Origin of the sequence: Chelativorans sp. Marseille-P2723, assembly GCF_902809845.1 — a bacterium.
In the GTDB taxonomy this organism is placed as follows: Bacteria; Pseudomonadota; Alphaproteobacteria; order Rhizobiales; family Rhizobiaceae; genus Chelativorans.
On the sequence record NZ_CADDWI010000009.1, the window covers coordinates 402053 to 458660 of the forward strand.

Genomic DNA, 56608 nt, shown 5'->3' on the forward strand with positions numbered 1-56608 from the left:
CGGCGATAAAGTCTCCTTCCATGCCTTGCGGCGTCCCATTTAAGACAAATATTCGGGAGCCGGCGGAAAGCGCTTTGCGCAGCGCAACACCTTCATCCAGAAGAGCAACGAAAAAGCTTCTGCAGCCGGCCGCCTCCAGCGCCGCTGCTACCCTGCAGGCGCCGAGTCCGTAAGCATCTGCCTTGACGACTGCCCCGCACGCAGCTTCCCCGAGTCTTGCTGACAGGAGCCGCCAATTCTCCACGATCGCCTCAAGATCGATGGTAAGGATTGCCCCAGCTCTTTCCTGCGGCACCATCATCCTTGATACCGGCTGGGCCCCAGTTCGCAGATGTCGATCTCTGGCTGCTGGCCCGAAATCACGTCGGCAAGAACCCGGCCCGAACCGCATGCCATGGTCCATCCAAGGGTACCATGCCCCGTATTAAGATACAGTCCTTCGGGATTGGCCCGGCCAACAACGGGAGGACCATCCGGAGTCATCGGCCTCAGACCGCACCAGAACTCCGCCTTGTCCATCTGTCCGCCGCCATTGAAAAGGTCGGTTACAGAGTATTCCAGCGGAGCACGGCGCTCTGGCCGCAGTGAAAGATCATATCCGGCAATCTCAGCCGTGCCGCCGACGCGGATCCGCGATCCAAGCCTCGTAATGGCGATCTTGTAGGTCTCGTCCATGACCGTGGAAACCGGGGCGGCCGCATGATCGGCAATCGGCAACGTCAGGGAGTATCCTTTCACTGGATAAACCGGGATGCGAATGCCCAAAGGACGCAGCAATCTTGGCGAGTAGCTACCAAGCGCCACTACGACAGCATCGGCGTTAACAACACCTTCGCTCGTTGCCACACCCGTTACCTTCCGCCCGTCATGCAGAATGTGCGACACCTTTATGCCATAACGGAAATTGGCCATTGTGGAAGCGATCTTGGCCAGCCCTTCAGTAAACAAGCGGCAATCGCCAGTCTCGTCACCGGGAAGGCGCAGCCCGCCGACGAACTTTCCCGGAACGCGCGCAAGCGCCGGCTCTGCCGTTGCGCAACCCTTCCGGTCGAGAATCTGGTGGGGAACGCCGAACTGCTTGAGCACCTCCACATCGCTCCCAATGCCATCAAGCTGTTTCTGCGTGCGGAAGAGTTGTAATGTTCCCCGGCTTCGTTCGTCGTAAACTAGGCCGGTTTCGGCACGCAAACTGCGCAGGCAGTCGCGGCTGTATTCGGCGATCGGCACCATGCGTGCCTTGTTGACTGCGTAGCGGGCCGACGTGCAGTTGCGCAACATCTGCAACAGCCAGAGCCACATTTCAGGATCTAGACGCGGTCGGATGGCGAGAGGCCCGTGCTTCATCAGCAGCCATTTTACCGCCTTGAACGGGACTCCTGGTCCTGCCCAGGGTGATGAATAGCCGGGCGAAATCTGCCCGGCGTTTGCGTAGCTCGTCTCGAGTGCAGGTCCGGGCTGGCGCTCCAGAACGGTGACCTCATGACCAGCTTTGGCGAGATAGTATGCGGAGGTTACGCCGATGACGCCTCCGCCAAGGATCAGTACTCTCATCGCAGCACCCACCTCAAAACGTCGACGGCGAGGTGGCAGGATATCGGCCGTACCGGCCAGGCATACCGCGGCGATACTGGCAGCGCCGGCATTCTCCTGACGCAGAAGCAGGAGCTAGCACTCTGCTGTCATCCTCCCCCCAGCGCATCGTATTAAAAAGCTGCAAATCTCCGGCTGCCGCTTGGCAGCGTGCAAATTTTCTCTTCATCGTATATCTCCACCGGGTCAACGGTGGCGGACCCGGAAATCAGAACCGATACTAGTGTGGTTTTGGATTTCCGGCCCCCGGTCGACGGCCTTGCAGCCGCGCCAGGGCTAGATGAATGCGAGGAGACTTCCCGCGTGATTAAGAAATCTCACGCGGCTCCTTGATATGCATCGATGGAAACGCTCTTTGAACACCAAATTCAAACCATCGAAGGGAAATCAGCGCTGTAGACAATATCATCTTTGCCGTGGGTTGCAAGATTATGGCTGCACAAGCACCAGTGGTTCGCGCAATCAGTTCGCTGCCTAACGCCGCTATGCACACCTTGAACCGCATTGCAGCATGGAGACTGCGACGAAGTGCAGCGTCGTCGTTTGACGCGCTTCCACTTACATCATTGTCGCGTTAGTGCCGGCAAAGCGATAGATGTGGGCGGGCGCCTTGAATTTCAGGGTTTGACCGCAGATGACAATCAATGGGAAAAGCCCGCTTTCCCGGGCAGCAATGGAGCCTCCCAAATCGGTCCAGTTTCTGCTATGGTCGAGGGAGAATGATCGGGATCGGATAATGCGGGACTTTATCATCCGTAACAAGCTGGTTTTTCGCGCAGGCCGCCTGATGGCAGGCGGCTAACCCCTGGCACGGCGTCAAGGAGACGCACGCCAGAGCCAGGGGGCAACTCCTTTAAATGTAAAGCGGATCTAACCCATTACATTCTATGCGGCGTCACGGTGTGGCGGAGAAGTGTCATGTCCAGCACCCCTCGTTGTCATCTGACGGCGAAGGATTTCAGTATCCTCGAAGATATCCAGCAGCGTGGCCTCAACAACGATGAAGCGTTTCTTCGTCTGTTGCGCCAGAAATTGGAGAGCGCGGCCATACAGGACGACATTGGGGCGGATGTCGCGACCATCAATAGTGTTGTCGACTTCTCGGTCGACGCTCGGACGAATGAGCGTCGCACCCTTACCTATGAAGGTGGGGATGCTGGAACCGGCGTGACGTTGCCGATTACGACACTCTGGGGGCTCGCCTTGTTCGGCCTGACTGCAGGTAAGGAAATCGCCATAGAGCGGCATGACGGCACGCGTGAGAAAATCCGGCTCAACGCGGTCTTTTTTCAGCCAGAAGGGGGACAGGGGCAGATGTCTCCGGCCAATCTCACCGGCCATTATACGAATGTCATCAGCTTTACGCCCCGCGAAAAAAGCCACACGCGACTACCCCTCAACGCACCATTCGAGCCAGATGACGATGACCCTGGCCCGCACGCTGCATAGGCCCGAGGAAATTTGCGCTTTCGATGACCGAGATCGCAGCGACCCCTATATTGGTCGCAGAGCTCACTGGATGAGGCGGGTGCAAGCTGGCGATTGCTAAACACAGCGACACCGCCTTGACCACTTGTGTTGTATACGGAGATGGATGAAGAACGTGTTTCAGAAGCACTGGCAGGAGTTGATCAAACCAAACAAGCCCGAAATTCGAAGCGACAACAACAGCACGACGCTGATTGTCGAGCCGCTCGAGCGTGGCTTCGGTTTCACTCTTGGGCATGCCTTGCGCCGCATACTCCTGTCCTCACTTGACGGGGCTGCAGTGACGTCCTTGCGGCTTCAAGGCGGTCCTCTGAGCCTTGCGTCCCCGAAGGATCGGAATGAGGCGGTGACCGACCTGATCCTCAACATCAAGGATATCGCGCTTCGTATGGAAGCAGACATGCCTCCCACCCAGGTCACTTTGCGTAAGGAGGGACCGGGGACGGTTCTGGCCGGCGATCTTCAAACGGCTGCAGGAATTGAAGTCGTGAACCCCGAGCATCAGCTGTGCACGCTGGATGCCGGAAATGACATTGAGCTCGATCTGACGGTCGCCCACGGGACGGGTTATCGGGCCGCGGGATCCATTGTACTGGAGGAATGGAACGGCTCCGAGCCTGTATCTATCGACGCGATCTTTTCTCCGATAAGGCAGGTCAAAATTAATGTGGAAAATACCCGGCAGGGACAGGTCCTCGACTACGACCGGCTGATCATGACGGTGGTGACCGACGGCACCATCTCGGGAGAGGATGCAGTCAACCGCGCCGCGCATATTTTCCACGATCAGCTTTCCGTGTTCATCAACTTCGAGGAAGTTCAGCCGGAGATTCCTGAGCCGGAGGAGGAACTGCCGTTCAATCCCATTCTTCTGAAGAAGATGGAAGATTTCGAACTATCGGTCCGAGCCAGCAACTGCATGAAGAATGACAACATCATCTATGTCGGCGATCTTGTTACCATGACAGAGGCGCAATTGCTCCGCGTTCCGAACTTCGGTCGGAAGTCGCTCAACGAGATCAAGACACTGCTGGCCGAAATGGGGCTTCAACTTGGGATGGAACTGCCCGATTGGCCGCCTGCGGACCTGGAGGAGATGGCCGAAAAATATGCTAAGGAAGCAGATTAGTAATGCATCTGCTGGAAACTCCACTTGCCTGCGGGCAACAGGGCCATACCGATTAAGACGGTGCCTTTACGGCGCCTTGATGAGCACCTGGCGTTGTAGGCGGTGGGATATGGCAGCGGGCACATGGCAGTATGTGTGAAGACTGAAGAATGAACATTTGGCCACAATCTGGAGGCATCTCTTGCCTCGCCGGTCAGTACTGGAACGCCGGCAGGAAATGCTTGTTTCAAGGAGGAGTGCAGTGTCTGTAGCGCAGTTCTGTCCATCCTGTTCTGGTCCCAGGGACCCGTCCTTTCATATTTGCACCTGGTGCAGACGCCCCTACACTACGCCAGCCGGAGTCCCGGAGCATCTTTTTGCACCTCCCTTGAGAAGCAGATCGCACGTTTTGGAGAAGCATCAATCGAAGGCCAAGGAGCTTTACTAGGTGCCTCAGCCACGTTGCCAAGCAGTCCAGATCGCGGCACCCGTCAGCCATGTATGAGAGGACCTCGGAGAAAATCATTCCTCGCAACAGATTTGCCAGGCGGATGGCACAGCACACTTTTCTGGTTGCAGCGATAATGTTCTTCTCGATACTGATTGGTGCCGCGGGCTTCATGTTGTTTGAAGGCCGCGCGCTGGAAGATGCGGTCATCCACTCGGCCTACATCCTAAGCGGCTTCGGCCTGGTCGAGATGCCGGACAGCTTCGCAGGCAAACTGTTTGCTGGGCTTTATGGACTTTATGCAAGCCTGTTCTTCCTTGCGGCGTTCAGCATTATTTTCGCCCCCATCGTCCATCGCATCCTGCACAGGCTGCACCTCGACGTAGACGAAACCGCTGATTAGGAAAACGGTCCGCTTTCGGAGCCGAGGTTGTTAGGCCTGAGGTTCCTATAATGGTGGGCCGCTGCGCCCGGCACTGCGTCACTAATGTCGCGGCCACCAGCTTTCAGAATATGGGTCGGGCATTGACACGCGGATGGCGTCACCAAGCGCGCGCAAGGCGCTTACAGGAAGCTCAACGCTATGCCGGAGGAGGCGGTTGACACCACTTTGGAGGTTATAGACCGTATCGGACAACTCACTGCCCATATGCAAGCAACGGTCATGTCGGCCCTGTTCGCGGACGAGGCGAAGGAACTCACGCGGACAATTGCGTTGATATTCCGCGAAAAGCACTCTGCCATCCTACTAACGAAACAGAACGCGGCTTCGGTCACGGACGAGTTCGCCCGCCGCGCACAGACCACGGAATATGCGTGACAGCAGTTCAAAACCAGATTGGCGAAATCGGCCTGCCACCGGGGACGTCCTTCTGCCGCCGCTGAAAGAGGCAATGAACGTACCTGGACCGGGTACTACGAGAATAGGAGAACTTGCGGGCCGTTTCCGTATCTGACGCACGCGGTAATCTCTCGTTCAGCGGCCTGATCGGCTTGTGCGGGTAGTGTGCGGAAGGTTCTGCAATCCCGCCGCGAGGGCATCATGGCAGGCTGGTGATGTTGAAGACACCGAATCCCTTTCGAAGAACGCGGGGCGGCGCTACCGCCCTTTCCCGAATGTACGGGCGAAGATGACGGGCTAGAGAAGTTGCTACCGCCTTCGGCGGCATCGCCCACGCCGTTCCGCTCATCGCATCCTGAACGGCGTGCTGACCGCGATTTACGATGTCATTACCGGCATTGTCGATGTCAACTGAGGTCTGCTAGTAGTTCTGGCAAAATCTTCTCATGAGCTGCGGTGGCATTCATCCCTATGATCGCACTCAGCGGTTTGATCTCGCTTGCGCCCGTTCCGAACATCACTGCCAAGGTCGTCACAATCGGCTCAAATTCGTATGCCCCTTGCCTGCGATTGCTGTATGCCTCCGCCTCTAATTCATCATAGCTCGGACTTCCGATCCCCGCGCCGTCAATTTCATCGGCACACATTCGGACGACCGCTGCGTGAACAATCGTGTTCCATACGACGTTGTGAATTCGCATTGCCTTCTTTCGAGCAGCGTAACGCATTGAGGCGTAGGAAGATGCGCAGCAGTTCCAATTCAGTGAGCGCCCATTCCCCTCAAGGTAATGAAAGATGTTCCTCTTCTCCGCGAACGATTTGTGCTTTTCGATGGCGATATCGAACTCGGAAATATGTCTTCCGTAAGCATATTTTCCGCTATCTTCGGGCGGTGCAGCGTTGGGCGTGGCCCGCTTGCTTGCGTGACGCAAATTGGCGCTCGTTAGTGGCTTCTTATCCATGCCATCGCGGCCAATCGGGATCATTGTGCGAGCCGAGCAGTCTGACCGTTCTTTCGCTGAAGACGTGAAAATTGAGCTTGCGGTCGATGATCTCTTTAATGATCAGGTTGAGGTAAATCAGGACGCCAAGGGTCTTTAGGCCGCTTCGCAAGAGGATACGCGCGCCAAGCCCATCTCCCATCTGTTGCGGCGAATAGGACTGAGCCATCAGATCGTGCATCCGCCAAAGCGCCGCCTTGCGCACCACCCATACACGAAACAGCCCCTTCCATTTGTATGCGTCCGGATTGCGCGCCACCAGTCCGCAGACCGGGATGCTTGATACGAGCGAAGCCTTCCATCTTGCCAAGTTCTACTCAATCGCGTTCATCCGCCGCCTCCCCTTGCCCCGGGATGAAGACATGCGGAGCATTGGCAGCCGGACAAGCGACGCTCACTGATGTTCGGCATCGCGGCTGTGGATAACCGGAAGCGGACGCGGCCGGAGAGCCGCGCCGCGATGATAGCCGGCGCAAGGTTATCAACAATAGGGGCGATTGCCCGCGTTGGTGGCTATTCGGTGGCTATTGACGCCTGAATGCAGCAAAGCCCGGCTCGGGCCAGGCTTCTTAAGTTCATGAATTATCGAGGGATTTTTGGTTGCGGGGGCAGGATTTCATCATTACTTGCATCCAGAGCAAGCAATGATGGTTGCAGGCATGAAGAAAGAAATTTCCTCTTATTTATCAACGGTCCTCGAGACATCTCGGCGACTATCGGCCAACCCCGATAACGGGCTCTTTGCAGCGCAAGCATGATAGGTCTCTGACGTCAGGCAATTCTCATGACCTCGCGGAGGTCGCGCTCAACCGGACATGCCAGCAGGGCCATCGAAGGGGCGAGACGCGTCCAGACCAGAGAGTGGCCCTTTGATCTCGATTCGGAGAGTTTCGCGTCGAAACAGTCACCACGAAATGCCTGCTGGAATAGGCGTTGCCGCCGATAGTCTCCCTTGCGACGAACTTATTCGTCGACGCACCCATCGCTGCGTCAACCACGCGGTACCCGGCGTTTTTTTGCTTGCATATCTTCCTGCAGAACCAATCTCGACTCCGCGCTCGGCAGGAACTCAGACACAAAGAGCACGCAGCGCCTCTGGCTTAATAAGTTCCACAGTACGCACGCCTTGGAGCCGGATATAGCCCTTTTCACGGAACTTCGAGAAAACGCGCGAGACCGTCTCAATCGTCAAGCCCAGATAGTCGCCGATATCGGTGCGCGACATGGCGAGTTCGACCTGCGGAAGGCCGCCCTGACGTTCAAGTTGATCAAGCAGGAAGGCTGCGACGCGCTCGGCGGCATTCTGACGCCCGATGACGAGCAGGTGCTCCTGCGCGCGGATCAATGCCTTCAGCGCGATCGGAAGGATGCCGCGCGCGATGTCGGCACCGAGCGGTTGGCGAAAAATGCGGATCGCGGAATTGCAGATCGCCTCGGCAAAGAAATGATGGTGGCCGTCTGCCTCGAAGCCGAAGACCTCGCCTGCCACATGGAAGGCACTGATCTGCCGGCGACCATCGGAAAGTAGGCGGTAGACGCGAACCGCCCCGAACTCCACCTGGTAGAGAGCGGTGGCTCGCTCGCCCTGACCATAGATTTCCGCGTTGGACGCGTAGAGGATCACCTGATGCGGCTGCGAGGGCGCAAAGGCAGGTGGTACCAGTTGTGTCGCGGTGTGGCGAGTGACGGGAACGTCTGGATGAATTCTAGTTGAGGGAGCTTGTATGGCGTTGTGAGAGAGCATCTCGATATCTCCGATCTTGTCGGACCATCAGTGCCCCGGAACACCGATCGAAGAAATTCGGTTATATCCTAAGGGAAACTACGTAGGCATGGCGGGCCGCGGCTCCCGCCTCAGGGCATCGCGCACAGCTTCGACCAGCTTGTGGCCGAGGAGCGGTTTCAATACCACCCGCTCGAAGCCTCTGGCGACAAAGTCCTGCGCGTGGCTGGCTAGAACCACAACGGGTGTGCGCACGCCCTCCAAGAGTTTCCCACTGCGCACTCCTGCCGGTATCGACCGGTGGTCAATCACCAGACAGTCATAGCGGTCCGACAATGTATCGAGGTCGGGTAACCGCTCCACGATTTCCACACCACAGCCCTCCGCCTCCAGGACGAAAGCCAGCGAACGCCGGAAGGCTGGGTCCGGCGCGACAACGAGGATTTTCGCATTGGTGGGCAATTTTGATCTGCTTTTTCAGAAATCGGCCTCTCAGGCCATCGGCTACACTGCACTGACAGGAGACCAGACCGCCTTGCGCTGGATCAAGCCACCAAGCGCGTCTCAGCAGCTCTCGTCGCCCGCCGCCAAGACCATCCGGACGAGCTCGGGCAGGTTCTTGGCGGTCATCTTTGCCATGACATTCGAGCGGTGGACCTCCACCGTTCGCGGGCTGATATTGAGGTCGTAGGCGATGGTTTTGTTGGGTAGCCCCGCGACGATTCCGGCCATGACCTGTCTCTCCCGTTCGCTGAGCTGGCCGAGCCGCTGGCGTATGGCCGAAATGTCGTCCTGCTCCCGCGGCTTCCTTTTGAGCTCGGCGATGGCGCGTGCCACTGCTTCGAGCAGGACCTCGTCCTCGAATGGCTTCTCGATGAAATCGAGCGCGCCCGCCTTCATCGCCTCTACTGCCATCGGAACGTCCCCATGCCCCGTGATCACGATGGCGGGCAGCATCGCATCCTCATCGTGCAGCCGCCTGAGCAGGTCGACGCCGCTCATATCCGGCATGCGCAGATCGGTGACAAGGCAGGCGTTCTCCAGTTCCCCGGCAACGGAGAGGAAGGAGCTTGCCGAGTCGTGCACGCGCACCGCGTGCCCCGATATGGTGAGGAGGAATGCCAGCGATTTCCTGACAGGCTCCTCGTCGTCAACGATATGGATTACGACATCACCGCTCATTTTCCGGCTCCTGCTCTTTTCCGGCCGGCAGGGTGAAGCGGAAGGTCGCGCCACCCTTCTCGTTCCGCTGCATGATCAGTTCGCCCCCGTGGGCCTCGATGATCCGCTTCGATATGGAGAGCCCTATTCCCATCCCGCCGGGCTTAGTGGTGACGAAGGGCTGGAATAGCTGTGCCACCACGTCGTCCGGCACGCCTGAGCCCGTGTCGGAAACTTCCACCACCGCTTCATCGCCTTCGCCCTGCATGATTCGTACCACCAACTCGCGGGCTTCGCTCTCCTTCATGGCTTCCATGGCGTTGCGCATAAGGTTGATCAGCACTTGCTGTATCTGGACACGGTCAACCAGAACCACCTTCGGGCCGGCCTTGAAGTCGAACACCGTCCGCACACCCAACTCGCGCGAGCCGACGAGGGCGAGAGCGCCGGCCTCCTCGACGAGCTTATGGAGGTCTTCCGGCTGCTTTTCGGTCTCGCCCCTGGTGACGAACTCGCGTAGGTGGCGAATGATCTGCCCGGCGCGCAGCGTCTGGCGAGCGGTCTCATCCAGCGCCTCGCGCATACGTGAGGCCAGCGCATCATCCATGTTCTTTAGAAGCCGGCTACACCCCTGCACATAGTTTGCGATGGCCGAAAGCGGCTGGTTGAGCTCGTGTGCGAGGGTCGAGGCTCTTTCTCCCAGTTCGTTCAGACGCGCCAGGCGCGCGAGTTCGGCCTGGATCTCCTCCAGTCTCGCCTCCGACTCGGCCCTTTCCGTCAGGTCGCGGATGAAGCCAGTGAAGAACACCTGGCCACCGCTCTTCATCTCACCCACCGCAAGCTTCATGGGGAAGGTCGAGCCGTCCTTCCGCCGCCCGACGACGACACGGTCGATCCCGATGATCCGCCGCTCGCCGGTTGTCAGATAGCGGTGGATGTAGCCGTCATGTTCGCCCTGGTAAGGCTCCGGCATCAGGATCTTGACGTTCTGCCCTACCGCTTCGGCTTCCGAATAGCCGAACTGGCGAACGGCAGCGCGGTTGAAAGAGATCATCGTGCCCTGCACATCAATGACCACCGTCGCGTCCGGCACCGTATCCAGAATGGAGCGAAGATGGGCTTCACGCGCATCGAGCTGTTCCTGCGCGCCACGAGCGATTTTCCTGGCGTCACGGTAGCCGGAGCCGACGAAGACCAACGCGGCGGAGAACAAAAACGACAAAAGCGCCGGCACGGCGCCGAAATCCGCCATCACCCCAGCTGCGCCTGCCGCGAGAAAGGCGGCGCCGACGGCCAAGACCAGGAAGCCCGCGCGCCTCCCTCCCCAGATGGCTGCGCCCAGAACGGCCATCGGCACCAGCAGCGACAACCACGTCTGATCCATTCCCCGGAAGAGCACTTGCCGCCCCAATGAAAGCGTTTCGACAACCGAACACTACCATAGGGCGGCGTCGGGAAAATCGCCACCATTCCGCAATGCGGCAAGATATGTCCTGCAAACTCGACGATCGCAAATAGCCCGCTCACTTTGATGAAGGTCAAAGACCCGTAAGCCTGTTCAACCAAATTGGATCGCTAACACAGGAGCTCGGGATGACTGGTGAATTCAAGGACAAGGTCGCGCTCGTCACAGGAGCCGGCTCGGGGATAGGGGCCGCAATCGCTCGCGAGTTGGCCACAGGAGGCGCCGAGCTGGTCGTCGCCGACCTGGAGCAGGAGTCTGCGAACAGGATCGTGGAAGGAATCCGAACGAGTGGAGGCCGAGCGCACGCCTTTGCCGTGGATGTAGCCGACGCCGAGGCGGTCGAGCGCATGGTGGATTTTGCCGTTCGCACGTGCGGTGACCTTCATCTGGCGGTCAATAATGCCGGGATCGGCGGCCCAAGCGAACCGACCGCCGACTATCCACTCGACGGCTGGCGCAAGGTGATCGATGTCAATCTGAATGGCGTCTTCTATGGCATGAAATATGAGATCGCAGCGATGCTGAAATCCGGCGGCGGCGCCATCGTGAACATGGCATCCATCCTCGGTTCAGTGGGATTTGCGAATGCCTGCGCCTATGTCTCGGCGAAACACGCGCTGCTGGGACTGACAAAAACGGCGGCGATGGAGTATGCGGCACAAGGCGTGCGGATCAATGCGGTCGGGCCAGCTTTCATCGACACGCCGCTTCTGTCGAAAAACCTCGACGACCAAGTCCTCGGCCAGCTCGCGGGACTTCATCCCATCGGCCGGCTCGGCACGCCTGAGGAGGTCTCGGCGCTCACCTGTTTCTTGCTTTCCGGACGCGCGAGCTTCATCACCGGCAGTTATCATCTCGTCGATGGCGGCTATACCACCCGGTAACCGGCTCACATCAGATCGCGCATGAGCTCAGGCACGATCTGAAGGTCCCGCAGTGCTGTCCGCAGTGCCCCCCTGCGATCGCGCGGAAGGGTGGCGACCTCGACACGATTGGAAAGCGGCACCCCCTGGTGCCGGTCGCGGCCCTGCTGCGCAAGCATCAGCGAGAGCACAAGATCGTGTGCGGCGAGCACACGACGGATCGCCGACTCGCTGCCGATCTGCCGCTCCAGGAGACCTTCGAGGCGCTCCCGCGTGGAGCGCGCGCGGATATTGTGGCGGATCGACAACGCTCGCGCGGCAGACACAAGAGGGAAAAGGGCGTAGCGCTTGAGATCGATCCGGCTTTCCTCGGTCCGCAATCCGCCGAACAGTGTGAAGGCTGTGTGCAGGCTGGCAAGCCGTTCGCCGAGTACCAGCGGAAACGTGGCATCAGCATGTCCATATGCGTAGGCGTCCTCGAATAGGGTCTCGCCAAGCGCTCTTTCGCCGTGCACGGGGGCAAGATCGAAGAAGATGTCGATGTTGAGCAGATCCTGAGGGCGCGAGCGGCGCACCCACTGGCTGATGCGCTCCCTCCAGAGATCCAGCGAACCGCGCCATTCCGCGTTTTTCGCCATCACGCCGCCCTTGCAATAGGCGATCCCGGCCGTATCGAGAATGGCAGCGATCCGCCCACCAAGAGCGCCGAACCACCGATCCTCCGGCCCGCCCGGCGCGCCCCGCTCGAAAACGATGGCATTGTCCTGGTCGGCGGCAAGCAGGCTCTCGCCACGCCCGGCGGAACCAAGAACAAGTACGGCATAGCGTGAGGGTGGGTCGCCCAGACCGACAATCTTCATTTCCTCTTCCGCAAGGATCGCCGCCCGACGCGTCATGGCGCGCAGTTCCTCGCTGACGATCTCGGCAACGGTCCGCGCTTCGATCTTCTCTGCCACCAGTGCCGACGCAACGGAGGGAAGAGAGGCCCAGGCGGCGGCCATGTCGGCATCGGACCTTGCGGCGTCGATCGCGTCGTCGAGCTGGATCGCCGCGCTTGCCCGCAGGCGCAGGAGATCGCGCGCGGATATCACGCCGACGAGACCACCATCATCGTCATGCACGCCGAGATGGCGAATCCCGAGCCTGTTCATCCGGCCGATCGCGCGATAGGCGAAGGCCTGGGCGCGGATGCTGATGAGCGGCCTGCTTGCAAGCTCGCCGGTGAGTCGCTCGAAAACGTTCCCGCCGTCGGCCGCCAGCAAGCCAAGCACGTCGCGCTCCGTGAGGATGCCGTATTCGCCTGTGGGATGTCCCACCACCCCCGCGTCAGAGACCAAGACGGAGCCCACCCGCCTCTCTGCCATCAGCCCGATCGCCGAGCGGAGCGATGTTTCATGGCGGACGACGATAGGAGGCGTAGCCATGAGATCGCCGACGCGATGCTGGTAGGCGAAGGGGTCGACCGCGGCAAAGGGTTGCGGGACCGGCCGCAGGAAGGGATCCGCCCATCCGGCCTTTGCCTGCTCGTCCTGCTCCCGTGCAAGCTGGAGGGAGGCCCGCTCCGCCTCGGCAAAGGTGCGAATGCCCATGGCCTGCAGCCTCGGCAGGAGTCCCGTGAACACTTTCGCTGCGGCCACGGCGTCGCCGAGCGCCTGATGGCGGCCTGTGACTTCGAACCCGAGCCAGGCGGCAAGCGCCTCGAGCGAGTGGTCGCGCAGATCGCGATTGACGATGCGGCTCAGCGTTCGTACGCACAACGTCCGCGGCCGCTTCCACTGGATTCCAGCACGCGCCGCTTCCCTATCTATGATTGCGAGATCGAAGCCGAGGGCATAGCCGATCAACGGGCGTCCGCCGCAAAACGTCTCGAAGCTGCGCCAGGCGGAAGCGAAGGCCGGCGCCTTTCGCACCATCGCGTTGGTAATGCCGTGGATGTGTGTCGATTCAGGCGGGACCGGCACCCCCGGATTGACAAGGCTTTCGAAGGATTGGTCCGGCCACACCGCCCCGCGCGCGATCGCCACGCCCCCGACCTGGACGATGCGCGCCGTGCGCGTGTCGAGGCCGGTGGTCTCGGTGTCGAAAGCCACCGCATTGAGCGCAATCAGCGGAATCGCTCCGACGTCAGGCTGCACGAACGCCCCTCCCATCTCAGATAGCTTATACCGTGCACCGGTGCTTCGAGCCACGAAGAACGCTACCGCTATGGGGTTCAGGCTGCCCGTTCACCGAGCCGGCGCATCTGATCGAGCCATTTGCGCCGCTTTTGATCGCCGGCGGCCTCGATCATGCCGAACAGGGTTTCCTTCACCGGGCCGAGCCCCACGAATTTGAGGATGTTGCGCCGCATCCCGCGCAGCCCGTGGCCCAAAAACCACCAGCGATAGAAGAAGGCCGGCATGCCCATGGTGACGATGATGCGGGCCGAGCGGCCCTTGAGGAGGGTTTCCGGAAAGCCTCTCTTCCCGTAGGCGAAGGCGACACCCGGCCGCATTATCTGTTCGAGGAAGCCCTTGAGCAAGGCCGGCATCGTTCCCAGCCACAGCGGAAAGACGAAGACCAGGTGCTCGGCCCTGAGGATCGCTTCCTTGGCGAGCTCGAGCTCCTGCGGGACCGACCCGTGCAGGAAGTCCTCCTGCGTGCGAAGCAGCGGAAAATCGATCTTTGCAAGGTCGATCCTGGTCACCTGGTGGCCTGCAGCTTCCGCACCCTCGGCATAGGCATCCGCCAAGGCGCGGCAGTAGCGGCCCGGATCCGGATCGGGGTGGCCCTGAATGATGACGATACGGTTGGTCATGATGCTTCCTGGTTTTGAATATCGAAACGATACGCTCCTTGCCCGGCCACCCCTTTGACTGGCATCAAAGACTGGGAACAAATCGGCTGGAGCTCCTCTTTCCTTGATCGTGCGCAAGATCACCGTGCCGCAGTGCCGCTAGAACTGGGCGGTTAACAAGAGGCGGACTTCCCATGACCATCCGCAATCTCGAACATGCGGTCGATCCGAAGTCGGTGGCCGTCTTCGGCGCGTCTGTCCGGCAGGGCTCCGTTGGCCGGATCGTCCTTGAAAATATCCTCGCGGGTGGCTTTAAGGGCGATGTCTGGCCGGTCAATCCGAAATACCGGGAGATCGACGGCCGGCGCTGCTATGCAACTGCAAGTGAACTGCCGGCAGCACCCCTCTTGGCAGTGATCGCCACCCCGGCCAGGACGGTCCCGGGCATCATTGGCGCACTGGGAAAGAAGGGGACGCGCACGGCAGTGGTGATCAGCGCCGGACTTACGCGCGAGAACGGGCTGCGCCAGGCCATGCTCGACGCGGCGAAGCCATACCTCTTCCGCGTCATCGGTCCCAATACGGTGGGCCTGATCGTCCCGCCCGCGAAGCTCAATGCAAGCTTTGCCCATATGAACCCGCAACCAGGCGGCCTGGCCCTCCTGTCGCAATCCGGAGCGATCGCCACTTCGCTGATCGACTGGGCGGCGGACGAAGGGATCGGCTTCTCGCATGTCGTCTCGCTGGGTGATATGGCCGATGTTGACGTCGGCGACTATCTCGACCTGCTGGCGGGCGACGCGCGGACGCGCGCCATCCTGCTCTACCTCGAAAGCATTCCGAACCCGCGAAAGTTCATGTCGGCGGCCCGTGCCGCCGCGCGCCTCAAGCCGGTCATCGCCGTCAAGACGGGCAGGCATGCCGCCGCAGCAAAGGCTGCAACCACCCACACCGGCGCCCTTTCCGGCTCCGACAAGGTTGTCGAAGCAGCGCTCGGTCGCGCCGGCATCCTACGGGTGCGCGGCCTGCAGGAGCTCTTCGATGCAGCGGAGACGGTCGCCCGCTTCCCCAAGCTCGAAGGGTCGCGGGTGGGCATCGTCACCAATGGCGGCGGCGCCGGCGTTCTCGCCGTCGACAGGTTGGCGGACCTGGGTGCCGAGCTCGCCGCGCTTTCGCAGGAGACCATCGGCAAGCTGGACAGGGTCCTGCCTACGAACTGGTCGCGCGCCAATCCCGTCGACATCATCGGCGACGCACCCGCCGAGCGGTACGGCGCCAGTGTGGCGGCGGTCGCGGAGGATTCGGGAACCGACGCGCTGCTGGTGATGAACTGTCCCACGGGGCTCGCCTCCCCCGCCGAGGCGGCGCAGGCAGTCGCACGCCTTGCGAAAGAAGGAATGATCAACGGCAAGCCGGTGCTCACCTGCTGGCTGGGCGAGAAGACCGCGCGGGAAGGCCGCCGCGTTCTGCAGGAAGCGGGGATCGCAAGCTTCGAGACCCCCGCGGCGGCGGCCGCCGCAGTCTCATACCTCAGCGACTGGTCGTGGGCGCAGAAAGCCTTGATGCGTGTTCCCTCGGGCCGCGGCGAAGACGTGCGCGGCGACCGCCAAGCCGTCCTCGACATCTTTCGGAAGGCGGCCTCCGAGGGCCGGCGCATGCTCACCGAGCCAGAAGCCAAGGCAGCGATCGAGGCCTACGGGATCTCGGTCCCGGAAACGATCGTGGTTCGCACGGGCAACGATGCGGGAAAAGCGGCGAAGCGCCTGCTCAAGCAATCTGAGAAGATCGTCGTCAAGCTGCTCTCCAAGGAGATCAGCCACAAATCGGATGTTGGCGGCGTGGTGCTCGGCATCGCCACGCCCGAAGCCGCGGTCGAGGCGGTCCATGGCATTGAAGAGCGCTTGCGGAAAACTGGTGAGGCCGGAAAGATCGATGGCTTCGTCGTGCAACCGATGGTCACCAGGAAGGGAGCGCAAGAGGTTATCCTCGGTGTCGGCCGCGACCCCATTTTCGGCCCGACTGTGCTGTTCGGCGCGGGCGGCACGGCCGTGGAGATCCTCGACGATACCGCGATAGCCCTCCCCCCGCTCGACAATGTGCTTTCCGGCGACCTGATCGACCGCACGCGCATCGGCCGGCTGCTCGCCGGCTATCGCGACCGACCCCCTGCCGATCGCCAGGCCATCGTCCGGGCGCTGAATGCCTTGTCGCAACTGATCGTCGATTTCCCCTGCATCGTCTCGATGGACATCAACCCGCTGCTTGCCGACGGCGAAGGCGTCATCGCGCTCGATGCGCGCATCGAAATTGAACCGAGCGATGTGGAACACGCCGGCCCCAACCCGGCGCTCGCCATCCGGCCCTACCCCGCTGCCTGGGAAAAGGACGTCGTCCTGAAGGGGGAGGAATATTGCCTGCGCCCAATCAAGCCGGCGGACGTCTCGCTTTATCCCGCCTTCCTCGCGAAGGTGTCACCGGAGGACATCAGGTTCCGCTTCCTCGCGCCGCGCCGGCATTTTCCCGACGAGATGCTTCTGCGGCTCACCCAGCTCGACTACGAGCGGGAAATCGCCTTCGTCGCTCTGCGAAAGGACACCGGCGAACTTGCCGGCATCGTGCGCCTGTCTTCCGATCCGAACAAGGAAACAGCCGAGTACGGCCTTCTCGTCCGCACTGACCTGCAGGGCCGAGGCCTGGGTTGGGCCCTCCTCAAGCACCTCATCGACTATGCGCGGGCAGACGGCCTGAGCGTCATCGAAGGCTTAATCCTCAGTGAGAACACGAAAATGCTCGCGATGGGTAGGGAGTTCGGCTTCAAGCTGGCGCCCCACCCTTCAGAGCCCGGCGTCACGATCGCCAAGCTCAAGCTGCGGTAGCCGCGTTGCGGCGCTTGGATCAGGCACCTCCGACCCGACTGTCGTCGACAAAGGCTCACGCTGGAAGCGGCCCTTCAGGACCGCGATCAGAGCCAACGTAATGGAGATCGTCGCCGGCCCGAGAACAAGCCCGGAAGCGCCGAACAGGATGATGCCGCCCACAGCGCCAATGAAAGCCAGAACAGTGTGCAGCTTCAGCCGATTGCCGACAAATATCGGGTAGAGCAGATTATCGATCGTGGCGATTATCACGCCGCCCCATATAACCAGAACTAGAGCACGAACCCACTCGCCTTCCACGGCAAGAAAGATGGCTGCGGGGACCCAGATCACGAACGCACCCAGCACGGGCACGATCGCGAGGAGACCCATGACCAGCCCCCAGAACGCGGGAGCCGGCAGGCCAAGCAACCAGAACATCAGACCGCCCAGAGTGCCCTGAACGGCGGCGACCATAAGGGTCCCGAACATCGTGGCGTGCACGGTATCCACAAAACGGGCAACAATATGTGCCGTCTCATCACCGTTCAGCGGCGAGAATTCCCCCAGGGCGCGTACGGCAAGCTTCCGATCGCGCAGGAAATAGAAGAGCATGTAGAAGACGAGCAGAAGCGTGATCGCCTGATTGATGGATCCGCGCAGCAGCGTTGCACTCTGTGCGGTGAGCCACTGGGCAATCCGCCCCATCATTCCGGCGAGGTCGAGGCGCTCGCCGAGCCACGCGGCGAGCGTAGAGAATATCGGAACACCATTGATGATGCTCTGCCAGTCGGACGACCGCAGCGCGCTTTCGATGTTCATGGCGCCATCGGCAGCCTCCCTGACAAGCTGCTGCACGATGAAGAGCAGAAGCAGTATCACAATCAAGGCAGCCACCGACGCCGAGACGAATGCGGCGACGTTTGCGCCAAGGTGCATTTCGAGTTTCGGCTGGACCGGCGCGATGAGGACGCCGAGCACGACAGCCCAGACAAGTGCCGGGAGGAATGGTAGCGCCAGCCAATAGGAGAGGTAGACGCCCAGGACGGCGGCGGCCACTAGGACCAGCATCCTGGCCGCGCTCGAATCCATACGCTCGATTACGGTCACAGCCGTCGGCGTTCCGTTCTTTTTCGCTTTGGTATTTTGCTGACGCATATCGCTCTCACCCCCGAAATCCGACGGAATTGCCAGTGCTGGCCGTCTCCGGAGAGGACTATCGCCGTCGTGCATTGCCGCAGGTTTAGAATTCGAGCCTCAGAGTTTTTCCACCAGCTTCACCTGGTAAGTGTGCATCACGCCGTCGCTGAGGATCGAGACATATTCGCCTGTCACGAACCGTTCGTCGCTGAAGCGAAAACCGAGTTCGTCGTCATCCTCGCCCTCGCCGTAGTCGAGGTACCACTGGCCGCCCGGCTTGCGGCGCAGGCGCCCCACCAGATCCTTCTCGCCGGGACGGAAGCGGCGCACACGGCAGTTCGCCTGGTGCTTCACGCACTCTTCTGCATCAAGGTTGCCGTCGACATCGAGTGGAACGACAAGATCGTAGCCATAAGCACGATCACCCTGCGGGTGGCCTTTTTCGCGCGCAAGCTCGAGCCTCACATGGCGGAATTTTTCACTCAGGTGAGCGGTCGTGACAGTCATAGCGTCTCTCCAATCGGTAAGGCGTAGCCGCATCCTTCCGCGTTCCGAGACCCTTCTCCTTGATCAGGGTCAATCGTCTCCGCAGCACCGGCGCGTGCGCTGCTTGATCCAGCGCAAAGGGCGCGCCGCTCATTCGCAGTAAGGAAAGCGACAAGGTGGAAATTCAGCATCCAAGGAGCGTGTGATGACCTTCAAAACCGTACTGAGCGTGATCAGTGTCGAGCATTCCGATGGCGACTTGCGGTTGGCGATTGATCTGTCCCGACAGATCGACGCCCACCTTGCAGTCCTGGTGCTTTCGATTGCCGTCCCGCCACCAACCAGCGAATACGCCGCGGTGATGACGGAAGCTTGGCTGCAAGACCGTCAGGCTGAGATCGACCGGCTCCATGCACGAGTGAAGGAGGTGACGGCGATTCTCGCCCAGAGCAAGCTTTCGGCCGATGTTGACGGCGAATATGTCGAGCGGGGCTGGACCGACGATATGGTCGGCCGACGGAGCCGATATGCCGATGTCACCCTGATCGGCCCGGAACTCAACAGCGACGAGGATCTGAAAACCATGGTCCTGAAAGGTTCCCTGTACGAGTCCCAGATCCCCGTTCTGCTCATCCCGAATGCCGCCGGCGCGACCTTGCTGCCGAAAAAGGTCCTGCTCGCATGGGATGGCGGACCCGAGGCCACCCGTGCCGCACGTGAAGCCCTTCCACTGCTGATTGGTGCGGACGATGTCCATCTCACGATGATCGATCCGCGGGCAACCGAAGACGGCCTGAACATTGAGCCCGGAACGGACCTCGCGGCCTATCTCGCCCACCATGGCGCAAAAGTCACCATCGACCAGCTCCCGAGCGGCGGTCAGCCCATCGTGGAGACGCTACGCAGACATGCGATAGATATGGCAGCAGACATGGTCGTGATGGGCGCCTACGGTCACTCGCGCCTGCGCCAGAGGATTTTCGGCGGTGTCACGCGCTCCATGATCGAGGAAGCGGATCTGCCCGTCTTCATGGCACGCTAGAATTGCGGGCATAGAAATGTCTGTGGTTACGCCGCCTTGGCAGCCAACGGCGGGATTGAGCGACGCGCAAGCGGCCGAACGCATGGCGCGCTTCGGGCCCAACGCCCTGCCTCAACCGAGGGCCGCATCTCTCCTGCGCGTTTTCCTGCGCCAGTTCCTGAGCCCGCTCATTTATATTCTGCTTGCGGCGGCTGTCGTCTCGCTGGTTATGAGCGACTTGAAAGACGCGATCTTCATCGGCGCCGTGCTTTTGCTCAACGGCATCATCGGCGCGGTGCAGGAACATTCGGCAGGCCGGGCGGCGGCGGCTCTGCGCAACCTGGAGGAGCCGCACGCCACGGTCCTGCGCGATGGGACGGCGCGCCAGATCGATGCGCGCCAGCTCGTTCCCGGGGACCTCGTACTGCTCGAGGCGGGCGCGCGCGTGCCCGCCGATATGGAGCTTCTTCAGACGGAGGATCTGCAGTGCGATGAGTCGCTGCTCACCGGTGAGTCCGCACCGGTGAAAAAGGTCGCCTCGAGGGGCCGCGCAACAGCCTTTGCTGGAAGCATGGTCACGCGCGGACGCGGACGCGGGCTGGTGACAGCCACCGGAACAGCGACTGAACTCGGCAAGATTGCAGAGCAGATCGGCAAGCCATCGGTCTCGCAGCCTCCGCTGATGATCCGGCTTGAAAAATTCTCCCGGATTATCGCCGTCGCCGTGGTGGTGGCGATTGCAGCCCTGGTCGGTGTCGGCCTGATCAGGGCAATGCCGTACTCGGACCTCTTTCTGATGGCCATCGGTCTTGCCGTATCGGCCATACCGGAAGGTCTGCCGGTGGCGATCTCCGTTGCCCTTGCGATCGGCATGCGGCGGATGGCGTCCGCGAACGTCATCGTGCGCAGGATGCCGGCGATCGAATCGCTCGGCTCCTGCACGATGATCGCCACGGACAAGACCGGCACGCTGACGATGAACCAGCTGACGGTCACCGATATCTGCCTGCCCGACGGAACACGCGTTGCCTTCAGGCAAGGAGACGGCCGAGGGCAGTCCGATGACGCGCTCCACGCCTTTACGGAACAAGGAAGGGAGCGGATCGCGCCTCTTCTGAAAGCGGCTGCCCTACCCAATGAAGCGCGTCTTGTGCAGGACGGCGACGGCTGGAAGGGTTATGGCGATACGGTCGATATCGCTCTGCTTGCCGCCGCGCATGAGGCCGGAGTGGCGCTTGAAGAGGCGACGCAGACCTATCCTCTTCTCACCCGCATCCCCTATGAGCCCGATCTGAAATTCGCGGCCTCCTTCCATGAAGGCAAGACATGCACCCGCGTGTTCGTGAAAGGCGCTCCTGAAACGCTGATCGCCATGTGCGACCGCATGAACGCGGGCGGCTCCGCTTTTGCGATCGACCGCGAAGCCCTCGTCCGGCAGAAGGAGGAGATGGCCGCGCGCGGACTGCGCGTGCTCGCCTTCGCCGAAGGCGAGATCGCATCCGAGCCGGAAAGCCAATATGGCCACCACCACCTCGTCGACCTTGTCTTCCTTGGCTTCGCCGGCATGCAGGACCCGGTGCGGCCGGAAGTGCCGGACGCGATACGCGACTGCTACGCAGCCGGCATCGAGGTGGTCATGGTCACGGGCGACGATCCGGGAACCGCAGGCGCAATTGCCCGGGATGCGGGCCTGCAGTTCTCTCCCGACCAGGTGATGACCGGCCAGGACATTCGCCGGGCGGAAGCGGAAGGGCCGGATGCACTCGACCGCCTGACCGGCAAAGCCCGCATCTATGCGCGCGTCGACCCGGCGCAGAAGCTGTCGATCGTTCTTTCGCTGGCGCGAAATGGACATTTCGTGGCGGTGACGGGAGATGGCGTCAATGATGCGCCAGCGCTGAAGCACGCCCATGTCGGCGTCGCGATGGGGCGCAAGGGCACGGATGTCGCAAAGGAGAGCGCCGATATCATCCTGACTGACGACAATTTCGCCTCTATCGTAGCCGGCGTGCGGGAGGGGCGGGTCGCCTACGCGAATATCCGTAAGGTGGTCTTCATGCTCGTCTCGACGGGCGCGGCCGAGGTCGTCCTGTTCCTGCTCGCCTTTCCCCTGGGCCTGCCGATGCCGCTCCTGCCGGTGCAACTCCTTTGGCTGAACCTCGTGACCAACGGTATCCAGGACGTCGCCCTGGCAGCGGAGAAAGCCGAAGGCGACGAGCTTTCCTATCCGCCACGCAGTCCGAACGAGTCCATTTTCGATCGCGTCATGATCCGCCGCATCTGGCATTCGACCCTCGTCATGGGACTGGGCGGTTTCGCTGTGTTTTACTGGCTGCTCCAGCAGGGCTACGGAGAGGCCGAGGCACGCAATCTGCTCCTTCTTCTGTTCGTTCTCTTCGAGAATTTCCAGACCTTCAACAGCCGGTCAGAGCATCATTCAGTGTTCCGCCAGCGGCTCCTCTCCAACCCGCTCCTGGTGCTTGGAGTGCTCGCGGCGCAGGCACTCCATATCGGAGCCATGTACATTCCCTGGCTGAGCGGCGTGTTGCAGGTTGCACCCGTCTCCCTTTTCGAATGGGCCGCCCTCCTGCTGGCCGCATCCGCGCTCCTGGCCGTCATGGAATTCGAGAAGATGTGGGACGGCAGGCACCATCTACGTCTCGCCACAAAGGCGTCTTGAGCACAGCGATAGTGCCTTGTGGGTTGCCTTGACCGGGATCAAGGCACGGGTCGCACCTCTCTGCGAATGTGCACGGGATCACCGGGCATGCCCGGGCAAGGAGCCATACGCGGAGGCGAAAATGCGAGCCAAGGACCTGATGTCCACCCGATGCGTCACGGTGTCCGCCGAGAACAGCATCAAGCATGCTGCACAGATCATGCTGGACCATGATCTGAGCGGCCTGCCGGTCCTTGCCGACGATGGCCGGCTCGTGGGAATCATCACGGAGGGGGACCTGCTTCGTCGTTGCGAAGTGGGCAATGTGAAGGCTGGCGAGGAACTGCCCCCGGAGACAAGGGCACGAGGCTATCTTCATGGCCACGGCTGGAAGGTCGGCCATGTCATGTCGCCGGACGTGGTGGCTGTGACCGAGGATGCGTCCGCCGACCACATAGCCGAGGTCATGGCCAGGCACGGGATCAAGCGGGTTCCGGTGCTCCGCGGGGATCGCGTCGTAGGCATCGTCTCCCGCCGCGACCTCCTCAAATTGATCTGTTCGGCGCCCAAGGATGCCACGGCGCCTGGCGACGCGGCGATCGAGCGGAGTGTTCGCGCGCGGTTGAATCAGGATCTCGGGCTTGGTGATGACCAGATCGAAGTCAAAGTCAAAGCGGGAACGGTTCGCCTGCGGGGCTCGGTAGGGTCCGAAGCCGAGCGCCAGGCGCTGGCCGCATTGGCAGAGGGTGTGCGCGGCGTCGCCGGGATAGTACTCGATGTGGCGATTGCGCCTGGCACCGAGATCATCGATCGTGACCGGCAGGGTCGTCAGCTCAGATAGACCTCGCTTCCATAGCGTCGCATCATGCGCTGGCTGTTGAAGTAGGAGCCGATCTTCGAGATGGACTGCTTCATCATCCAGATCCAGCGCGGGCGGTTTTCGTAGAAGAGCGGCAGAACGGTCCGTTCGAGCTTGTCCAGGCAGGCGGATGCATGTTCCTTGGCAGGCTGGCCTCCCTCTCCGATGGCCCACCCAGTAACGCCTTCGACCCATCCTTCACTCCACCAACCGTCGAGAACGCTCAAGTTGAGCACGCCGTTGAGCGCTGCCTTCATTCCGCTGGTGCCGGACGCTTCCAGTGGCGGCATCGGCGTGTTCAGCCACACATCCGCGCCCGAAACAAAGAGCCGGGCCAGCTCCATGTCGTAATTCGGAACGAAGGCAGCCGGGAGCTCCGGCGCCAGTTCACGGATATGGCGATGGATCTCGGCGATCAGCGCCTTGCCTTCCTGATCCTGCGGGTGCGCCTTGCCGCCCATGACGATCTGGAAGGGATAGCGCCGATTGATTTCGCGAAGCCGATCGAGGTCAGTGAAGATGAGATGAGGCCGCTTATACCCGGTCATTCGGCGAGCGAACGCGATGATCGGCCGCTCCTCATCAAGCATTTGGCCGGTCGCCTTCGCCACCGCGGCGACGAGACCCCTCTTCGCCCTTTGATGCGCGTTCCAGATCGCCTCGTCGGGCAGTTGCTCGCAGCGTGTCAGCCGCTCCGGCTGATGGGCCCAGCTCGAAAGAATGCCCTGGAACAGTTCCGCGAACGATGGATGCGCCCATGTCGGGACATGAACCCCGTTGGTGACCGCGCCCACCTGGTAGCCTGGGAACATAAGGCGGGTCGTCTCGGCATGGACTTCCGCCACACCATTCACATGCCGGCTGAGGTTGAGCGCGAGGAGCGTCATGTTGAGCTCGTCCTTGCCGCCCAACTGCTTGAGCAAGTCGGGGTCTACCAACCCGCCATGCCCCAGGATTCGCTCTACCTCGCCATAGGAGAACCTGTCATGGCCGGCTTCGACCGGCGTGTGGGTCGTGAACACGCAGGCTTCGCGGACCTTATCCAGTCGCCCCTGCAACGGCACATCGCTTCCGGTCTGCTTGGCGAGAAGGTGGAGGGTAAGTAGGGAAGCATGGCCTTCATTGAGGTGAAATTTCCTGATCTCGAAGCCGAGTCCTTCGAGAATTCGAGCACCGCCGACCCCAAGCACGATTTCCTGCTTGAGACGGTAGGCGGCATCACCGCCATAGAGACGGTCCGTTATGCTTCGATCTTCCGGACGGTTCTGCTCGAGTCTCGTATCGAGGAGAAGGACAGGGATCCGCCCGCCGAGCGGGCAGGAGACGACGTAGAGCCATGGCCTCACCCAGACGGAACGCCCCTCGATATCGACGGCCGCCATAAAATCCAGCTGCGTGGCCCAGTCTTCCACGCGCCATGGATCCGCATGGTCGACCTGCTCCCCTGCGCTTCCTATCTTCTGCCGCAGATAGCCCTCGTGCGACACAAGCGTGACGAACACGAGCGGCAAGTCGAGATCGGCGGATGACCGGGCGCAGTCGCCGGCAAGTATGCCGAGGCCCCCGCTATACGTCCGCATCTCCGGCCGGAGGGCAATCTCCATGGAAAAGTAGGCAATGCTGGTGTGCCTCAGAAACTGTTGGAGAGTGTCCATGGCCTTCTGTTCCTTCATGGGACCGGTCGTCGCCGGCATGCGCCGCCGCGAGACTAAACCTTCCCGACCGCTGACAGGACATGGCGTGCGATCACCACTTCCTCGTCGGTCGGGATCACGTATACGTCGACCGGGCTGTCAACAGCGCTGATCCGCTCCGCATGGGTTTCGTTGGCGCCGTGATCGATCCTTGCGCCGAGCCATGTCAGACGTGAGCAGATGGCCGAGCGGATCGAGGCCGAGTGCTCGCCTATTCCTGCGGTGAACACCAGGCCGTCGAGACCGCCCATCGTACTGGCCAGTGCCGCCGCCTCCCGCGCCGCGCGGAAGGCGAAGAGCTCAAGCGCTTCGCGGGCGCGCGGATCGCGGCTTTCCGAAAGCGTCCGCACGTCGCTCGAGATACCGGAAACCCCCAAAAGGCCGGACTCCTCGTAAAGCACATGCTGAAGCTCCGCGGGAGAAAATCCCTCCTCCTGAAGGAGGTAAAGGAGCACGCCCGGATCGATCGCACCGCAGCGCGTGCCCATCACCAGGCCGTCGAGCGCGGAAAATCCCATGGTGGTGTCGACGCTGTTGCCGTCGTGCAGGGCGCATAGGCTCGCGCCGTTTCCAAGATGCGCGACAATGACCCGTCCTGCCGCGAGCTCCGGAGACGCCTGCCGCAGGCGAGATGCGATATATTCGTAGGAAAGGCCGTGAAATCCGTAACTCTGGATTCCCATAGCCTCGTAGCGCCGAGGCAGGGCGTAGCGCCTGACCGTGGCCTCGATCGTTCCGTGAAAAGCCGTGTCAAAGCAGCCGACCTGCGGCAAAAGCGGTCGCAAGGCAGTAAGGGCACGGATAGGGGCGATGCTGCGCGGCTGATGGAGCGGCGCAAGGGGCGTCAGCTTCTCCACTTCGTCGATCACCTGCGGCGTCAGCGGTACCGGCTCGCTGAACCGGCTGCCGCCGTGGACGATGCGGTGGCCGGCCGCAACAAGTCCCTGACCGGTCCAACTGTCGGCCCAACGGAGCAATTCGCCGATCGCATCTTCAAGGCCCCTGCCCGGCAACTCCTTCTCCAGAAGCGTTTTCCCATCCGGGCCCTTGGCGGTCAGGCTGCGCACGTTGCCAAGGCCGACTGCGCCACGGGCCATGGAGCGCGGTACTCCTGAAGAGCCAGCCTCGTAGAGACCAAACTTGAGGCTCGAGGAGCCGGCATTGAGAGCGAGGATGGCACTCGGCATCAATCACCGGCTTCGGCGGCCGTCTTATAGTGCCACCCCCAATCGCGGATCTCGGGCATGTCTTCGCCGTGCTCACGGATATAGGCGGCGTGCTCGGCGAGCTTGTCGTTGAGCCGTGCGACCAGTTCGCCCGCCTTGCCACCCAGCCGCGTCACGCGGGTGGCGGCGGCCATGGCGAGATGGAACCGATCGAGCGAATTCATCACCACCATGTCGAAGGGCGTGGTGGTCGTGCCTTCCTCGCGGAAGCCGTGCACATGGATGTTGTCGTGGTTGGCACGTTTGTAGGTCAAGCGGTGGATGAGATACGGATAGCCGTGATAGGCGAAGATCACCGGCTTATCCCTTGTGAACAGTGCATCGAACGCTTGGTCGTCGAGACCATGCGGATGCTCGCTCGCCGACTGCAGCGTCATCAGGTCGACCACATTGACGACGCGGATTTTCAGGTCGGGGAAGGCGGAGCGCAGGATGTCCACGGCCGCCAGCGTTTCCAGCGTCGGCACGTCGCCGGCGCAGGCCATGACCACATCCGGTTCCTCGTCCCGAGCCACCGTCCCCGCCCATTCCCAGGTGCCCGCCCCTGCCCTGCAGTGGATCTCGGCCTCATCGGCGCTCAGCCATTGCGGCGCCGGCTGCTTGCCGGCGGTGATCACATTGATGCGGTTGTAGGTCTTGAGGCAATGGTCGGTCACCCACAAAAGGGTGTTCGCGTCGGGCGGGAAGTAGAGGCGGATCGTATCCGCCTTCTTGTTGGCGACGAAATCGGCGAACCCGGGATCCTGATGGCTGAAGCCGTTGTGGTCCTGCCTCCAGACATGGGAGGTGAGCAGGTAATTGAGCGATGCGATCGGCTTGCGCCAGGGGAGCTCGCGCGAGACTTTCACCCATTTGGCGTGCTGGTTGACCATGGAATCCACGATGTGGATGAAGGCTTCATAGCAGGAGAAGAGCCCGTGGCGGCCTGTGAGCAGGTATCCCTCCAGCCAGCCCTGGCAGAGATGTTCACTCAGGATTTCCATGACGCGCCCGTCGCGCGCCAGATGCACGTCATAAGGCTCGATCCTCTCCATCCAGACACGATCGGTGACATCGAAGACCGCATCGAGCCGGTTGGACGATGTCTCGTCAGGTCCCATCAATCTGAAATTGTCCGCATTCAGCTTCATCACGTCGCGCAGATAGGTGCCCATCACGCGTGTCGCCTCGGCCTTCACCCCTCCCGGCTGCGGAGTGTCGATAGAGTACGTCTTCCAGTCCGGCAGGACGAGGTCGCGCTTCAGAAGCCCGCCATTGGCATGGGGATTGGCGCCCATGCGCTTGTTTCCCGAAGGCGCGAGAGCCGCAAGTTCCGGCCGAAGGCGCCCGCTCTCGTCGAACAGTTCCTCCGGCTTGTAGGCCCGCATCCAGTCTTCAAGCAGGCGCCGATGCGCTTCATTGCCTCGTGCGTTGGCAACCGGCACCTGGTGCGAACGCCAGAAGTCCTCGACCTTCTTGCCGTCAACTTCCTTCGGGCCTGTCCAGCCCTTTGGGCTGCGCAGCACGATCATCGGCCAGCGCGGGCGCTCTCCCAGCCATTCGGGGTCGCGCGCCTGCCGCTGAATGGCGGAGATGCGGTCGAGCGCCGTGTCAAGCGTGCGGGCCATCAGCTTGTGCATTTCGGCGGGCTCGCTGCCTTCCACGAAGAACGGCTCATATCCATCGCCGGTGAAGAGAGCGCGCAGTTCCTCATCGTCCATCCGGCCAAAGATCGTGGGATTGGCGATCTTGTAGCCGTTCAAGTGGAGAATAGGCAGAACGGCACCATCTCGCGCCGGGTTGAGGAACTTGTTGGAATGCCACGCCGCGGCGGTGGGTCCGGTTTCCGCCTCGCCGTCGCCGACCACGCACGCAACCAGCAGGTCGGGATTGTCGAAAGCGGCGCCGTAGGCGTGCGCGAGCGCGTAGCCGAGTTCCCCGCCTTCGTGGATCGAACCCGGGGTTTCCGGGGCCGCGTGGCTGGGCACCCCGCCGGGAAACGAGAACTGGCGGAAGAGCTTTCTCAGCCCTTGTTCATCCTGAGGCACATCCGGATAGATTTCGCTGTATGTCCCTTCGAGATAGGTGTTGGCCACCATCGCGGGGCCGCCGTGCCCCGGACCGCAGACATAGATCACGTTCAGGTCGCGCGTACGGATGACCCGGTTCAGGTGGACGTAGACGAAGTTCAAACCCGGCGTCGTTCCCCAATGCCCCAGAAGCCGAGGCTTGACATGCTCGGCCCTGAACGGCTCGCGGAGCAGCGGGTTGGCCATGAGATAGATCTGGCCCACCGAGATATAGTTTGCCGCTCTCCAATAACGGTCGATCGCTTCAAACTCCGATAAGCCCGGCCCTGTTTCGCCGTCGGTCTTGGCAACATCCATTTGAATACTCCTCACGGCAGAAATCTGGGGCAGCGGCACGGAACGAAAAGGCTTTCGCGAAAAGACATGCCACGTCCGCCCGGAGGAGACGTTGATCGGTGTCAACGCGCACTTCAGATTCGAGACGCGCGAGGAGAGCGAACACTGAGGCGGCCGCCCGGAACACGCGGCGATCGCAAATTTGTTTCTGTTTGACGCGGGTCAAGGCGCGGCTGCGCTCATCTGCGAATTTACGCGGGAACAAAGAGGCGTGCACCGCAATGCAACGGAAGCTCCGAACCACAACCGCCGCGGCTCTGCTTCTGGCGAGCATTGCAACGCCTGCAATGGCCGAGAACGCCGAGATCGTACGCGGCCGAGCCCTCGTTGAGGCGAACTGTTCGCGTTGCCATGCGGTAACTCGGACCGACGTCAGCAAGCACCCGGAAGCGCCGGCACTTCACACGCTCTGGGAGCGCTACCCGATCGATGCTCTCGAAGAAGCCTTTGCCGAAGGCATCTATGTCGGCCACCCAGACATGCCGGAATTCGTGGCTGACCCCGACCAGATCGCCGCCATCATCGCCTACATCGAGTCGATTCAGGACTGACGGCGGGCAACCAAGGAACCAGAACCATGACCGAACAAGTAAAATGCATTCTCGTGGGCGTAGCCGCGAAGGACGATTTCTCGGCCACGCCGGCGCTTGAATTCGCCATTGCTCTCGCAAAAAAGCACGGTGCCTGTCTCACCGTCTGCGCCCTGCCCCCCGCCTTCTATGTGCCTGTCACACGCACCGGCGGATCCGCGTCCGCCATCCTCAAGAGCGAGATCGGACGTCTCGAGGAGATCACCCATCGATCCGCACGCAGTGCGTCGGAGCTCGTCAGCAAGGCCGGAGTCTCGTGCATCGCCGAGCACACGCTCTCGCCGCTTGAACCCAGAACCGGTCGTCTGGTGCGCCTGGCGCGCGTGAACGACGTCACCATCCTCGATTCCGCCGAGCCCGAGGACAACGCCCAACGCGCCGCGATCGAAGATGTCCTCTTCGACAGCGGCCGACCCGTGCTGGTCATACCGAGGGCCGGTGGGAATGCCGAGCCCAGGCGCATTGCCATCGCTTGGGACGGCAGCGCCCGCTCGGCACGGGCGGTGGCCGACGCCCTGCCGTTCCTCAAGCAGGCAGGAGCCGTTTTCGTCGTCACCGTCACGGGCGAAAAGGATCTCTCGCGTATGGCGCCGGGGGCTGACCTTGCCACTCACCTTCTTCAGCACGGCGTTTACGAGCCGCACCTGGAGACACTTTCGGCGATCGACGATGATGCCTCGGCAAGGTTGCGCAAATTCGTGAAGGACGAGTCCATTGACATGGTCGTCATGGGCGCATTCGTGCATTCACGCTTCCGACAGGCGATCCTCGGCGGTGTGACGCGTTCGCTGCTGGACGACGTTCCCGTGCCGCTTTTCATGGCGCACTGAGGCAAACCGGCGGGCGCCTCCCAGGCGCCCGCCATGCTCCTCGAAACGATCCTCTCATCGGGTAACCACGGTCCCTGCATGGCATTCCAGAATGGCGAGCGCATCCTCGAGCGCGCCAATGCCGGCGATGCCGCCGGTCGCCCCGACAAAGGCTTTCGCTGCCTCGACCTTCGGCCGCATCGAGCCGGCCGGGAAGTCTCCCGGATCGAGCTCGCTCGGTGCGGCTGTGCGGATTGCAGTTTGGTTCGGCCCGCTCCAGTCCCGATAGACCGCATCGACATCTGTCAGCATCAGCAGGGCGTCGGCGCCCAGGTCTTGCGCCAGGAGTTCTGCCGACCGGTCCTTGTCGATTACCGCTTCCACCCCCATCAGGCCACCGTCGGGACGGCGGACGACCGGAATGCCTCCGCCGCCGGCGCAAACGACGATCACATTCTGCTCAAGCAGCAACCTGATCACCGAAACGTCGGGGATGTGCATCGGGAGCGGTGAAGCCACGACCCGGCGATACTTGTCACCGTCCGGCGCGATCTCCCAGCCGCGTGCCTTTGCAAGATGTTCCGCTTCCTGCCGTTCATACACCGGCCCGACCGGCTTGGTCGGGCGTTTGAAGGCAGGATCGGAAGGATCTACCTCGACCTGCGTCAGAAGGGTCGCGACGCGCGGACCGTCGGGAAGCGCGTTTTCAAGCTCCTGCTCGATGAGATAGCCGATCATGCCTTCCGTCTCGGCGCCCAGCACGTCTAGCGGATAGGCCTCGTCGGGCTTGTAGGCGGCCGATTGCAACGCGAGGAGACCCACCTGCGGCCCGTTGCCGTGGCAGACCACGACGCGATGGCCGGCCCGCACGACCTCCGCTATGGCCGCCGCCGCGCGCTTCACATTGGCGCGCTGGTTCCCGGCCGTCGGCGGCTCTCCGCGCTTAAGCAGCGCGTTGCCGCCAAGGGCGATGACGACAAGCATCTTTCACCCCCCGATCGTCGCCACGAGGACGGCCTTGATCGTGTGCATGCGGTTTTCCGCCTGCTCGAAGACGACCGAGGCGGGGGATTCGAACACCTCCTCCGTCACCTCCATGCAGTCGATGCCGAATTCCTCGAAGATCTTCTCGCCCATCTTGGTCTCGCGGTTATGGAAGGCGGGCAGGCAGTGCATGAACTTCGCGTGCGGGTTGCCCGTCGCCTCCATGACTTCGGAGGTGACGCGGTATTTCGTCAGCCGTTCGATGCGCTCGGCCCAGACCGATTGCGGCTCGCCCATGGAGACCCAGACGTCCGTATATACATAGTCGCACCCCTTCGCGGCCTGCTCGATGTCCTCGGTGAGCGTAATCCTGGCGCCAGTGCGCGCCGCGATCTCGCGGCACTGGTCGATCAGCTGCGGATCGGGCCAATATTGTTCCGGTCCGCAAAGCCGCATATCCATGCCGATGAGCGCCGCACCGACCATGAGCGAGTTGCCCATATTGTTCCCGGCATCGCCCAGGAAGGCGAAGGACACGGCCGACAGGTGCTTGCGCGTGTATTCGCGCATGGTCAGGAAATCGGCCAGGATCTGTGTCGGATGGAACGCGTCGGTCAGGCCGTTGTAGACCGGCACGCTGGCATGGCGGGCAAGCTCTTCGGCAAGATCCTGCCCGAAGCCGCGATACTCGATCGCGTCGTAAAGACGGCCGAGCACACGCGCCGTATCCTTCATCGATTCCTTGTGGCCGATCTGGGTTCCCGTGGGCCCGAGATAGGTGACATTTGCGCCCTGATCGTACGCAGCGACCTCGAAGCCGGTTCGCGTGCGCGTGGAATCCTTTTCGAAGATGAGGGCGATGTTCTTGCCCTTCAGGCGCTGCTGTTCGTAGCCGCCATATTTGGCCTGCTTCATCGAGGCAGAGAGTTTCAGGAGGAACCGGAGCTCGTCCGGCGTGAAGTCGAGCAGCGTCAGGAAACTGCGTCCGTGGAGATTGACGGGCATGGTCTTGGCCTCTGGATTGGGGATCAGGTGGGATCGCGGATGAGCGGGCAGGTCATGCAATGTCCGCCACCGCGGCCGCGTCCGAGCTCGGCGCCGGGGACGGTGATGACCTCGACACCGGCTTTTCTCAAAAGCGTGTTGGTGTAAACGTTGCGGTCGTAGCCGACGACGACGCCTGGCTCGAGCGCGACGACGTTATTGCCGTCATCCCACTGCTCGCGCTCCTGGACGTAGGCATCGCCGCCCGTCTCCACGACGCGCAACTTCTGAAGACCGAGTGCGCCGGCCACCACCTCGGTCAGTGGCTGTTCCTCGACGCGGACGTCCACCGTGCCTGGCTTTTCGCCGGGGCGGAGGGAATAAGCCTCGATACCGTTCACCACTTCGGCAAAGACGGTGACGAGGTCGCGATCGCAGAAGGTGAAAACCGTGTCCAGATGCATGCTCGCCCGCTCCCTGGGCAGCTTGCAGGCGATGACACGCTCGGCGGCTCCGTGGGCGAAGAGGGAGCGCGCGATCTGGCCCACGGCATGGGCCGTCGTGCGCTCGCCCATGCCGATCAGAACCGCGCGGTTGCCGATGGGCATCACGTCGCCGCCTTCCGCCGTGGCGGCGCCGAAGCTGCGGTCGGGGTCGCCGAACCAGACGGGAAATCCGGCGTCGCGGAAATCCGGATGGAAGCGGTAGATCGCGGCGATGTTCACCGTCTCGAGCTGCCGCGCGTTCCACCGCATGGGATTGAGCGTCACGCCCTCATAGATCCAGCAAGTCGTGTCGCGGGTGAATATGTGATTGGGCAGCGGCGGCAGGATGAAATCCTCCGGCGTCAGAACTGAGGCAACGACACTGTTGGTCTTCACCGGCAGCTCGGCCTTGCTCAACCCGCCGACGAGGATGCTTGACAGCGCATCGGCATCGATCTCCATCAGGTGAGCATGCAGATCGTCGGCAAGGCCGATGCCGACCGTATTGTCATTGACGCGCCGGTCGAGCAGCCAGCGCCGTGCCTCCGGGATGCGCATGGTCTCCGTCAGCATTTCGCGCAGGAACACCACCTCCACGCCGCGATAGCGCATGGCGTCGACGAAGGTCATGTGCTCGACGCGGGCCTGCTTTACCCAGATCACGTCGTCGAACAGGAGTTCGTGGCAGTTGGTCGGCGTCAGGCGCGCCAGCGCCGTCCCGGGCCTATGCACCATGACGCGGCGCAGCTTGCCCACTTCCGAGTGCACTCCGTAGACAAGGGACATGTCGGTTTCCTCAGGCGAGAACGGTTGCGACGCTGAGGCAGATCATGATGATCGCCGACAGGATGAGGAGCAGAGGCCACATGAAGGCGAGCCAGCGCTCATAGGGCACCCGGCCGATGGCCAGCGCGCCCATCACCACGGCGAAGGTCGGGTTGATCAGGTTCACGAGACCGTTGGCCGATTGATAGGCGGTGACGACGAGATCGCGCCCCGTGCCGACGAAACAGAATACGCCGGTTCGGTCACGGACGAGTTCGCCCGCCGTGCGCAGACCACAAAATATGCATGGCAGCGGTTCAAGAACCAGATTGGCGAAATCGGGCTTGCCATTGGCGATGCCCTTCTGCCGCCGCTGAAAGAGGCAATGAACGTACTTGGGCCGGTTGCTACGAGAACAGGTGAACTTGCCGACCGCTTCCCGCATCTGACCCGCGCTGTCACCCTCTCGGTCGGTGGACTGATAGGCTTGCGCGTTGCCCTTGTCGGCGTCCAATGGGCGGCCCTAATGGCGCGTGGCGGCCTTCTGTCCGCCGCGCTGCCTATCGTAAAGCTTGGCACATGGGCGAGGAATGCAGCGGGTGGTGCAATCGCCCTGCAAGCCGCCGGAATGTCCGGCGCGAAGATGACAGGCTTGCAGAAGGTCACGACGGCGTTCTCTGGCATCGCTCGGGCCGTTCCGGGCTTCGGCATCCTGAAGGGCGCGCTTACTGCAATCGGCGGCGTTATTACCGGCATTTCCGCACCCGTTGCCGCTGTTATCGGAACGCTCGTTGCCGGGGGCATCGCGATCTATAAGTATTGGGATCACATTTCCTCATTCTTTACCGGCGTCGGGCGGGCGATTGGCGAGCTTATGGCTCCTGCAATCGAGGAAATCCGCCCGCATCTCGAATGGCTCGCTCCGATAGGCGACGCGATAGCGGCGGGATGGGAGCGGGTGAAAGCCGTGTTCTCAAGCGTCCGTGAGTGGATTGGCAATCTGTTTTCCCGCGAGGTCCTTTCCGAAAAGGAAAAGAAGAATTGGGAGCGCGCCGGTTACGAAGCAGCCATGGAAATGGTCGAGGCGATCAAGAGCGCTTTCACGGGCCTTGTGGATTGGGCGAAGGGAATAGGCAGCCGCATTGGCTCGGCAATTTCGACCGGGGCGTCAAACGTAGTGGGGTGGGTGAAGGAGAAAGCCGGGTTTGGCGGATCGGCGGGCGGAGCCCAGCCGGTTGAAGCACGGGCCATGGGAGGACCTGTCCGGCGCGGCAGAACCTATCTGGTGGGCGAGGAAGGGCCGGAACTGTGGCAGGCTCCTAGCAGTGGCAGGATCACCCCAACGGCGGAAACCCTGGCACTGCTAAGCGGCGGGGCATCGGAGAAAGGTGCGCAAGTCACGAACCATGTTTCGGTCAATGCTCCGATAACTGTAACCGGGGCAAGCAATCCAAGAGAAACGGCGAGAGCCGTGGCCGATGCCTTGACCGAGAAACTTTCGCTCACCGTCCGCGGCATTCACGCGGACGTTGGCGTCGCCTGATCTTGCTAAAGCTCATGCCTGACAATAACGTCGGCGCGGGCTTCGGCCCTGCGGGCGGCGGGGCTCCATTCCCCCCATACGAAAAGCTCTGCCCCCGCTTCCTCCCGGCCTTGAATTGTTCCGGTGTCCTCGCATAGATCGTTCCACAGTGCAGGAGGATTGAAGATGCAGGGAGCCGCCCGACCGTATGCAGCACTCAAAATTGATGAGTTAGCCGCCGAGTTCATTGGTGCCCGCAACTATGGCGACGTGAAGCGCCTCAAGGCGCTAGACGACGAACTTACCCGGCGCAAGTCGCGGCGAGCGCGCGCATTGTCGGCGCATGTAAGCCTCGCCCTGGCATCGGCCGCCAAGCGCGCAGCGTAGGCGGTCCATATGAGAACCCTCGCAATCGCGCTAGCTGCCGCGCTGACAATCCTGACGCCCGCACATGCCGGTGATGAAGTAGAGGTCGACTTCGACCAAGTGCCGGCGCTTCACATTCCGCTTGGAAAGCGCGTCGTGTCGGCCCGTCCGGCATTCGAGGATTACGCCTTCATGCTCTTTGACGTGTGCGACGCTCTTTCCCTCGAAGGCGACGACTGCCTGATCTATCCGCTGAACGCGTCGCTCGGCGGAAACGCTGTCGCGACGATCTTCGACGGCAATCGCGTCATCATCTATGACCGCGAGCTTTCACCGCTTGTCGGCTACGAAGGCGCAGAAATGATCATTGCGCACGAGCTTGCGCATCATCATTGCGGCCATATTGGCACCGCTCCCGATCCGAAGCAGGAACTTGCAGCCGACGCGCTTGCAGGGGCTGCTGCGCGTCTGATGGGGCGGTCGCTTGATGCCGCTCTGTCGGCAGTCAACGTGCTGGCCGAACGGCCGTCATCGACCCATCCGGGCCGACAGGAGCGCATTGAGGCAATCACAGCAGGCTGGAACGATCCCGAGAAGGCGAAGGGCTGCTGACAGGCGGCTCCTGCCCCCTTACCCATTCTCATCGTCAACGCTTAGAACCATGCTCCTGTAGCCTCCTCTTGGCTAGGCAGGGCATTCTATAGGCGGGCGGCCCCAATGGCCGCCGCACCTGTGCTTGCGTTTTCCACAGGCGCAGATGATAATCGCGCTAACGCTTCCCTTGTGAGGCACCGAGGCCGGGCTTAGACTTGGCCTTTTCTGCGGAAAGCTCAGCCAGACATTAGACCCGCGAAGAAATTGCCATGCAAAATGAAGGCACCGCCCAGTACACCAGCGATCAATGAGCCGACACCTGCGACGATGCTGAACCGATAGGTGAAATCGAGGGCGACGGTATGAGGCGGATCGTCAGTCCACTGTTCCGGGTCCCAGAGCATATCGTACCGCGCCATTTGTTGATAATTGTCTGAGTGCAAAGACCAATTGAACCAAGCCGACAAGCCGGAAAGCATCGCCAAAGCGATGCCGACTATAAATGACCATATCGGGGCGATGTACTGCTCTACTCCGTCAACCTTCAGCCCAATAGACCCAAGATATGAAAAGAGGCTCCACAACGCGCCTCCATTTATAAGGATGAGCGACGCAATGAGCCAGCGGCCATACTCAGCCGCAACAGAAAATGTTGCTCGCTGGCTCTCCTTCAGGTCGTGATAGACTAATGCTGCCGCTTGCTCCCGCGTCAGCATCTGCCGTTTCAGCAGCGCCTTGTCGCTCTGGTCCATGATGAGCTCCCCCTTTTTTGCACACGCATATTTGACCCGATCATCAATCGGGTCAACGTCGGGCAGCATCGCCACCGCGTCCCGTTCCTCGCCCTTCTCTGACCCGCCTTCGCGGCTCAGGCCCTTCCGCCGACCGCCTTCGCAGGCCGGTTTTTTTTCATAGATTGCTCTGCGTTCTGCGATGTGGATCCCCCGCTCGGCTGGCGAAAGCTCGCCGCGCGCTAGGTTCACGTGCACGCTGCCGCACTCAATGGTCAGCGACAGACCGGGGCAGCGGACAGAGTAGGCGACTGGATCGCCCCTATGCTTCCCGCGCCATGTTGAAGGCCAGACACGTTATCCCCAAGCCGGCCATTTCCCGTCACCGTGGCTACCCGGTGGCTACCGAGCACCAAAAACAGAAACGCCCGGCTCAGATTGGGTGCTGTAACTTCTTATATTTATTGGGGGAATTTGGTTGCGGGAGGGCGCAACCATCTTTGCTTGCGCTACAGCGCTAGCCATCCCTTGAAGGCGACAGCCGCACATGAAGTAGCAAAAACAGCGGTCGTGCCTGCCAGTTTTCTCACAATGCTGTTCCAAGCTGCCGCCTAGCGCCGTCAGAAATCTCTACTTTCATAGGGTGTCTATTTTTGACACCCTCTTGTACGAACCTGTCGTCATCGAAAAGCCGGAGACTCAGATCTCCTGACCTGGAGTAGATGATGAACTTTACGCACTACAATTTAGGTCACGTGGAGCGAGGAAGCGTTGTCGCCGTCACGCTCAGCGGAAATGCTGCCAACGTCCGCCTCATGGATGGTTCGAACTTCAACAACTATAAATCGGGCCGACACCATCGCTACATTGGCGGTCTTGCGAAGCGCTCACCGGTCCGACTGACAGTGCCACAATCTGGCATTTGGCACGTCGCGGTAGACATGCAGGGACTTCGTGGCTCAGTCCGAACTGGTGTTCGGGTAATCCCGAGTAAGGTATTTGGCCCACTGCCAGCGATCAATGAGGCTCCGCTGCGGAGCGTGCCGACGCTTGTACGCAACGAAGACGATGACGATCTCGCGCCCGCACCTACGTCTCCGGATGGGCGAGTGTTTGACGTCTTCATCTCCCATGCCTCCGAGGACAAGGACGAAGTCGTTCGGCCGCTAGCAACTGCCTTGCGCGACGCTGGTCTGTCAGTGTGGTACGACGAGTTCGAGCTGCGCATCGGTGACAGCCTTCGACGGAAGATCGACCGCGGACTGGGAAGCAGCCGTTTCGGCGTGGTGGTGCTGACACAGGCATTCTTTGGCAAGGGGTGGCCGGAGTACGAGCTGGACGGGCTGGTGACCCGCGCCGTCTCGGGCGAGCAAATCTTGCTGCCGATCTGGCACAACGTCTCGAAGCGCGAAGTGATCGGGTATTCGGCTTCACTCGCCGACCGATTGGCAAGAAGCACCGCTACCCACACTGTTGAGGAGATCGCTGCGGAGATCGCGGAAGTGGTGCGTCTGCCTAAAGCAGCATGACGTTTAGCGCACGCAAGGAGGTCTACATGACTCGGCAGGTTGAATATAAGTGGACAGGCTGGGATGGCAACACCATCGTCCGGCTCACGGATGGATCAGTTTGGCGGCAGGAGGAGTATCACTACGAGTATCGATACGCCTATCGCCCCTACGTCAACCTTTCAGGCGACGTCATGCATGTCGAGGGCATGAGCCGTGGCATTCGCTGTCAACGGCGGATACGCGTTCCTTCCTCCCAATCCACTAGCTTGCCATATTCTGTAGTGTCTGCCATCGGACGATCTCCACGCTGCGAAGACTCGGGAGCCTGATGACGCCTCTGTGCTTCAGCTTGGAGAAGACCCGTGATACGGTCTCGATTGTGAGGCCGAGATAGTCCGCTATGTCCAATCGCGACATAGGAAGTTCGACCTGTCGCAATCCCCCTTGGCGCTCAGACATCTCAAGAAGGAAAGCGGCCACGCGTTCTATGGAATTCTGCCGGCCGAGCACTAAAAGATGCTCCTGGGCGTGAAGAAGACTTCGCAGCGCCATTGGAAGAAAATCAATAGTGAGATCGTCATGAGCAGACTTGGATTGCAGCATTCGGATACCGCTGGCGCAGATCGTTTCAGCAAAGAAGTGATGGGTGCTGTCGGCTTCGAATCCGAACGTCTCACCGGCGAGTTGAAAAGCCGAGATTTGACGCCGTCCATCTGACAGCAGGCGATAAATACGCACTCCACCGAACTCGACCCTGTAGAGGCTGTTACAGACCTCTCCCTGAGCATAGATCTCGGTGCCGGCCGGACACAAAGCGGGCGGCGGCAGATTTTGGTTCAATCGTCGATCTTGTGCATCCGCACGTGGGAGGTCGCCACTAGGATGAAAGGAAAAACGCGAAGTCTCAAAGCTATCCATGGCCGATCCCTCAATCGCATTGAGATAACCATGGCCCTAAATGTAGCTGTCCGAAATTCGGTTATGCCCGTAAGGGAATATACGTACTGCGATCAGGCTAAGCCTGCGACGGCATACCGGACTGCCAAGATGAGGGGCTCACCGAGAAAGGGCTTCCTCAACAGGGTGACGGATGGGAGATCTGGCATTGTCCTGAAAAGGCTGACCAGAAGGATGATCGGTTTGGCGAAGCGCTCGAATTGCGCCGGCGCTTCGATCCAGCTTTCGAGAGCTTCATCATCCAACACCGCGCAAACAGCTTGGTCCGCATATGGTGATGCGAAGGCGCTGTCGGCGTCGCGATGAGCATCAGTGCTGAAGTGTTCGCTCGCGAGCGCGAACTCGATAGAGTGGCGGAGGCCAGCGTCCGGTGCTGCAACAAGGACGATAGGGCGTTCGGTCATGTGGAAGCCTCAGCGACCTTGCCCAATTGGACCAGATCAAGCTAAATTATCTCTCGCTTCCTGCAGTGGCGCTTTGAGCCAGATCAAGAGTGAGGAGAATGACGAGAGACCACAGGCGTGGAAGGCCCAACTTAGCCGGTGAAGTCCAGAGATATGGTCATGCGTACGAGTTCTGGCAGGCTGCGGGCCTGCATTTTCCACATGATGTTGGCGCGATGGACCTCGACCGTGCGCGGACTGATGCCAAGATTATATCCGATCGTCTTGTTCGGCAGACCCGATACGATACCTGTCAGAATCTGGCGCTCGCGCTCGGACAACTGGCTGAGCCGTGTTCGCAGCAAGGCTATATTGTCATCAAGTAGCGACGCGCCGCCCAACCGGCTCGCAGCTCTCCTGATTGCCTCCACCAGCACCTTGTCCTCGAATGGCTTCTCAATGAAGTCTACAGCCCCAGCTTTCATCGCCGCAACCGCCATGGTAATATCTCCGTGGCCGGTAATGACGATAGTGGGAATGGACCGGCCCTTTTTGTTCAGCTGTTCCAGCAACTCCAGTCCGTTCATATCCGGCATTCGCAGGTCGGTAACGAGACATGCTTTTCCGATGTTCTGTGCGTCCGTAAGAAAGTTACTAGCGGATTCGTGCACTCGAACCGTGAAGCCTGTCATGGTGAGGAGGGAGGCGAGCGACTTCCGGACCGCCACCTCATCGTCGACGACATGGACCACGTAGCTGTCAATTTGCATTCGAGACCTCCCTTCCTGCCAGAGGGAGCGAGAACGTGAATGTCGCCCCACCCCTGTCGTTTCGGCTTGCCCAAATCTGACCTCCGTGTGCTTTGATGATGCGTTTGGATATCGACAGCCCAATCCCCATGCCGCTTGTTTTGCTGGTGACGAATGGCTGAAAAAGACGCGCGGCGATTTCGTCGGAGATGCCCGGACCGGTATCTGCAATCTCGACCACGACATAGCCGTCCTTGGTAGCTGTTCGCACGATCAGCTCCCGCTCGCCGCTTTCTCTCATGGCTTCCATTGCATTTCGCATAAGATTGATCAGGACTTGCTGGATCTGTACGCGGTCCACCAGAACTTCCGCGCCTTTGGGTGCGAAATCGAAGACGGAGCGGACCCCTTGCTCGCGAGATCCGACGAGCGCCAGGGCGCCCGCTTCTTCGATGAGCTTGCGCATGGTCTCCACAGTCATCTCCGTTTCCCCGCGGGTGATGAACTCCCTCAGATGCCTGATGATTTCGCCCGCGCGCAGCGATTGCTGTGCCGTTTCTTCCAGTGCGTCTTTTACAGGCTTTAGGGCTGGATCTTCGATCCCATTGAGGAAACGAACGCAACCTTGGGTGTAGTTCGCGATAGCGGCAAGTGGCTGGTTGAGTTCGTGTGCGAGGGTTGACGCCATCTCGCCAAGTTCGCTAAGCCGGGCCAGGCGCGCTAGTTCGCTTTGCAGTTCCTGTAGCCTTGCCTGCCATTGCTCGCGCTCGGTAAGATCGCGGATGAAGCCGGTGAAATAGAGGCCGTCTGCGGATTTCGTTTCTCCGACCGCGAGCTTCATCGGGAAAGTCGAGCCATCCTTTCGACGTCCAACCACGACACGATCGACGCCAATAATCCGCTTTTCTCCGGTCATCGAATAGCGCCGGATATAGCCGTCATGCTCACTACGATAAGGCTCAGGCATCAGAATTCTCACGTTCTGGCCTATAATCTCCTGCTCGGTGTAACCAAACTGACGAATGGCGGCCGCGCTGAACGACATGATATTCCCCAGTTCGTCGATAACGACAGTTGCATCCGGAACAGTATCGAGAATCGAACGCACGTGCGCTTCTCGCGAACCAAGCGCTTTCTGGGCATCCTCAATCAGTCGACGTGCGTGATGGAGGGTTTCGCCCATCCAAACGATTGCCAATCCAATAAGACCGAGAACCGGAAGCTGTAGCCATGCTGTGGGTGTCGGGCCTGCCACATAGGCAATGCCGGCGAGAGACAGCACCAGCGCCAATACTCCGGGTCCCAGACCGCCGAGGATCGCAGCGACGAGGACGACAGGAAGGAATGGAACGCAAATTGCGACGTCATTTATGATGTCGCTCAGTGCCACCTGGAGCGCAAAAACGGCGAGCACAGCGGCAACCGCAAGAGTATAGCCAGCCTTGCCCTCGAAGCGGCAGGAGAAGACAGCTTGCAGAAAGCGTCCCTGCAGTCCTGGTATGTCGCTCGCCTGCATCAGTATTCTCCGATTCAGATACCTCCTGGAAAAATAGCTGATGCGTTCCTGACCGGTCCAGTCCGCAGGTCTCCATTTGAATGACCGGGGACATTTGATCGGCGTCAAGGATACATCTGCGACGGTGTGACAGCCCGCAAGCAGAGCAACATCGAGATTCCTACCCATGGGCCGCAAGCAGACCTTCAACATCGGCTATGTCATCTTCGCACTCGTCCTGCTGGGCCTGTTCCAGATGTGGCTCGCCTCACGCGATGTAGCGCAGTTGTCCCACACCGAACTGATGCGGATGGTGGACGAGGGCAGAATTGCCTCGGTTACAATTACGGAGACGACCGTCCAGGGCGAGTTCAAGGAGCCACAGGAGGGAAAGGCGCTGTTCATTTCCGCCCGCGTCGATCCAAATGCTGCCGAGGCATTTGAAAAGGCGGGCGTCGCGGTCACCGGCGGCACGGATAGCAACTGGCTAACCGTGATCCTGTCCTGGGTCGTGCCGGTGCTGATTTTTTTCGGCCTGTGGATGTTTTTATTTCGCGGTTTTGCGGATCGACAGGGTATGGGCGGCCTGGTCAATATCGGAAAGTCAAAGGCGAAGGTTTATGTCGAGCGCGAAACCGGCGTGACATTCGATGACGTCGCTGGCGTCGACGAGGCAAAGGCCGAGCTCCAGGAGATCGTTTCGTTCCTGAAAGACAGGGAAAAATACGGGCGTCTTGGCGCTCGCATCCCGAAGGGTATTCTTCTGGTCGGCCCGCCCGGCACAGGCAAGACCCTGATGGCGCGCGCCGTCGCCGGCGAAGCCGACGTACCGTTCTTTTCGATTTCCGGTTCCGAATTTGTGGAGATGTTCGTCGGCGTAGGCGCGGCGCGTGTGCGTGATCTCTTCGAGCAGGCACGTCAGGCCGCCCCCTGCATCATCTTCATCGACGAGTTGGACGCACTTGGGCGAGCACGTACGCCGTTCAGTGGCTATGGCGGAGGCGACGAGAAGGAGCAGACGCTCAATCAGCTCCTTGCCGAACTCGACGGCTTTGATCCCCGCGTTGGCATCGTCTTGCTCGCGGCGACTAACCGCCCGGAAATCCTCGATCCGGCACTAACCCGTGCCGGACGCTTCGACCGTCAGCTCGTGCTCGACCGCCCCGATCGTAGGGGACGCGAGGCCATCCTGAAGGTGCATATGAAGGCCGTGAAGACCGCGCCGGGCCTGGATGTCATCGATATCGCCAGCATCACGCCGGGCTTCACCGGTGCCGACCTCGCCAACCTCGTCAACGAGGCGGCGATCTTCGCCACCCGCCGCAACGCTGATGAGGTGACGATGGAGGACTTCACCAACGCGGTCGAGCGCACTGTCGCTGGGACTGAAAGGCGCGGTCGGCTACTCAGGCCGGAAGAGCGCGAGAGGGTTGCCTATCATGAAATGGGCCACGCCCTTGTTGCGGCGTCGCTGACCAAGGCGGACCCAGTGCACAAAGTCTCCATTATCCCTCGTTCAATTGGTGCCTTGGGTTATACGTTGCAACGCCCGACCGACGATCGCTTCCTGATCACAGCCAGTGAATTGAAGGAGCGTATGACGGCGCTGCTCGCCGGTCGGGCGGCTGAGGAAGTCATCTATGGCGAAGTTTCGACCGGCGCAGCCGACGATCTGGCCAAGGCGACCGACGTGGCCCGACAGAGCGTTACCCGCTTCGGAATGAGCCCGGCTGTGGGCCTGCCCGCACTCGAGGAGGAAAAACAGCAATGGCTCGGTGACGGTTCGCGCCTCTACGCGAAAGACTACTCCGAAGCCACGGCGCGCGAAGTCGATCTTGCGATTCGCGGCATGCTCGAAGAAGCGGGTGCCGCGGCCAGGGATCTGCTGCGGGAACGCGTGGAGGATCTTAAGGCCGGGGCCCGCCTTCTTCTGGAGCGGGAGACGATAACGCCGGACGATTTTCCGCCGCTGCAGCGACGCGAAGGAATCGTGCCTGCCGAGCCGACAACCGCCGTTGACACCCCGACCGCAAGACAGAGCCGGACGGCGTGAAGCTGGAGAGCGCCGCGAGGGCGTGGACTTCCGACATCCGCCTGCCATGATTGGAACCGCCTGGCGCTTGCGCCCGGCGAGATGATCAGGAATTGCCGGCAGCGGCTCCGCTCCCTTGGTGGGCAGCGCCGCGTCGGAGTGCCGCCAGCACCTCCTCGTCGGTGAGTTGGGGGAAATCGTGATAGTGATAGCCGAGAGCCAAGAACCGGGCGGGTTTACTGATGCAAACGACCCTGTCTGCTTCCCTTGCCAGTTCCGTCAACGTATCCGGCGGAGCCACCGGGAGGGCAACCACGATCTCGCGAGGCGAGCGGCGTTTAAGCGCGCGGATCGCCACTTTCATTGTGGTCTGTTGCGGCACCGTCGTCTACGAGGATCACGGTTTTGTTTTTTGTCGATAGCGGCCGACGAGCGCCAGAATATAGGCAGTTGCGACGTCCCAGTTCCGGGAGTTCCCGATCAACGAGAGAGCGCAATTCGGCGTCATCTAGTCCATATGCCTCAACGATTTCCCGGTTGAGAACGACATCGGGCGGATTGCCCTCAACGATTGCCGCCACCGCCAGCTCAGCATTGCTTGGAGCGCCTACCTTGCGCACGATTATGATGTCTAGGGGCGCCTTCAGAGCGTTTGCGATTTCGGCGGCGACCGGAACACCGCCACGCGGCAGGGCCAGTACCACGGGATCGGTGAGGCGGAGGCTGGCAAGTTCTTTCGCCAATTTGCATCCCGCTTCTTGCCGATCCCGGAACATAATCTCAGTCTTCCGGCCACAAATCGCGCAGGGACTTCTTCATCGAGTTCCTGACCTGGACAATCTCGCCGTACGAGATGTGCCGATGCAGCAGACGGAACGCTGCTCTTACCGCGGCATCGGGATCATTTAGCAAATCATCCGAAAAGGCATCTTGTACGCGGCTGATGAAATCCGCTTTCTTGCGATCTTCCACGGGCGTCTCGAGCGGCTTCCAACCCTCGAAATAGATGCCGCGGATGAGGGAAGGCAGTTGGGCCGAAAGGTCGATCATCTCCTCCTGCGGTAGCCAGTCACGCAGTGCGTGCAGGACGCACCGCAGCAGGTGATAGGCGCGGCGTTCGTCCCAGTCCAGATCTTCGGCAAGTTCATTGACCCATTGCTGGGCCTGCTGAGCAGCCTGCGTGAAATTGGCAATGGATGTACCTGCCATGTTGAGATCTCCTTGTCCCGGAATATCCGTTGCGTCGGCGCGCAGGTAGAAGCGCACCGACGCCCGTCCCAGCTGTTTCAGGCCGCTTTGACGGCGATCGTCTTTTCCGCCTTTGCTTCTGTGGTCTTTGGCAGCTTCACGGTCAGCACACCCTTGGTGAAGTTCGCATCGATCTTGTCGGCATCGACACCTTCGGGCACCCGGAAGCTACGCTGGAACGAACCGTAGCGCCGCTCCGAGAGATAATAGTCCTTCTGCTTCTCTTCCTTTTCCTCGCTCTTCTCGCCCGCGATCGTCAGCGTATGGTTCGAAAGCTTGATTTCGACGTCCTTCTCGTCAAGGCCGGGAAGCTCGGCCGTGATCTCATAGGCGTCGTTCTTTTCGACAAGATCCATCGCTGGCGCGACCTGCCAAACGGCTCGCGAGGCGCGCGGCACCTCGAAGCCGAGTACCCTGGACGGCAGGCGCCAGTCGTCGAACAACCGATCGATCTCCCGACGCAGGCTTTCAAAAGGCGTCCATTCTTCGGCTTTCGCAGGCGCGGTGGATTTCTTAACGGGAAGGTTGGTGGCGGCTTCGGCCATTGCTGATCTCCTGGATGTTAGCGAACCACTTCACAGGTACCGCGGCCTCCGATCCTTCACCTTTGGGTATTCCAAAAGGTGTTAGAGCCGGAGGCAGCGGACCCGCTCGCTGAACGTCATTGCCGATCTCGGTCCAGCGCTCGGCCGATCGCGTTTACACGCCTTCGTTCGCCTCGCTTCGCCTGGGTCTGGCTCGATCCAGCAAGGACCTTAGGAAATCGCCTTTGAAGGCTGCCTTCATTGACGCGGATCAAACCGGGGAAAACCCGTCTTCGAGTGGCGAAAGGTCATGGGCACTAACGGTTATGATCAGCAGGACTAACCTTATGGTCGAGGCCGGAAGCCGTAGGTCTGGCGAACAGCAGTTCGCGGACTTGCGTCACCGCGTGTTAATTCTGGGCATCCGTCGCCTGCACGCCGCATGCTCCCGGTCTGTTGGTTACCTCACTACCCCACCGGATGAGGGTAGCGAGATCGCGTTGCTCCTAGTCCGGTGTTGCTTTTCGGCGCCCGGATCCGGTACCGCGCACCTCAGCCGTCTTTTGCACCTGAGACGCCGTCAAGGCCATGCACAACGCGATGGGCTCCCACGGGATCGAGGACTTGCGTCACCACGGTGACGCGACCTTCGGAAGCGCCGTCCCGTTGGTAATGGATTACAACCCAATCACCGGTTTTGTTCAGCTCGTGTGCACGCTTGCTGTTGGAGTAGAGCGCGGTGAAATCCGAGCCCTCCCGCGACACATGCATCACGGGAAGCCAAGCTTCTGCGATCGGATTGAAGCGTCGGGGCGCGATCTTACGCAGAAGGCCCGAGCTCGCGCGCTCTCGGTATGCGCGATCGATCTCGAGCAGCAAGGCGCGCGGCGGTGAATTCGCCTTTCGGCTCCGGGTAATAAGCGGACGTCCGAGGCGCTCCGCGAGAATGGCGGCGATCATCTGCTTGCGCCGGGGACCAAGCCCCTCGACGAACAGATTGCCGAAATGCAAGGCATGTTCCAGATCCTCCAGGCTCTCAAGCTGCCCTTCCTCTGCGAGTCGCGTTGCCAATTTCCTGCCTATTCCAGGAATCGTGCGGAACAACGCCTCCGGCGCCAGATCCCCCTCAGTCGTTCCAGTTGCGACCAGTGCCCGGTAGTCACCATCTCGGCAATCGCACCAGCGATTGCAACGCCGATCGTCGGCAGAGCGATCAGACCGGCACGTCCTTCATGGGCGAGAATTTCATCGACTGGTCGATCAAGGGTTGCCAAGACATCGGCGGCGCGATGGTAGGCACGCGAGCGGTAGCCTACCTCCCCCAGGGCTCACTAAGAGATTAGCATCGTCGCGCAGTCTGTCGGCGATATGTCGATTGAATGCGTATGTTGCAGCGACCATGGCGTTGTCCGGAGCCGATCCTGAGTTGGCGGAAGCTTCTGCAGCCACCCATCCGGACGACTTAGGGTACGTCGTCGTCCGCTGCAGCCCCTCCCTCCGTCTCCCAGCGGGAGATCTGCTTTGCACCAGTGCGATCGAACTTGAGGCGCACGCCGACGCCGTGACCGCTTTCTTCCGGTAGAAAGATCACGCCGAGGGATTCAAGAGCCTTTTGCAGAGTTCCGGTGAGTGGACCATCCGTCATCGCAACCCCGGACTCGAACGCGCTGATGCTGTTAGCAGCAACATCCGCCTCCCTCGCCAATGTATTCCGATCGATCTTTGCAAGGATCCGCGCTGCCTTGCATTGTTCAGGCGTAATTGTCATTGATCCAGATCTCTTCACTCGGGTTTTATCGTCATGGCCAACGTTATTGATGCGGGCTCTCTTTCCGGATCACCTCTATGATCGCAACATCAGGCGATAGACGCTTATGGCCGAAATCCATCCTTCGCCACTATGATCGCAGCAGGCCACGTGACTAGCGTAACGCACCGTTGCCGAGCTCTGGCTTCATTTGCATTCTGCCACCGTGATGAGGCATCCGAATTGACGCGGATCAAGGATCAAGATGGCCGCGCTTCATTCGACCTGCGCTCCACACTTTGATGTATGTCAAGGCAAATGGATTGATCGCGTTGCATTGTTCCTACAATGGATAAAAGGCGATTTATATGCTCGGCCCGGTCGCACCATGGAATGGGACACTGCTGCGCCATACGCCATCCTTGAGGCAGCTGGTGCCAGCGTGCGCACCGTAGACGGCCACCCTCTAATGTATGGTAAGCCGAGATGGGAGAACACTTCCTTCGTCTGCACCGGACGGCAATAGCCATTCCGCCCCCGGCTCGGCGCAACAATTCGCTTTTCATTTGGTTCATCTGGTTCGGTTGCTGTTGCAGTTTCACGATCCAATTTGATCCCGCTCAATGCGTCCGGCAGTGACGGTGGTGATGATGGAGCTGAATTTAGGGAATGTTGCTTCTGTGAGAACTGCATCATGCATGCCGAGCCGAAGACTAGTCTCCTGACGCTGCTTCCTGCGTTACGAGCATTTGGTTTTTGCCTCGTCCAGGATCTCAAGCAAGCCGACGAGCTTGTCTGCTCGACCTTGATCGAAATCTGGTCCGGCCGTTTCAAAAAGAATCGTCTTGACTTCAAAGTCACCGCTTTTCGCGCCCTGTATCGTCAATTCGTAATGCAGGGGAGCCGCGAAACGATACCGATCATGAATTTTGAAAGGCGACCGATTTTATCAGGAGACGATGCCTTCGTGTCCCGGTTCGTGCGACTTCCGCGGACTGAGAGAGTCGCTGTATCGCTGACGGAAGTTTGGAGCTTCAGCCTCGAGGAAACCGCCTGGATCTGCGATTGCGATCGCGAGACAATCCTCTGCCGCCTTACTATGGCCCGTCGGCATTTGGGTGGAAGTTCATCACGGTTAACTATCGGCAAATCTGCCACCAATGTAGCCGGCCAGCATACAAGCGAGCAGGCTTCTTGGTCGATAGATCGGGAGACGAGAGCAAATGCATGTTCGATCTTTGAGTAACCTCGAATGTACCCGGCTGCTGTCGGATGGTCGACTAGCCCACCTGGCATGCGCGAAGGACGGAAAACCATATGTTGTGCCGATCTATTTCGCCTATGCCGACGGTCATCTTTACGCATTCTCGATGCCCGGCAAGAAAATAGAGTTCATGCGGGCAAATCCCGTGGTCTCACTCATCGTGGAGGAATGGGGACGAGGCAGAGAATGGAAAAGTGTCCACGTCGAAGGGCGTTTTGAGGAATTGCCGGATCGTATCGGTCACAAAAGGGAACGAGATCATGCCTGGTCGCTGCTCAGCACGCATGCTGACTGGTGGGAGCCCGGCGCACTCAAGCCGGTGACGCCTCCCCTATCTGATCATTCAGAGCACATCTTCTTTCGTGTGTTCGTTGACCAGCTTTACGGCCGCGAAGCGAAAGAGGCGTAAAGCTCAGTGAGTTGGAATGAATGCCCCGGCAACACGTCTGCAGATATCATTTCAGAGATTGTAAGCTCGCAATCGGAGGTAAGTTCTATGGAGTTCAAGACAGTCCTCACTGTAACCGGTTCGGACCTGGGCGACAGCGATCTGCGGATGGCAGTAACACTTTGCCAGGAAGTCGACGCGCACCTGGCGGTACTCGTCATGGCTCTGGCTGCGCCGCCGCCGATCGGTGGCTATGCGGCCGTGATGTCGGAAGCCTGGCTCGAGGAACGCCAAGCCGATATGGATAAACTGCAGCAGCGTACCGCTGAAGTATCGGCCTTTCTAGCTGCAAACGCTGTTTCTTCAGACATCTCGAGCGAGTATCAGGAAGAGACCTGGGCGGACGAGACGATCGGTCAACGGGCAAGATATACGGATATCGTCTTGCTCGGGCCGGAACTTCTTTCTCACCCTGTCCTGAAGGGCAGGGTACTAGAGGGAGCATTGTTTTCTTCCGGAAAGCCTGTGCTTTTGGCGCCAGAAGGTTCAAAGGCAAGTCTAAGACCGAAGCGCGTGATGATCGCGTGGGATTCGCGCCTGGAGGCATCGAACGCCGTAACAAGCGCCATGGATTTGCTAAGTGCGGCCGATGCCGTTCATGTGGTTCTCGTCGATCCGATCGGGGACGAGGGCGGACAGGGCGCAGAGCCGGGAGCAGATATTGCGACGTATCTGGCGAGGCACGGCGTCAAGGTGACGGTCGATCGGCTGCCGAGCCAAGGCAGGACGGTCGCCGAGACCCTACGCCAGCACGCAATCGACGCGGCGGCAGACCTGCTTGTGATGGGTGCATATGGTCACTCGAGACTGCGTCAGCGCATATTCGGTGGCGTTACACGATCGATGGTCGATGAACCGCCTCTTGCCGTTCTGATGACGCGTTAATTAGCTCACAAGGGGCCGGATGTGGGAGCGAAGTGTTGGTTGTCGCCAGGTCAGCAATCGGCACGATCAGATTCTGAAGTTGGAGCGTCCATTGGGCGTATCCGCTGCGTTCGGACGGGCCGCCCAGGAGGATCTATTGAACATAGAGGACCAGGGAGGCGCGATTGCCTTTCTCGCGAAATCCATCTCAGCAGCAACTCTCGCCCCGATCGGATCCATCGAAACGCATATCTCCTGGATTTTCCTGGCCGGCGATCGCGCCTTCAAGATGAAGCGTGCGGTGAAACTGCCCTACGTCGATTTCTCGACGCCGGAATTGCGGCTCGCCGCCTGTCGCAAGGAGGTCGACCTGAATTCCGCAACGGCTCCGGGTCTTTACCTCGGCGTCAAACGCATCACCCGCGAGGCGGAGGGCGTATTTGCATTTGACGGCGATGGCGAACTGGTTGACGCCGTTATTGAAATGAAGCGTTTCGACCAGGCGCTCCTGCTTGACCGTATGGCAGAAGCAGGCGCACTCACACCCGATTTGATGACGCAAACGGCGCGCATGATCGCACACTTCCACGCCCAGGCTCCATCCGTTCATGCTGGGAGAGGCGCAGCGAACCTCGCGGCGGTGCTTGACATCAACAAGGCGGGGTTCGCCACCAGTCGTGTTTTCGGCGAAAAGGAAGTAGAAAATCTCGATGCTGCATTTCGCGGCGCGCTGAAGCGTCATGCGGACGTGCTGGATCAGCGGGAGGCGGCCGGTAAGGTGCGACGTTGTCACGGCGATCTCCATTTGCGCAACATCTGCCTGCTCGACGGGCAGCCCTGCCTGTTCGATTGCATCGAGTTCAACGACCAGATCGCGACGGTAGACGTGCTCTACGACCTGGCTTTCCTGCTAATGGACCTATGGCACCGCGACTTTCTGGAGCTGGCCAACCTTGTAGCAAACCGCTATCTCGACGAGACAGACAATGAGGATGGTTTTGTCCTTCTGCCATTCCTGATGGCAATCAGGGCCGCCGTACGTGCTCATGTCACCGGCACTCAGGTGGAAGAGAGCCGCGATCCATCGGGCACCTTGCGCACCGAAGCACGAGCTTACTTTGACCTTGCCACCGAGCTTCTTGAAGAGCGTCCTCCGCATCTCATTGCCATTGGCGGCTTGAGCGGCTCAGGCAAGACCACGGTCGCCGAGGCACTTGCCCCTCATATTGGCGCGGCGCCCGGTGCGCGTATCGTTGAGAGCGACCGCATTCGAAAGGCGCTACACGGCGTGCCACCTGAGACGCGTCTGCCTGACAAGGCCTATCGACAGGAGGTCTCTGAGCGCGTTTATCGGGAGATGGCCTGGCGAGCAGATCTCATTTTGGCCGAAGGCGGATCCGTTGTCGCAGACGCAGTCTTCGATCGACCGCCGGATCGTTTGCGCATTGAGAAGGTGGCCGCGGAACGGCGCGTGCCCTTCCTCGGAGTATGGCTGGACGTCTCTCCCGAAGTGATGTGGCGCCGCGTGGAGCAGCGGCGCGCCGGGCCGTCCGACGCGACTGTTGACATCCTGTCGCGTCAGCTCGAAAGAGACGCGGGCGCGATCACCTGGCATCGCCTCGATGCGGCTCGCAGGCCGGCGCATGTCGTTTCTAATATTATCGCCTTGGCGGTCGAGGCAATCTGATCGCTTCCATCATTTCGTGTCGCAGCGTTGGCCCTGGCATCATACCCGGATCTACTCTGCGATGCTCTTTGCAACCGCCTACAAGCTCTCGACGACGCCTTTCAGCATCTCGCGCACTTTCGTGGCTGGCGCCTTCAGTGCGGGGTTGTCGACCGCAGTCATAGACGCAACCGGGTCGATCGCTGCGACCTCAACATTGCCCGCGCCTGCGTCCTGGACGATGACGTTGCACGGCAACATGGTGCCGATCTTGTCCTCGATCTCAAGCGCGTCGTGTGCGATCGCCGGATTGCAGGCACCCAGGATGCGGTAGTTGCGATAGTCGGCGCCGAGCTTCTTCTTGAAAGTCTCCTTCAGGTCAATCTCGGTGATGATGCCGAAGCCGGCCTTGCTGAGCGCGTCTGTCGTGCGCCGCACGGCGTCGTCAAATGAACATTGAAGCGTCCGGGAGAAATAGTAGTTCACAGTCGGTCTCCTTTGTCATGTCGATGCTAAACCGGCATGCTCCGGCCCATGGGGATCGGGTGGCGAAGCGGCCTCGATGGAGCTCCGTCCTCCTCTCAGCACGATGTAGATCGCCGGAATGACGAGCACGGTCAGTGCTGTGGAGGATGCGAGCCCGAACAGGAGCGAGATCGCCAGACCCTGGAAGATCGGATCGGTGAGGATGACGGCAGCACCGATCATGGCGGCGATCGCGGTCAGCAGGATCGGCTTGAAGCGGATCGCGCCGGCTTCCAGAAGGACGTCGATCAGCGGCCTGTCGGGCCTGCGCGCGTGCCGGATGAAATCCACCAGCAGGATCGAGTTGCGCACGATGATGCCGGCAAGCGCAATGAATCCGATCATGGAGGTCGCGGTGAACGGAGCGTCGAACAGCCAGTGCCCGCCGAGGATGCCGATGAAGGTCAGCGGAATCGGCGTCAGGATAACGAGCGGCAGCTTGAACGAGCCGAACTGGGCGACGACGAGGATGTAGATTCCGAGGATCGCCACCATGAAGGCTGCGCCCATGTCGCGGAACGTCACCCAGGTCACGTCCCATTCGCCGTCCCACAGAAGCGTCGGATGGCTCTCGTCGTCCGGCTGGCCATGCAGGACGATCGCCGGCTTGGGCAGGTTGCCCCAGTCGATCCTGTCGATCGCTTCCTGCACGGCGAGCATGCCGTAGATCGGCGCTTCATAGGCGCCGGCAAGCTCCGCCATCACCATCTCGGCAGCCCGGCCATTGTGCCGGAAGATCGGATAGGATGCAGGCTCACGCGCAACGGTGACGACGTCGCCGAGTTCGACCACGCCGCGGCCGCCGGGCAGCGCGTTGGCCGGAACCGGGGTTGCCAGCGCGCGTTCGTCGATCGTGCCGTGTTCCTTCGGGAGCGCGAGCCGGATCGGGATCGGCTGGCGCCCTTCGCTGCGATGCGAATAGCCGACGGTTGCCCCGCCATAGAGGTAGCGCAGCGTGTCATATACATCCGACTGCTCGACCCGGTAATATTCGAGATTGTCCTGGTCGATGGCGAGGCGCACCCGCTCCGGCTGGTTGTGGTAGCTGTCGTCGACGTCGACGATGAAGGGCACGCTCTCGAAGGCCTCCCGTACCTTGCCGGCGACGGCGCGCCGGGTCTGCGGGTCCGGGCCGTAGATCTCGGCAAGCAGGGTCCCGATGACGGGAGGCCCCGGCGGCGGCTCCACGACCTTCACGGCAGTATCGTTGGGCAAATCGAGGTCCTTGATCCGCTCGCGCATGTCGAGCGCGATCGCATGGCTCGCCCGGCCGCGCTCCCCCTTGGGGGAGAGATTCACCGCAACCTGTCCTTGCTCGGGATTGCCCCGCAGATAGTAGTGACGCACCAACCCGTTGAAATCGAAGGGTGCGGCGGTACCGGCATAGGTCTGGAAGGAAACGATCTCCGGAACTTCGACAAGCCTGTCCACCACGGATTGCAACGCCCGGTCGGTATCTTCGACGGAGGAGCCCTTCGGCAGGTCGAGCACGACCTGGAGATCGGACTTGTTGTCGAACGGAAGCAGCTTGACCGTGACATGCTGAGTGTAGAGAAGCCCGAGCGAGGCGAAAGTCGCCAGCCCGACCACGAGCAGAAACGCCCAGGCGCGTGGGCGGCTTGCAAGAACGGGCGTGGCAACCGCGACATAGAGACGTCCGAGACGGCCGCCTGCCTCCTCGTGAGCAGCCGGAGAAGCGCCCTCCCCTTGCGGTCCCGCGTGTTCCCTGCCGATCCTGATCATGAGCCACGGCGTCAGCATGACGGCGACGAAGAACGAGAACAGCATGGCCGCGGAGGCATTGGCGGGAATCGGGCTCATATAGGGCCCCATCATGCCTGAGACGAACAGCATCGGCAGGAGAGCCGCGACCACCGTCAGCGTGGCGACGATCGTCGGATTGCCGACCTCGGCGACGGCGTCTATCGCCGCCTGGATGCGCGAGCGGCCGTCCTGCATGGCCCAATGGCGTGCGATGTTCTCGATGACGACGATGGCGTCGTCGACCAGGATCCCGATCGAAAAGATCAGCGCGAACAGCGAAACCCGGTTGAGCGTATAGCCCATGATCCAAGAAGCGAAGAGCGTAAGCAGGATGGTCGTGGGAATGACGACGGCGACCACCAGAGCCTCGCGCCAGCCGATAGCGATCGCGACCAGAACGACGATCGAGACTGTCGCCAGCCCGAGGTGGAAGAGCAGCTCGTTGGCTTTCTCGTCGGCGGTCTCGCCATAGTTGCGCGTGACCGTCATTTCCACGTCGGACGGAAAGATCTGGCCGCGCACCTGCTCCAGCCTGTGCACGATCTCCTCGGCGATCACGACGGCATTGGTGGCGGGACGCTTGGCGATGGCGAGAGAGACCGCAGGGGCCCGTTCAAGTCCTTCGCCGGCCCTGCGAATGTCCATCACGCTGCTTTCGGCCGGCGTGGTGGCCAAGACCATATCGGCCACATCTCGGACGTAGACGGGGCGGCCGTCGCGCGCCGTAAGCAGAAGGTTGCCGATTTCGGGTAACGTCTGAAGCGTCTGGCCTGCGATGACGGGGTGCTGGCCGCCGTCATCACGGATCGTGCCGATCCGGAACGAGCGGTTGGCGCCTTCGACCTTGGCGGCAAGCTGCTGCAAGGTGATGCCGAAGAGGGAAAGCCGCTCCGGGTCCGGTTCGACGCGGAACTGTTCGGGCTGTTCGCCGACGATGTAGGTGAGCCCGATATCGGGCAGCTTCGACACTTCCACCTGAAGCTCGCGGGCGAGGCGGGTAAGGTCATTTGCTGTCCAGCGCCCGGCGGCCTGCGCAGTCGGGCGCAACGTGACCACGACGATCGCCACGTCGTCGATGCCGCGGCCGACGATCAACGGCTCGGGGATGCCGACCGGAATGCGGTCCATGTTGGCGCGAACCTTCTCATGGACCCGCAGCATGGCCGCATCGGAATCGGTGCCCACCTCGAAGCGGGCGGTGACGAGCGCGCCGTCGTCGTCCGTCTGTGAATAGACATGCTCCACACCATCGATGCTCTTGATGATGGTTTCGAGAGGCTCCGTGACGAGTTTGACGGCATCTTCCGCCTTCAGGCCGTTGGCGTTGACATGAATGTCGACCATCGGCACGGAAATCTGCGGTTCCTCCTCGCGCGGTAGCGTGATGAGGGCGACCAGGCCGAGGGCAAGTGCGGCCAGCAGGAAAAGCGGCGTAAGCGGCGAAACGATGAAGGCGCGGGTGAGTCCGCCGGCGATCCCAAGCTTCATGGCAGCACGACCCGGTCGCCGACGCGCAGGCCGGACAGCACCTCGACGTGCTTTACGTCGCCGTCCCCGACAATTTCGCCAAGGATCACGGCGACGTCCATCTCGCCTTCGGCCGTGGCGACACGCACATAGTCGACGCCATGCACGGTGCGCACCGCTTCGGGCGGGACGGCAAGTGCGGATCGCTTGCCCACGGGGATGGACACCAGCGTGCGCTCGTTGACGAAATAGTCGCCGATGCCCTCAATCTCGACGTCGGCGATCACGCGCCCTTCGTCGATTTCCGGATAGACCTTGCTGATGCGGCCGGAACGGACTGTCTCGAGCTCGCCGGCGCGTTGCACCAGTCCACGCTCGCCAATGACGACCTCTGCGCCCTCCACGATCTCGGCCGCATGCCGTTCCGGCAAGGAAAGGCGCAGATAATATGGCCCGGGTGCGATACGCGCGATGTCCTCACCTGCCATGATGACGGATCCGAGGGTTACGGGGACGGTGAGGACCCTACCCGTTGCGGGAGCAAGGACTTCACCTTCCTTCGCGCTTTGCTCGACAACCGCCTTCTCCGCAACCGCGGCAGCGGCCTGATTGGTGGCGACCTCGAACTGCGTCCTGGCCTGGTCGACACGGGTCTGGGTCCCGGTGCCGGACGCCCGCAACTGTTCGGCGCGCTCCAGCTCGAGACGCGCATTCGCGAGTTGCGAGTTGAGCGCTTCGAGGCGGGCGTCGGCAGCCCTCAATTGCAGAGCGAGCTTGTCGTCGACGATCAGCGCGATGACGTCGCCCTTGGAGACCTGATCTCCCTCGCCAACCCGAACGTCCTGCACGACACCGCCTATCCGGGCGCGTCCCGGCACGACTATCCGGCTTTCCACGCGGCCGAACACGGCCTTCATCTCGGGAACCGTCAGCGGTTGCACGAGGAACTCGGCGGCAAAGGACATCGAGACGACAAAGGGTGCAGTCGCTGCAAGCGCTGCGGCAAATTGAACAACGGCTCGAATCATGTATTTCATCGCTTTTTCAGGCGGCAATGCGCAACTGCTGCAACTACTTTGAATGTAACGAGGCGGCTCGTTGGACTACTTGAACGCGCAGCCTGTCTTCACCCCAAGCTTTCGGAAGACCATGGCCGCAGGGCAGAAGCCTGTGAGAGATGCCTGCATGAGATTCAGGCCGACAAAGGCATTCAGCAGATACCACCAGGGCGACACGTAGAAGCCGAGCGCCAGGGAAAGAAGAACCATGAACCCCGCGAACATCATCACCGCACGATCGAGCGTCATTTGAGTAATCCTTTTGTT

At 60.9% G+C, this 56608-nt stretch carries 55 protein-coding genes and 1 pseudogene (1 of these 56 only partly in view); 21 read left to right on the forward strand and 35 right to left on the reverse strand.

What is annotated here, in order from left to right; all coding sequences use genetic code 11:
• Both alr and HUS57_RS09220 read right to left on the reverse strand, forming a co-directional pair.
• On the reverse strand, positions 1–298 hold the 5' end (the start) of the coding sequence (alr, locus tag HUS57_RS09215) for an alanine racemase (RefSeq protein ID WP_173933272.1). It extends 833 nt beyond the left edge of the window; 298 of the gene's 1131 nt are visible here — the first part of the coding sequence; it begins with the start codon at positions 296–298; the stop codon falls past the left edge of the window.
• Positions 298–1551 carry a D-amino acid dehydrogenase gene (locus HUS57_RS09220; RefSeq protein ID WP_173932974.1) on the reverse strand — a complete coding sequence of 418 codons (1254 nt, stop codon included), beginning with the start codon at positions 1549–1551 and terminating at the stop codon, positions 298–300. Before HUS57_RS09220 ends, alr begins: the two co-directional genes overlap by 1 nt.
• A 957-nt stretch (positions 1552–2508) precedes the next feature.
• Between HUS57_RS09220 and HUS57_RS09225 the strand changes: the two genes are divergently transcribed.
• The 4 genes from HUS57_RS09225 (at position 2509) to HUS57_RS09240 (ending at position 5454) form a co-directional block, all read left to right on the forward strand.
• The gene (locus HUS57_RS09225; protein WP_173932976.1) at positions 2509–3039 is read left to right on the forward strand and encodes a hypothetical protein; all 531 of its coding nucleotides are present in this window, start codon (positions 2509–2511) and stop codon (positions 3037–3039) included.
• 154 nt (positions 3040–3193) lie between these two features.
• Complete coding sequence (locus HUS57_RS09230; RefSeq protein ID WP_173933275.1) at positions 3194–4207, forward strand: DNA-directed RNA polymerase subunit alpha; 1014 nt, start codon at positions 3194–3196, stop codon at positions 4205–4207.
• Positions 4208–4737: 530 nt separating this feature from the next.
• The gene (locus HUS57_RS09235; protein ID WP_173932978.1) at positions 4738–5037 is read left to right on the forward strand and encodes a hypothetical protein; all 300 of its coding nucleotides are present in this window, start codon (positions 4738–4740) and stop codon (positions 5035–5037) included.
• Between the two features lie 180 nt (positions 5038–5217).
• The gene (locus HUS57_RS09240) at positions 5218–5454 is read left to right on the forward strand and encodes a hypothetical protein (protein ID WP_173932980.1); all 237 of its coding nucleotides are present in this window, start codon (positions 5218–5220) and stop codon (positions 5452–5454) included.
• Positions 5455–5882: 428 nt separating this feature from the next.
• Here the strand turns inward: HUS57_RS09240 and HUS57_RS09245 are convergent, their stop codons facing one another.
• The 6 genes from HUS57_RS09245 to HUS57_RS09270 all read right to left on the reverse strand — a co-directional run bounded on the left by HUS57_RS09245 (position 5883) and on the right by HUS57_RS09270 (position 10744).
• Positions 5883–6461 carry a hypothetical protein gene (locus HUS57_RS09245; protein WP_173932982.1) on the reverse strand — a complete coding sequence of 193 codons (579 nt, stop codon included), beginning with the start codon at positions 6459–6461 and terminating at the stop codon, positions 5883–5885.
• Positions 6430–6786, reverse strand: a complete 357-nt coding sequence (locus tag HUS57_RS09250) for a hypothetical protein (RefSeq protein WP_173932984.1) — start codon at positions 6784–6786, stop codon at positions 6430–6432. The genes HUS57_RS09245 and HUS57_RS09250 overlap by 32 nt, the downstream gene beginning before the upstream one ends.
• Before the next feature lie 759 nt (positions 6787–7545).
• Complete coding sequence (locus HUS57_RS09255) at positions 7546–8220, reverse strand: helix-turn-helix domain-containing protein (protein WP_173932986.1); 675 nt, start codon at positions 8218–8220, stop codon at positions 7546–7548.
• Between the two features lie 78 nt (positions 8221–8298).
• Positions 8299–8661, reverse strand: coding sequence for a response regulator transcription factor (locus HUS57_RS09260; RefSeq protein WP_173932988.1), 363 nt, complete (start codon positions 8659–8661; stop codon positions 8299–8301).
• A gap of 102 nt (positions 8662–8763) precedes the next feature.
• Positions 8764–9381, reverse strand: a complete 618-nt coding sequence (gene fixJ / locus HUS57_RS09265) for a response regulator FixJ (protein WP_173932997.1) — start codon at positions 9379–9381, stop codon at positions 8764–8766.
• Entirely contained in the window at positions 9371–10744 is a 1374-nt protein-coding gene (locus HUS57_RS09270; RefSeq protein ID WP_173932999.1) for a PAS domain S-box protein, read from the reverse strand. Before HUS57_RS09270 ends, fixJ (HUS57_RS09265) begins: the two co-directional genes overlap by 11 nt.
• A 209-nt stretch (positions 10745–10953) precedes the next feature.
• On the opposite strand from HUS57_RS09270, the gene HUS57_RS09275 reads away from it, so the two are divergent.
• Complete coding sequence (locus HUS57_RS09275; protein WP_173933001.1) at positions 10954–11709, forward strand: glucose 1-dehydrogenase; 756 nt, start codon at positions 10954–10956, stop codon at positions 11707–11709.
• A gap of 5 nt (positions 11710–11714) precedes the next feature.
• On the opposite strand, the gene HUS57_RS09280 is transcribed toward HUS57_RS09275, so the two are convergent.
• Together HUS57_RS09280 and HUS57_RS09285 are read right to left on the reverse strand one after the other, a co-directional pair.
• Complete coding sequence (locus HUS57_RS09280) at positions 11715–13823, reverse strand: DUF294 nucleotidyltransferase-like domain-containing protein (RefSeq protein ID WP_173933008.1); 2109 nt, start codon at positions 13821–13823, stop codon at positions 11715–11717.
• 77 nt (positions 13824–13900) lie between these two features.
• On the reverse strand, positions 13901–14485 hold the full coding sequence (locus HUS57_RS09285; protein WP_173933010.1) for an NAD(P)H-dependent oxidoreductase: 585 nt from the start codon (positions 14483–14485) through the stop codon (positions 13901–13903).
• A 173-nt stretch (positions 14486–14658) separates the two neighbouring features.
• On the opposite strand from HUS57_RS09285, the gene HUS57_RS09290 reads away from it, so the two are divergent.
• Positions 14659–17340, forward strand: a complete 2682-nt coding sequence (locus HUS57_RS09290) for a bifunctional acetate--CoA ligase family protein/GNAT family N-acetyltransferase (RefSeq protein ID WP_173933012.1) — start codon at positions 14659–14661, stop codon at positions 17338–17340.
• Here HUS57_RS09290 and HUS57_RS09295 read toward each other — a convergent pair.
• Both HUS57_RS09295 and HUS57_RS09300 read right to left on the reverse strand, forming a co-directional pair.
• Positions 17299–18477, reverse strand: coding sequence for an AI-2E family transporter (locus tag HUS57_RS09295; protein ID WP_173933014.1), 1179 nt, complete (start codon positions 18475–18477; stop codon positions 17299–17301). The two genes, HUS57_RS09290 and HUS57_RS09295, sit on opposite strands and share 42 nt — an antisense overlap.
• A 99-nt stretch (positions 18478–18576) precedes the next feature.
• Complete coding sequence (locus HUS57_RS09300; protein WP_173933016.1) at positions 18577–18966, reverse strand: hypothetical protein; 390 nt, start codon at positions 18964–18966, stop codon at positions 18577–18579.
• A gap of 184 nt (positions 18967–19150) precedes the next feature.
• Between HUS57_RS09300 and HUS57_RS09305 the strand changes: the two genes are divergently transcribed.
• From HUS57_RS09305 to HUS57_RS09315, 3 genes are all read left to right on the forward strand, one after another.
• Positions 19151–19987 (forward strand): universal stress protein, encoded by an 837-nt coding sequence (locus tag HUS57_RS09305; RefSeq protein ID WP_173933018.1) that lies wholly within the window; start codon positions 19151–19153, stop codon positions 19985–19987.
• A 16-nt stretch (positions 19988–20003) separates the two neighbouring features.
• The gene (locus HUS57_RS09310; protein ID WP_173933020.1) at positions 20004–22646 is read left to right on the forward strand and encodes an HAD-IC family P-type ATPase; all 2643 of its coding nucleotides are present in this window, start codon (positions 20004–20006) and stop codon (positions 22644–22646) included.
• A 121-nt stretch (positions 22647–22767) separates the two neighbouring features.
• Complete coding sequence (locus HUS57_RS09315; RefSeq protein WP_173933022.1) at positions 22768–23466, forward strand: CBS domain-containing protein; 699 nt, start codon at positions 22768–22770, stop codon at positions 23464–23466.
• On the opposite strand, the gene glgP is transcribed toward HUS57_RS09315, so the two are convergent.
• From glgP to HUS57_RS09330, 3 genes are read right to left on the reverse strand one after another with little or no spacing between them, the layout of a single operon-like run.
• Entirely contained in the window at positions 23454–25139 is a 1686-nt protein-coding gene (glgP, locus tag HUS57_RS09320) for an alpha-glucan family phosphorylase (protein ID WP_173933024.1), read from the reverse strand. The two genes, HUS57_RS09315 and glgP, sit on opposite strands and share 13 nt — an antisense overlap.
• A gap of 53 nt (positions 25140–25192) precedes the next feature.
• Complete coding sequence (locus tag HUS57_RS09325) at positions 25193–26365, reverse strand: acetate/propionate family kinase (RefSeq protein ID WP_173933026.1); 1173 nt, start codon at positions 26363–26365, stop codon at positions 25193–25195.
• Entirely contained in the window at positions 26365–28770 is a 2406-nt protein-coding gene (locus tag HUS57_RS09330; protein WP_173933028.1) for a phosphoketolase family protein, read from the reverse strand. The genes HUS57_RS09325 and HUS57_RS09330 overlap by 1 nt, the downstream gene beginning before the upstream one ends.
• Before the next feature lie 260 nt (positions 28771–29030).
• Between HUS57_RS09330 and HUS57_RS09335 the strand changes: the two genes are divergently transcribed.
• Complete coding sequence (locus HUS57_RS09335; RefSeq protein ID WP_173933030.1) at positions 29031–29360, forward strand: cytochrome c; 330 nt, start codon at positions 29031–29033, stop codon at positions 29358–29360.
• A 26-nt stretch (positions 29361–29386) separates the two neighbouring features.
• Positions 29387–30229, forward strand: a complete 843-nt coding sequence (locus HUS57_RS09340; RefSeq protein ID WP_173933032.1) for a universal stress protein — start codon at positions 29387–29389, stop codon at positions 30227–30229.
• Positions 30230–30283: 54 nt separating this feature from the next.
• On the opposite strand, the gene arcC is transcribed toward HUS57_RS09340, so the two are convergent.
• Genes arcC through HUS57_RS18140 form a run of 4 tightly spaced genes read right to left on the reverse strand, consistent with a single transcriptional unit; the run spans position 30284 to position 33940 of the window.
• Entirely contained in the window at positions 30284–31192 is a 909-nt protein-coding gene (gene arcC / locus HUS57_RS09345) for a carbamate kinase (RefSeq protein ID WP_173933034.1), read from the reverse strand.
• Positions 31193–31195: 3 nt separating this feature from the next.
• Positions 31196–32197 carry an ornithine carbamoyltransferase gene (argF, locus tag HUS57_RS09350; RefSeq protein ID WP_173933036.1) on the reverse strand — a complete coding sequence of 334 codons (1002 nt, stop codon included), beginning with the start codon at positions 32195–32197 and terminating at the stop codon, positions 31196–31198.
• Between the two features lie 23 nt (positions 32198–32220).
• A complete protein-coding gene (arcA, locus tag HUS57_RS09355; RefSeq protein WP_173933038.1) occupies positions 32221–33447 on the reverse strand; it encodes an arginine deiminase in 1227 nt (408 codons plus the stop codon).
• 10 nt (positions 33448–33457) lie between these two features.
• Entirely contained in the window at positions 33458–33940 is a 483-nt protein-coding gene (locus HUS57_RS18140) for a hypothetical protein (protein WP_348640564.1), read from the reverse strand.
• A gap of 12 nt (positions 33941–33952) precedes the next feature.
• On the opposite strand from HUS57_RS18140, the gene HUS57_RS09365 reads away from it, so the two are divergent.
• The 3 genes from HUS57_RS09365 (at position 33953) to HUS57_RS09375 (ending at position 35926) form a co-directional block, all read left to right on the forward strand.
• On the forward strand, positions 33953–34969 hold the full coding sequence (locus HUS57_RS09365; protein WP_173932364.1) for a hypothetical protein: 1017 nt from the start codon (positions 33953–33955) through the stop codon (positions 34967–34969).
• Positions 34970–35134: 165 nt separating this feature from the next.
• The gene (locus HUS57_RS09370) at positions 35135–35335 is read left to right on the forward strand and encodes a hypothetical protein (protein ID WP_173933040.1); all 201 of its coding nucleotides are present in this window, start codon (positions 35135–35137) and stop codon (positions 35333–35335) included.
• Positions 35336–35344: 9 nt separating this feature from the next.
• The gene (locus HUS57_RS09375) at positions 35345–35926 is read left to right on the forward strand and encodes a hypothetical protein (protein ID WP_173933043.1); all 582 of its coding nucleotides are present in this window, start codon (positions 35345–35347) and stop codon (positions 35924–35926) included.
• Between the two features lie 218 nt (positions 35927–36144).
• Here the strand turns inward: HUS57_RS09375 and HUS57_RS09380 are convergent, their stop codons facing one another.
• Entirely contained in the window at positions 36145–36735 is a 591-nt protein-coding gene (locus HUS57_RS09380) for a hypothetical protein (RefSeq protein WP_173933045.1), read from the reverse strand.
• Between the two features lie 626 nt (positions 36736–37361).
• On the opposite strand from HUS57_RS09380, the gene HUS57_RS09385 reads away from it, so the two are divergent.
• Positions 37362–38168: a DUF1883 domain-containing protein gene (locus HUS57_RS09385; RefSeq protein ID WP_210256067.1), complete on the forward strand. Its 807-nt coding sequence runs from the start codon at positions 37362–37364 to the stop codon at positions 38166–38168.
• A 243-nt stretch (positions 38169–38411) separates the two neighbouring features.
• On the opposite strand, the gene HUS57_RS09390 is transcribed toward HUS57_RS09385, so the two are convergent.
• The 4 genes from HUS57_RS09390 to HUS57_RS09405 form a co-directional block, all read right to left on the reverse strand.
• The gene (locus HUS57_RS09390; protein WP_246727812.1) at positions 38412–38990 is read right to left on the reverse strand and encodes a helix-turn-helix domain-containing protein; all 579 of its coding nucleotides are present in this window, start codon (positions 38988–38990) and stop codon (positions 38412–38414) included.
• A gap of 170 nt (positions 38991–39160) precedes the next feature.
• Complete coding sequence (locus HUS57_RS09395) at positions 39161–39511, reverse strand: hypothetical protein (RefSeq protein WP_173933048.1); 351 nt, start codon at positions 39509–39511, stop codon at positions 39161–39163.
• A gap of 131 nt (positions 39512–39642) precedes the next feature.
• Positions 39643–40260 carry a response regulator FixJ gene (gene fixJ / locus HUS57_RS09400; protein ID WP_173933050.1) on the reverse strand — a complete coding sequence of 206 codons (618 nt, stop codon included), beginning with the start codon at positions 40258–40260 and terminating at the stop codon, positions 39643–39645.
• Positions 40250–41755: a PAS domain S-box protein gene (locus HUS57_RS09405; RefSeq protein WP_173933053.1), complete on the reverse strand. Its 1506-nt coding sequence runs from the start codon at positions 41753–41755 to the stop codon at positions 40250–40252. Before HUS57_RS09405 ends, fixJ (HUS57_RS09400) begins: the two co-directional genes overlap by 11 nt.
• A gap of 166 nt (positions 41756–41921) precedes the next feature.
• Here HUS57_RS09405 and ftsH point away from each other — a divergent pair, with 166 nt between their 5' ends.
• A complete protein-coding gene (gene ftsH / locus HUS57_RS09410; protein ID WP_173933055.1) occupies positions 41922–43787 on the forward strand; it encodes an ATP-dependent zinc metalloprotease FtsH in 1866 nt (621 codons plus the stop codon).
• A gap of 85 nt (positions 43788–43872) precedes the next feature.
• Here ftsH and HUS57_RS18145 read toward each other — a convergent pair whose 3' ends face one another.
• From HUS57_RS18145 to HUS57_RS09435, 7 genes are all read right to left on the reverse strand, one after another.
• Positions 43873–44130 carry a hypothetical protein gene (locus HUS57_RS18145; RefSeq protein ID WP_348640565.1) on the reverse strand — a complete coding sequence of 86 codons (258 nt, stop codon included), beginning with the start codon at positions 44128–44130 and terminating at the stop codon, positions 43873–43875.
• Positions 44105–44509 (reverse strand): phosphoribosyltransferase family protein, encoded by a 405-nt coding sequence (locus HUS57_RS18150; RefSeq protein ID WP_348640566.1) that lies wholly within the window; start codon positions 44507–44509, stop codon positions 44105–44107. Before HUS57_RS18150 ends, HUS57_RS18145 begins: the two co-directional genes overlap by 26 nt.
• A gap of 37 nt (positions 44510–44546) precedes the next feature.
• Entirely contained in the window at positions 44547–44975 is a 429-nt protein-coding gene (locus HUS57_RS09420; protein WP_173933057.1) for a DUF2267 domain-containing protein, read from the reverse strand.
• 77 nt (positions 44976–45052) lie between these two features.
• On the reverse strand, positions 45053–45559 hold the full coding sequence (locus HUS57_RS09425) for an Hsp20/alpha crystallin family protein (RefSeq protein ID WP_173933059.1): 507 nt from the start codon (positions 45557–45559) through the stop codon (positions 45053–45055).
• Positions 45560–46090: 531 nt separating this feature from the next.
• Positions 46091–46609: a hypothetical protein gene (locus HUS57_RS17815; RefSeq protein WP_210256068.1), complete on the reverse strand. Its 519-nt coding sequence runs from the start codon at positions 46607–46609 to the stop codon at positions 46091–46093.
• Between the two features lie 8 nt (positions 46610–46617).
• Positions 46618–46812, reverse strand: coding sequence for a hypothetical protein (locus HUS57_RS17820; RefSeq protein WP_246727813.1), 195 nt, complete (start codon positions 46810–46812; stop codon positions 46618–46620).
• Between the two features lie 188 nt (positions 46813–47000).
• Positions 47001–47306, reverse strand: coding sequence for a helix-turn-helix transcriptional regulator (locus tag HUS57_RS09435; RefSeq protein WP_173933061.1), 306 nt, complete (start codon positions 47304–47306; stop codon positions 47001–47003).
• Positions 47307–47640: 334 nt separating this feature from the next.
• Between HUS57_RS09435 and HUS57_RS09440 the strand changes: the two are divergent.
• The 5 genes and pseudogenes from HUS57_RS09440 to HUS57_RS09460 all read left to right on the forward strand — a co-directional run.
• Positions 47641–47811 (forward strand): annotated as a pseudogene (locus HUS57_RS09440) (inositol monophosphatase family protein); the annotation flags it as partial.
• 84 nt (positions 47812–47895) lie between these two features.
• Complete coding sequence (locus tag HUS57_RS09445) at positions 47896–48531, forward strand: hypothetical protein (RefSeq protein WP_173933065.1); 636 nt, start codon at positions 47896–47898, stop codon at positions 48529–48531.
• Positions 48509–48958, forward strand: coding sequence for a pyridoxamine 5'-phosphate oxidase family protein (locus HUS57_RS09450; protein WP_173933067.1), 450 nt, complete (start codon positions 48509–48511; stop codon positions 48956–48958). Before HUS57_RS09445 ends, HUS57_RS09450 begins: the two co-directional genes overlap by 23 nt.
• Positions 48959–49045: 87 nt before the next feature.
• Positions 49046–49882 carry a universal stress protein gene (locus tag HUS57_RS09455; protein ID WP_173933069.1) on the forward strand — a complete coding sequence of 279 codons (837 nt, stop codon included), beginning with the start codon at positions 49046–49048 and terminating at the stop codon, positions 49880–49882.
• Positions 49883–50045: 163 nt separating this feature from the next.
• A complete protein-coding gene (locus HUS57_RS09460; RefSeq protein WP_246727829.1) occupies positions 50046–51548 on the forward strand; it encodes a bifunctional aminoglycoside phosphotransferase/ATP-binding protein in 1503 nt (500 codons plus the stop codon).
• A 78-nt stretch (positions 51549–51626) separates the two neighbouring features.
• Here the strand turns inward: HUS57_RS09460 and HUS57_RS09465 are convergent, their stop codons facing one another.
• From HUS57_RS09465 to HUS57_RS09480, 4 genes are all read right to left on the reverse strand, one after another.
• The gene (locus tag HUS57_RS09465) at positions 51627–52013 is read right to left on the reverse strand and encodes a DUF302 domain-containing protein (RefSeq protein WP_173933073.1); all 387 of its coding nucleotides are present in this window, start codon (positions 52011–52013) and stop codon (positions 51627–51629) included.
• A gap of 15 nt (positions 52014–52028) precedes the next feature.
• Positions 52029–55304 carry an efflux RND transporter permease subunit gene (locus HUS57_RS09470; protein WP_173933074.1) on the reverse strand — a complete coding sequence of 1092 codons (3276 nt, stop codon included), beginning with the start codon at positions 55302–55304 and terminating at the stop codon, positions 52029–52031.
• Positions 55301–56311 carry an efflux RND transporter periplasmic adaptor subunit gene (locus tag HUS57_RS09475; RefSeq protein ID WP_144705270.1) on the reverse strand — a complete coding sequence of 337 codons (1011 nt, stop codon included), beginning with the start codon at positions 56309–56311 and terminating at the stop codon, positions 55301–55303. Before HUS57_RS09475 ends, HUS57_RS09470 begins: the two co-directional genes overlap by 4 nt.
• A 75-nt stretch (positions 56312–56386) precedes the next feature.
• A complete protein-coding gene (locus HUS57_RS09480) occupies positions 56387–56590 on the reverse strand; it encodes a DUF2892 domain-containing protein (RefSeq protein WP_173933076.1) in 204 nt (67 codons plus the stop codon).
• Positions 56591–56608 lie beyond the last annotated feature (18 nt).

Excerpts from the sequence above, each read along its gene's own strand:
- HUS57_RS09220 (WP_173932974.1), bottom strand. The coding sequence starts at position 1,551 with ATGAGAGTACTGATCCTTGGCGGAGGCGTCATCGGCGTAACCTCCGCA.
- HUS57_RS09225 (WP_173932976.1), top strand. The coding sequence starts at position 2,509 with ATGTCCAGCACCCCTCGTTGTCATCTGACGGCGAAGGATTTCAGTATC.
- HUS57_RS09235 (WP_173932978.1), top strand. The coding sequence starts at position 4,738 with ATGGCACAGCACACTTTTCTGGTTGCAGCGATAATGTTCTTCTCGATA.
- HUS57_RS09240 (WP_173932980.1), top strand. The coding sequence starts at position 5,218 with ATGCCGGAGGAGGCGGTTGACACCACTTTGGAGGTTATAGACCGTATC.
- HUS57_RS09245 (WP_173932982.1), bottom strand. The coding sequence starts at position 6,461 with ATGATCCCGATTGGCCGCGATGGCATGGATAAGAAGCCACTAACGAGC.
- HUS57_RS09255 (WP_173932986.1), bottom strand. The coding sequence starts at position 8,220 with ATGCTCTCTCACAACGCCATACAAGCTCCCTCAACTAGAATTCATCCA.
- fixJ (WP_173932997.1), bottom strand. The coding sequence starts at position 9,381 with ATGAGCGGTGATGTCGTAATCCATATCGTTGACGACGAGGAGCCTGTC.
- HUS57_RS09270 (WP_173932999.1), bottom strand. The coding sequence starts at position 10,744 with ATGGATCAGACGTGGTTGTCGCTGCTGGTGCCGATGGCCGTTCTGGGC.
- HUS57_RS09275 (WP_173933001.1), top strand. The coding sequence starts at position 10,954 with ATGACTGGTGAATTCAAGGACAAGGTCGCGCTCGTCACAGGAGCCGGC.
- HUS57_RS09285 (WP_173933010.1), bottom strand. The coding sequence starts at position 14,485 with ATGACCAACCGTATCGTCATCATTCAGGGCCACCCCGATCCGGATCCG.
- HUS57_RS09290 (WP_173933012.1), top strand. The coding sequence starts at position 14,659 with ATGACCATCCGCAATCTCGAACATGCGGTCGATCCGAAGTCGGTGGCC.
- HUS57_RS09295 (WP_173933014.1), bottom strand. The coding sequence starts at position 18,477 with ATGCGTCAGCAAAATACCAAAGCGAAAAAGAACGGAACGCCGACGGCT.
- HUS57_RS09300 (WP_173933016.1), bottom strand. The coding sequence starts at position 18,966 with ATGACTGTCACGACCGCTCACCTGAGTGAAAAATTCCGCCATGTGAGG.
- HUS57_RS09305 (WP_173933018.1), top strand. The coding sequence starts at position 19,151 with ATGACCTTCAAAACCGTACTGAGCGTGATCAGTGTCGAGCATTCCGAT.
- HUS57_RS09310 (WP_173933020.1), top strand. The coding sequence starts at position 20,004 with ATGTCTGTGGTTACGCCGCCTTGGCAGCCAACGGCGGGATTGAGCGAC.
- HUS57_RS09315 (WP_173933022.1), top strand. The coding sequence starts at position 22,768 with ATGCGAGCCAAGGACCTGATGTCCACCCGATGCGTCACGGTGTCCGCC.
- glgP (WP_173933024.1), bottom strand. The coding sequence starts at position 25,139 with ATGGACACTCTCCAACAGTTTCTGAGGCACACCAGCATTGCCTACTTT.
- HUS57_RS09325 (WP_173933026.1), bottom strand. The coding sequence starts at position 26,365 with ATGCCGAGTGCCATCCTCGCTCTCAATGCCGGCTCCTCGAGCCTCAAG.
- HUS57_RS09330 (WP_173933028.1), bottom strand. The coding sequence starts at position 28,770 with ATGGATGTTGCCAAGACCGACGGCGAAACAGGGCCGGGCTTATCGGAG.
- HUS57_RS09335 (WP_173933030.1), top strand. The coding sequence starts at position 29,031 with ATGCAACGGAAGCTCCGAACCACAACCGCCGCGGCTCTGCTTCTGGCG.
- HUS57_RS09340 (WP_173933032.1), top strand. The coding sequence starts at position 29,387 with ATGACCGAACAAGTAAAATGCATTCTCGTGGGCGTAGCCGCGAAGGAC.
- arcC (WP_173933034.1), bottom strand. The coding sequence starts at position 31,192 with ATGCTTGTCGTCATCGCCCTTGGCGGCAACGCGCTGCTTAAGCGCGGA.
- argF (WP_173933036.1), bottom strand. The coding sequence starts at position 32,197 with ATGCCCGTCAATCTCCACGGACGCAGTTTCCTGACGCTGCTCGACTTC.
- arcA (WP_173933038.1), bottom strand. The coding sequence starts at position 33,447 with ATGTCCCTTGTCTACGGAGTGCACTCGGAAGTGGGCAAGCTGCGCCGC.
- HUS57_RS09365 (WP_173932364.1), top strand. The coding sequence starts at position 33,953 with ATGGCGCGTGGCGGCCTTCTGTCCGCCGCGCTGCCTATCGTAAAGCTT.
- HUS57_RS09370 (WP_173933040.1), top strand. The coding sequence starts at position 35,135 with ATGCAGGGAGCCGCCCGACCGTATGCAGCACTCAAAATTGATGAGTTA.
- HUS57_RS09375 (WP_173933043.1), top strand. The coding sequence starts at position 35,345 with ATGAGAACCCTCGCAATCGCGCTAGCTGCCGCGCTGACAATCCTGACG.
- HUS57_RS09385 (WP_210256067.1), top strand. The coding sequence starts at position 37,362 with ATGATGAACTTTACGCACTACAATTTAGGTCACGTGGAGCGAGGAAGC.
- HUS57_RS09395 (WP_173933048.1), bottom strand. The coding sequence starts at position 39,511 with ATGACCGAACGCCCTATCGTCCTTGTTGCAGCACCGGACGCTGGCCTC.
- fixJ (WP_173933050.1), bottom strand. The coding sequence starts at position 40,260 with ATGCAAATTGACAGCTACGTGGTCCATGTCGTCGACGATGAGGTGGCG.
- HUS57_RS09405 (WP_173933053.1), bottom strand. The coding sequence starts at position 41,755 with ATGCAGGCGAGCGACATACCAGGACTGCAGGGACGCTTTCTGCAAGCT.
- ftsH (WP_173933055.1), top strand. The coding sequence starts at position 41,922 with ATGGGCCGCAAGCAGACCTTCAACATCGGCTATGTCATCTTCGCACTC.
- HUS57_RS18145 (WP_348640565.1), bottom strand. The coding sequence starts at position 44,130 with ATGAAAGTGGCGATCCGCGCGCTTAAACGCCGCTCGCCTCGCGAGATC.
- HUS57_RS09420 (WP_173933057.1), bottom strand. The coding sequence starts at position 44,975 with ATGGCAGGTACATCCATTGCCAATTTCACGCAGGCTGCTCAGCAGGCC.
- HUS57_RS09425 (WP_173933059.1), bottom strand. The coding sequence starts at position 45,559 with ATGGCCGAAGCCGCCACCAACCTTCCCGTTAAGAAATCCACCGCGCCT.
- HUS57_RS09435 (WP_173933061.1), bottom strand. The coding sequence starts at position 47,306 with ATGACAATTACGCCTGAACAATGCAAGGCAGCGCGGATCCTTGCAAAG.
- HUS57_RS09450 (WP_173933067.1), top strand. The coding sequence starts at position 48,509 with ATGCATGTTCGATCTTTGAGTAACCTCGAATGTACCCGGCTGCTGTCG.
- HUS57_RS09455 (WP_173933069.1), top strand. The coding sequence starts at position 49,046 with ATGGAGTTCAAGACAGTCCTCACTGTAACCGGTTCGGACCTGGGCGAC.
- HUS57_RS09470 (WP_173933074.1), bottom strand. The coding sequence starts at position 55,304 with ATGAAGCTTGGGATCGCCGGCGGACTCACCCGCGCCTTCATCGTTTCG.
- HUS57_RS09475 (WP_144705270.1), bottom strand. The coding sequence starts at position 56,311 with ATGATTCGAGCCGTTGTTCAATTTGCCGCAGCGCTTGCAGCGACTGCA.
- HUS57_RS09480 (WP_173933076.1), bottom strand. The coding sequence starts at position 56,590 with ATGACGCTCGATCGTGCGGTGATGATGTTCGCGGGGTTCATGGTTCTT.